Origin of the sequence: Vibrio sp. 10N.286.55.E10 (assembly GCF_002872555.1) — a bacterium.
GTDB lineage: Bacteria > Pseudomonadota > Gammaproteobacteria > Enterobacterales > Vibrionaceae > Vibrio > Vibrio crassostreae.
In genome coordinates this window covers 1-57,671 of sequence record NZ_MCSD01000002.1, presented here as the reverse complement: position 1 = coordinate 57,671, position 57,671 = coordinate 1, and the positions used below count along the sequence as shown (strand labels likewise).

Annotated in this window: 52 protein-coding genes and 1 other RNA gene; 39 read left to right on the top strand and 14 right to left on the bottom strand. The window is 45.6% G+C overall.

The window, feature by feature from the left end:
* Positions 1 to 90 precede the first annotated feature (90 nt).
* On the top strand, positions 91 to 1,107 hold the full coding sequence (tsaD, locus tag BCV39_RS01465) for a tRNA (adenosine(37)-N6)-threonylcarbamoyltransferase complex transferase subunit TsaD (protein ID WP_017061410.1): 1,017 nt from the start codon (positions 91 to 93) through the stop codon (positions 1,105 to 1,107).
* Positions 1,108 to 1,213: 106 nt separating this feature from the next.
* Positions 1,214 to 2,029, top strand: a complete 816-nt coding sequence (locus BCV39_RS01460; RefSeq protein ID WP_102433156.1) for an alpha/beta hydrolase — start codon at positions 1,214 to 1,216, stop codon at positions 2,027 to 2,029.
* A 43-nt stretch (positions 2,030 to 2,072) separates the two neighbouring features.
* Here BCV39_RS01460 and plsY read toward each other — a convergent pair whose 3' ends face one another.
* On the bottom strand, positions 2,073 to 2,669 hold the full coding sequence (gene plsY, locus BCV39_RS01455; protein ID WP_009847793.1) for a glycerol-3-phosphate 1-O-acyltransferase PlsY: 597 nt from the start codon (positions 2,667 to 2,669) through the stop codon (positions 2,073 to 2,075).
* 138 nt (positions 2,670 to 2,807) lie between these two features.
* Here plsY and folB point away from each other — a divergent pair, with 138 nt between their 5' ends.
* Genes folB through BCV39_RS01440 form a run of 3 tightly spaced genes read left to right on the top strand, consistent with a single transcriptional unit; the run spans position 2,808 to position 4,465 of the window.
* Complete coding sequence (folB, locus tag BCV39_RS01450) at positions 2,808 to 3,167, top strand: dihydroneopterin aldolase (protein ID WP_004735969.1); 360 nt, start codon at positions 2,808 to 2,810, stop codon at positions 3,165 to 3,167.
* Complete coding sequence (folK, locus tag BCV39_RS01445) at positions 3,164 to 3,646, top strand: 2-amino-4-hydroxy-6-hydroxymethyldihydropteridine diphosphokinase (protein ID WP_048662646.1); 483 nt, start codon at positions 3,164 to 3,166, stop codon at positions 3,644 to 3,646. Before folB ends, folK begins: the two co-directional genes overlap by 4 nt.
* A 15-nt stretch (positions 3,647 to 3,661) precedes the next feature.
* On the top strand, positions 3,662 to 4,465 hold the full coding sequence (locus tag BCV39_RS01440; protein ID WP_048658005.1) for an undecaprenyl-diphosphate phosphatase: 804 nt from the start codon (positions 3,662 to 3,664) through the stop codon (positions 4,463 to 4,465).
* A gap of 100 nt (positions 4,466 to 4,565) precedes the next feature.
* Here BCV39_RS01440 and BCV39_RS01435 read toward each other — a convergent pair whose 3' ends face one another.
* Entirely contained in the window at positions 4,566 to 5,882 is a 1,317-nt protein-coding gene (locus BCV39_RS01435; RefSeq protein ID WP_102433157.1) for a multifunctional CCA addition/repair protein, read from the bottom strand.
* Between the two features lie 36 nt (positions 5,883 to 5,918).
* Here BCV39_RS01435 and BCV39_RS01430 point away from each other — a divergent pair, with 36 nt between their 5' ends.
* Entirely contained in the window at positions 5,919 to 7,589 is a 1,671-nt protein-coding gene (locus tag BCV39_RS01430; RefSeq protein ID WP_181359710.1) for an ExeA family protein, read from the top strand.
* Positions 7,589 to 8,536 (top strand): general secretion pathway protein GspB, encoded by a 948-nt coding sequence (locus tag BCV39_RS01425; protein ID WP_102433158.1) that lies wholly within the window; start codon positions 7,589 to 7,591, stop codon positions 8,534 to 8,536. Before BCV39_RS01430 ends, BCV39_RS01425 begins: the two co-directional genes overlap by 1 nt.
* A gap of 105 nt (positions 8,537 to 8,641) precedes the next feature.
* On the opposite strand, the gene BCV39_RS01420 is transcribed toward BCV39_RS01425, so the two are convergent.
* From BCV39_RS01420 to BCV39_RS01410, 3 genes are all read right to left on the bottom strand, one after another.
* Entirely contained in the window at positions 8,642 to 9,253 is a 612-nt protein-coding gene (locus BCV39_RS01420) for a TIGR04211 family SH3 domain-containing protein (RefSeq protein WP_017629377.1), read from the bottom strand.
* A gap of 205 nt (positions 9,254 to 9,458) precedes the next feature.
* The gene (locus tag BCV39_RS01415; protein ID WP_017061418.1) at positions 9,459 to 10,721 is read right to left on the bottom strand and encodes an inorganic phosphate transporter; all 1,263 of its coding nucleotides are present in this window, start codon (positions 10,719 to 10,721) and stop codon (positions 9,459 to 9,461) included.
* Positions 10,722 to 10,849: 128 nt separating this feature from the next.
* Complete coding sequence (locus BCV39_RS01410) at positions 10,850 to 11,530, bottom strand: TIGR00153 family protein (RefSeq protein WP_010434644.1); 681 nt, start codon at positions 11,528 to 11,530, stop codon at positions 10,850 to 10,852.
* Between the two features lie 207 nt (positions 11,531 to 11,737).
* On the opposite strand from BCV39_RS01410, the gene BCV39_RS01405 reads away from it, so the two are divergent.
* Positions 11,738 to 13,255 (top strand): inorganic triphosphatase, encoded by a 1,518-nt coding sequence (locus BCV39_RS01405; RefSeq protein ID WP_048609673.1) that lies wholly within the window; start codon positions 11,738 to 11,740, stop codon positions 13,253 to 13,255.
* Positions 13,256 to 13,306: 51 nt separating this feature from the next.
* On the opposite strand, the gene BCV39_RS01400 is transcribed toward BCV39_RS01405, so the two are convergent.
* Positions 13,307 to 14,056: a potassium channel family protein gene (locus BCV39_RS01400; RefSeq protein WP_102433159.1), complete on the bottom strand. Its 750-nt coding sequence runs from the start codon at positions 14,054 to 14,056 to the stop codon at positions 13,307 to 13,309.
* A gap of 97 nt (positions 14,057 to 14,153) precedes the next feature.
* Here BCV39_RS01400 and BCV39_RS01395 point away from each other — a divergent pair, with 97 nt between their 5' ends.
* The 3 genes from BCV39_RS01395 to hldE all read left to right on the top strand — a co-directional run bounded on the left by BCV39_RS01395 (position 14,154) and on the right by hldE (position 20,011).
* Positions 14,154 to 15,410 (top strand): methyl-accepting chemotaxis protein, encoded by a 1,257-nt coding sequence (locus BCV39_RS01395; RefSeq protein WP_048658011.1) that lies wholly within the window; start codon positions 14,154 to 14,156, stop codon positions 15,408 to 15,410.
* A gap of 200 nt (positions 15,411 to 15,610) precedes the next feature.
* Positions 15,611 to 18,460, top strand: a complete 2,850-nt coding sequence (gene glnE, locus BCV39_RS01390) for a bifunctional [glutamate--ammonia ligase]-adenylyl-L-tyrosine phosphorylase/[glutamate--ammonia-ligase] adenylyltransferase (RefSeq protein WP_102433160.1) — start codon at positions 15,611 to 15,613, stop codon at positions 18,458 to 18,460.
* 120 nt (positions 18,461 to 18,580) lie between these two features.
* Positions 18,581 to 20,011 (top strand): bifunctional D-glycero-beta-D-manno-heptose-7-phosphate kinase/D-glycero-beta-D-manno-heptose 1-phosphate adenylyltransferase HldE, encoded by a 1,431-nt coding sequence (gene hldE, locus BCV39_RS01385; protein ID WP_048658013.1) that lies wholly within the window; start codon positions 18,581 to 18,583, stop codon positions 20,009 to 20,011.
* Between the two features lie 92 nt (positions 20,012 to 20,103).
* Here the strand turns inward: hldE and tolC are convergent, their stop codons facing one another.
* A complete protein-coding gene (gene tolC, locus BCV39_RS01380; RefSeq protein ID WP_102431715.1) occupies positions 20,104 to 21,429 on the bottom strand; it encodes an outer membrane channel protein TolC in 1,326 nt (441 codons plus the stop codon).
* Positions 21,430 to 21,656: 227 nt separating this feature from the next.
* Between tolC and nudF the strand changes: the two genes are divergently transcribed.
* The 6 genes from nudF to parC all read left to right on the top strand — a co-directional run bounded on the left by nudF (position 21,657) and on the right by parC (position 28,618).
* The gene (gene nudF, locus BCV39_RS01375; protein WP_048658015.1) at positions 21,657 to 22,286 is read left to right on the top strand and encodes an ADP-ribose diphosphatase; all 630 of its coding nucleotides are present in this window, start codon (positions 21,657 to 21,659) and stop codon (positions 22,284 to 22,286) included.
* 4 nt (positions 22,287 to 22,290) lie between these two features.
* A complete protein-coding gene (locus tag BCV39_RS01370; protein ID WP_004736016.1) occupies positions 22,291 to 22,731 on the top strand; it encodes a DUF1249 family protein in 441 nt (146 codons plus the stop codon).
* Between the two features lie 59 nt (positions 22,732 to 22,790).
* A complete protein-coding gene (gene cpdA / locus BCV39_RS01365) occupies positions 22,791 to 23,615 on the top strand; it encodes a 3',5'-cyclic-AMP phosphodiesterase (protein WP_102432172.1) in 825 nt (274 codons plus the stop codon).
* A 15-nt stretch (positions 23,616 to 23,630) separates the two neighbouring features.
* Positions 23,631 to 24,236 carry an esterase YqiA gene (gene yqiA, locus BCV39_RS01360; protein ID WP_102432171.1) on the top strand — a complete coding sequence of 202 codons (606 nt, stop codon included), beginning with the start codon at positions 23,631 to 23,633 and terminating at the stop codon, positions 24,234 to 24,236.
* Positions 24,237 to 24,475: 239 nt separating this feature from the next.
* Positions 24,476 to 26,356, top strand: coding sequence for a DNA topoisomerase IV subunit B (gene parE / locus BCV39_RS01355; RefSeq protein WP_017061428.1), 1,881 nt, complete (start codon positions 24,476 to 24,478; stop codon positions 26,354 to 26,356).
* Between the two features lie 3 nt (positions 26,357 to 26,359).
* Positions 26,360 to 28,618, top strand: coding sequence for a DNA topoisomerase IV subunit A (gene parC, locus BCV39_RS01350; RefSeq protein ID WP_048658018.1), 2,259 nt, complete (start codon positions 26,360 to 26,362; stop codon positions 28,616 to 28,618).
* A gap of 116 nt (positions 28,619 to 28,734) precedes the next feature.
* On the opposite strand, the gene degS is transcribed toward parC, so the two are convergent.
* The 3 genes from degS to zapG form a co-directional block, all read right to left on the bottom strand.
* On the bottom strand, positions 28,735 to 29,799 hold the full coding sequence (gene degS / locus BCV39_RS01345) for an outer membrane-stress sensor serine endopeptidase DegS (protein ID WP_102432170.1): 1,065 nt from the start codon (positions 29,797 to 29,799) through the stop codon (positions 28,735 to 28,737).
* Positions 29,800 to 29,957: 158 nt separating this feature from the next.
* Entirely contained in the window at positions 29,958 to 31,313 is a 1,356-nt protein-coding gene (locus BCV39_RS01340; protein WP_102432169.1) for a Do family serine endopeptidase, read from the bottom strand.
* 127 nt (positions 31,314 to 31,440) lie between these two features.
* Positions 31,441 to 31,896, bottom strand: a complete 456-nt coding sequence (gene zapG / locus BCV39_RS01335; protein WP_017629363.1) for a Z-ring associated protein ZapG — start codon at positions 31,894 to 31,896, stop codon at positions 31,441 to 31,443.
* Positions 31,897 to 32,115: 219 nt separating this feature from the next.
* On the opposite strand from zapG, the gene zapE reads away from it, so the two are divergent.
* The 8 genes from zapE (at position 32,116) to sspB (ending at position 38,455) form a co-directional block, all read left to right on the top strand.
* Positions 32,116 to 33,219 carry a cell division protein ZapE gene (gene zapE, locus BCV39_RS01330; RefSeq protein WP_048662655.1) on the top strand — a complete coding sequence of 368 codons (1,104 nt, stop codon included), beginning with the start codon at positions 32,116 to 32,118 and terminating at the stop codon, positions 33,217 to 33,219.
* 247 nt (positions 33,220 to 33,466) lie between these two features.
* Positions 33,467 to 33,895, top strand: coding sequence for a 50S ribosomal protein L13 (rplM, locus tag BCV39_RS01325; protein ID WP_010434689.1), 429 nt, complete (start codon positions 33,467 to 33,469; stop codon positions 33,893 to 33,895).
* Between the two features lie 13 nt (positions 33,896 to 33,908).
* Positions 33,909 to 34,301, top strand: coding sequence for a 30S ribosomal protein S9 (rpsI, locus tag BCV39_RS01320; protein WP_004740758.1), 393 nt, complete (start codon positions 33,909 to 33,911; stop codon positions 34,299 to 34,301).
* A gap of 330 nt (positions 34,302 to 34,631) precedes the next feature.
* A complete protein-coding gene (gene petA, locus BCV39_RS01315; protein WP_010434692.1) occupies positions 34,632 to 35,222 on the top strand; it encodes a ubiquinol-cytochrome c reductase iron-sulfur subunit in 591 nt (196 codons plus the stop codon).
* Positions 35,222 to 36,487, top strand: a complete 1,266-nt coding sequence (locus BCV39_RS01310) for a cytochrome bc complex cytochrome b subunit (RefSeq protein ID WP_102432168.1) — start codon at positions 35,222 to 35,224, stop codon at positions 36,485 to 36,487. Before petA ends, BCV39_RS01310 begins: the two co-directional genes overlap by 1 nt.
* A complete protein-coding gene (locus tag BCV39_RS01305) occupies positions 36,484 to 37,221 on the top strand; it encodes a cytochrome c1 (protein WP_048658023.1) in 738 nt (245 codons plus the stop codon). Before BCV39_RS01310 ends, BCV39_RS01305 begins: the two co-directional genes overlap by 4 nt.
* 97 nt (positions 37,222 to 37,318) lie before the next feature.
* Positions 37,319 to 37,954 (top strand): stringent starvation protein SspA, encoded by a 636-nt coding sequence (gene sspA, locus BCV39_RS01300; protein WP_009848943.1) that lies wholly within the window; start codon positions 37,319 to 37,321, stop codon positions 37,952 to 37,954.
* 6 nt (positions 37,955 to 37,960) lie between these two features.
* Positions 37,961 to 38,455: a ClpXP protease specificity-enhancing factor gene (gene sspB, locus BCV39_RS01295; RefSeq protein ID WP_017072808.1), complete on the top strand. Its 495-nt coding sequence runs from the start codon at positions 37,961 to 37,963 to the stop codon at positions 38,453 to 38,455.
* A 91-nt stretch (positions 38,456 to 38,546) separates the two neighbouring features.
* On the opposite strand, the gene BCV39_RS01290 is transcribed toward sspB, so the two are convergent.
* From BCV39_RS01290 to BCV39_RS01275, 4 genes are read right to left on the bottom strand one after another with little or no spacing between them, the layout of a single operon-like run.
* Positions 38,547 to 39,152 (bottom strand): BON domain-containing protein, encoded by a 606-nt coding sequence (locus BCV39_RS01290; protein ID WP_048658024.1) that lies wholly within the window; start codon positions 39,150 to 39,152, stop codon positions 38,547 to 38,549.
* A gap of 16 nt (positions 39,153 to 39,168) precedes the next feature.
* Entirely contained in the window at positions 39,169 to 39,759 is a 591-nt protein-coding gene (locus tag BCV39_RS01285) for a phosphoheptose isomerase (protein ID WP_004729817.1), read from the bottom strand.
* Between the two features lie 2 nt (positions 39,760 to 39,761).
* A complete protein-coding gene (locus BCV39_RS01280; protein WP_102432167.1) occupies positions 39,762 to 40,160 on the bottom strand; it encodes a YraN family protein in 399 nt (132 codons plus the stop codon).
* Positions 40,147 to 41,964 (bottom strand): penicillin-binding protein activator, encoded by a 1,818-nt coding sequence (locus tag BCV39_RS01275; RefSeq protein WP_102432166.1) that lies wholly within the window; start codon positions 41,962 to 41,964, stop codon positions 40,147 to 40,149. The genes BCV39_RS01280 and BCV39_RS01275 overlap by 14 nt, the downstream gene beginning before the upstream one ends.
* A 61-nt stretch (positions 41,965 to 42,025) precedes the next feature.
* Here BCV39_RS01275 and rsmI point away from each other — a divergent pair, with 61 nt between their 5' ends.
* The 14 genes from rsmI to ftsA form a co-directional block, all read left to right on the top strand.
* Positions 42,026 to 42,892 carry a 16S rRNA (cytidine(1402)-2'-O)-methyltransferase gene (gene rsmI / locus BCV39_RS01270; RefSeq protein WP_048609684.1) on the top strand — a complete coding sequence of 289 codons (867 nt, stop codon included), beginning with the start codon at positions 42,026 to 42,028 and terminating at the stop codon, positions 42,890 to 42,892.
* Positions 42,893 to 43,069: 177 nt separating this feature from the next.
* Positions 43,070 to 43,509, top strand: an RNA gene (rnpB, locus tag BCV39_RS01265) — RNase P RNA component class A.
* A 228-nt stretch (positions 43,510 to 43,737) separates the two neighbouring features.
* Positions 43,738 to 44,688: a 16S rRNA (cytosine(1402)-N(4))-methyltransferase RsmH gene (gene rsmH / locus BCV39_RS01260; protein ID WP_076651094.1), complete on the top strand. Its 951-nt coding sequence runs from the start codon at positions 43,738 to 43,740 to the stop codon at positions 44,686 to 44,688.
* A 3-nt stretch (positions 44,689 to 44,691) separates the two neighbouring features.
* Entirely contained in the window at positions 44,692 to 45,009 is a 318-nt protein-coding gene (ftsL, locus tag BCV39_RS01255; RefSeq protein WP_017056040.1) for a cell division protein FtsL, read from the top strand.
* A complete protein-coding gene (locus tag BCV39_RS01250; protein WP_102432165.1) occupies positions 45,006 to 46,763 on the top strand; it encodes a penicillin-binding transpeptidase domain-containing protein in 1,758 nt (585 codons plus the stop codon). The genes ftsL and BCV39_RS01250 overlap by 4 nt, the downstream gene beginning before the upstream one ends.
* Positions 46,764 to 46,781: 18 nt before the next feature.
* Entirely contained in the window at positions 46,782 to 48,266 is a 1,485-nt protein-coding gene (murE, locus tag BCV39_RS01245) for a UDP-N-acetylmuramoyl-L-alanyl-D-glutamate--2,6-diaminopimelate ligase (RefSeq protein ID WP_102432164.1), read from the top strand.
* The gene (gene murF / locus BCV39_RS01240) at positions 48,266 to 49,639 is read left to right on the top strand and encodes a UDP-N-acetylmuramoyl-tripeptide--D-alanyl-D-alanine ligase (RefSeq protein WP_102432163.1); all 1,374 of its coding nucleotides are present in this window, start codon (positions 48,266 to 48,268) and stop codon (positions 49,637 to 49,639) included. The genes murE and murF overlap by 1 nt, the downstream gene beginning before the upstream one ends.
* On the top strand, positions 49,636 to 50,718 hold the full coding sequence (gene mraY, locus BCV39_RS01235) for a phospho-N-acetylmuramoyl-pentapeptide-transferase (protein WP_048658030.1): 1,083 nt from the start codon (positions 49,636 to 49,638) through the stop codon (positions 50,716 to 50,718). The genes murF and mraY overlap by 4 nt, the downstream gene beginning before the upstream one ends.
* Positions 50,719 to 50,775: 57 nt before the next feature.
* The gene (gene murD / locus BCV39_RS01230) at positions 50,776 to 52,092 is read left to right on the top strand and encodes a UDP-N-acetylmuramoyl-L-alanine--D-glutamate ligase (protein WP_102432162.1); all 1,317 of its coding nucleotides are present in this window, start codon (positions 50,776 to 50,778) and stop codon (positions 52,090 to 52,092) included.
* Positions 52,093 to 52,114: 22 nt separating this feature from the next.
* Positions 52,115 to 53,311, top strand: coding sequence for a cell division protein FtsW (ftsW, locus tag BCV39_RS01225; RefSeq protein ID WP_102432161.1), 1,197 nt, complete (start codon positions 52,115 to 52,117; stop codon positions 53,309 to 53,311).
* A 12-nt stretch (positions 53,312 to 53,323) separates the two neighbouring features.
* Positions 53,324 to 54,385, top strand: coding sequence for an undecaprenyldiphospho-muramoylpentapeptide beta-N-acetylglucosaminyltransferase (murG, locus tag BCV39_RS01220; protein ID WP_102432160.1), 1,062 nt, complete (start codon positions 53,324 to 53,326; stop codon positions 54,383 to 54,385).
* Between the two features lie 13 nt (positions 54,386 to 54,398).
* A complete protein-coding gene (gene murC, locus BCV39_RS01215) occupies positions 54,399 to 55,859 on the top strand; it encodes a UDP-N-acetylmuramate--L-alanine ligase (RefSeq protein WP_102432159.1) in 1,461 nt (486 codons plus the stop codon).
* 191 nt (positions 55,860 to 56,050) lie between these two features.
* A complete protein-coding gene (locus BCV39_RS01205) occupies positions 56,051 to 56,830 on the top strand; it encodes a cell division protein FtsQ/DivIB (RefSeq protein WP_102432158.1) in 780 nt (259 codons plus the stop codon).
* Positions 56,823 to 57,671 (top strand): cell division protein FtsA (ftsA, locus tag BCV39_RS01200; protein ID WP_102460915.1); only part of this gene is annotated, 849 nt, incomplete at its 3' end. The genes BCV39_RS01205 and ftsA, both read left to right, overlap by 8 nt.

The following is a 57,671-nucleotide window of genomic DNA, read 5'->3' as shown; positions in this document are numbered from 1 at the left end:
TTATAGTCTGTACAATATTTGTTTGAAGAGCTTAGGCAGGGTAATATTGCGCTAATTTCCCATTTTAGACGAAAGCGTGCCGAGAAAATTATGCGCATTATTGGTATTGAAACCTCTTGTGATGAAACAGGAATCGCGATTTATGATGATGAGCAAGGGCTGCTTTCTCATCAATTATATAGCCAAGTAAAGCTGCACGCCGATTACGGTGGTGTGGTACCTGAGCTAGCTTCACGTGACCACGTGAAAAAAACAATTCCTCTTATTAAAGCGGCATTAGCTGAAGCGAACCTAACGTCGAAAGACATTGATGGTGTGGCTTACACGGCTGGCCCTGGTTTAGTAGGGGCACTGCTGGTTGGTGCAACGATTGGTCGCAGTATTGCTTATGCGTGGGGAGTGCCTGCAGTGCCTGTTCACCATATGGAAGGTCACCTTCTGGCGCCAATGCTAGAAGATAACCCACCACCATTCCCATTTGTGGCTCTGCTGGTTTCTGGCGGCCATACCATGATGGTAGAAGTGAAAGGTATTGGTGAATATCGAATCCTTGGTGAATCGATTGATGATGCAGCGGGTGAAGCGTTTGATAAGACCGCGAAACTGATGGGCTTAGATTACCCTGGTGGTCCACTGTTATCCCGTTTGGCGGAAAAAGGCACTCCGGGTCGTTTTAAGTTCCCGCGTCCAATGACCGATCGTCCGGGTCTAGATATGAGCTTTTCTGGTTTGAAGACGTTCGCAGCGAATACCATTCGCGATAACGATAATGATGACCAAACTCGCGCTGATATCGCTTATGCATTCCAAGAAGCTGTTTGTGCAACCTTAGTAATCAAGTGTAAGCGAGCCTTGGTTGAAACGGGCATGAAACGTATAGTGATTGCTGGCGGTGTAAGTGCCAACAAACAACTGCGTGTTGAGCTTGAAGCTCTTGCTAAGAAAGTCGGTGGTGAGGTGTACTACCCACGCACAGAATTCTGTACAGATAATGGTGCGATGATCGCTTATGCGGGTATGCAGCGCTTGAAGAATGGCGAAACGGCTGATTTGTCTGTTCATGCCACACCGCGTTGGCCTATTGACCAGCTAGAGCCAATTGCGTAATTGGCTATAGTGTTTCGATAAACGGTCGCCTTGTGCGGCCGTTTTTATATCCTAGCTTACCGACTGTATGTCGATAAATAATTGCTGATAGAGATTAGGGAAGAAGATGAACAAGTTCACAGTAGACAATCAATCGATGGCGTACCTAGATGAAGGTCAAGGCCCTGTTGTTGTATTAGGCCACAGCTACCTTTGGGATAGTGCAATGTGGAAGCCACAGATTGAGGCGTTGAAAACTCAGTACCGTTGTATTGTGCCTGAGCTTTGGTCTCATGGTGAATCTCAAGCTGCACCAGCTTCGATGCGTAACTTGAAAGATTACGCTCAGCACGTTTTGGCTCTGCTTGATCATTTAGAGATCGATGAATTCTCAGTGGTAGGTTTATCGGTTGGCGGTATGTGGGGAACGGAGCTTGCGGAGTTAGCACCTGCTCGAATCAAGTCATTGGTATTAATGGATACCTTTGTGGGTTTAGAGCCAGAAGTTGCGCACGCTAAATACTTCCACATGTTAGACACCATCACTCAAACTAAGATGGTTCCTCAACCGATTGTTGAAGCTGTGGTTCCACTGTTCTTCGCAAACGATGCTCAAACCCACACGCCAGCTTTAGTGGAAGGTTTTACTCAGCAGTTATCTGAACTTAAGGATGATAAAGCGGAAGAAGTGGCGCGCATCGGTCGAATGGTCTTTGGACGTCGTGATATGATCGAATCAGTAGAGAACTTCGCGCTACCTGTGTTGATTGCGGTAGGACAAGAAGACAAACCACGTCCGGTACTTGAGTCATACCTAATGCACGATTGCATTACGGGCAGTGAATTAGTGGTAATTCCTAGCGCAGGTCATATTAGCTCGTTAGAGCAACCAGAGTTTGTGAACACAATGCTGAAGACGTTTTTAGATAAACATCTGCTGTAAGCTTCAAATACTGAATACTATGGTTCGGCTTAGACGTGACAGTTTAAGCCGATTTTTTTTGTCCGAGTTTTGGTTCGCTGCCATCGAGTAGGCGGCGGATATTCTGGTGGTGACGTAACACGATCAAACAGCACAGCATGGCTACTGGCAATGTGTATTGAGGTTTGACTAACCAAGCGTAGAAAGGGGCAAGTAGCACAGTAACCAGTGCCGCTAAAGAAGAGTAACGAAACAAAAACGCCACAACTAACCAAGTCGCCATGATCATACCGGTTAGATCGAATCCTATTGGGGCGATAGCGCCGAGTGCGGTTGCGACGCCTTTACCACCTTTAAAGTGGAAGAAGATCGGATACATATGGCCAAGACACGCCGCAATCGCCACAACGCCTAAAATTATTGGGTCGATCTTGAGGTAGTAGCCAAGCCAGACGGGGATGGTGCCTTTCAGCATGTCACACAGGAGGACTGCTGCAGCTGCGCCTTTACCGCCAACGCGCAGTACATTAGTGGCACCAGGGTTATTGGAGCCCACCGTTCTTGGATCAGGAAGCCTTAAGACTCGGCATATCAAGACCGCACTAGAGATTGAACCTAGCAAATAGGCTGCAATGATCATGATTAGTGCCAATGGGGTCATGTCTTTCCTTAAACGGTTATAAGCCTAACGATGGGAAAATAATGCTCAATCCAAGAGTAATTGATATCATATCTCGAATTACGCAAATAATACGTTTTTTTCCCCAATATGGGTATCCGACCTCTAAAAGGACAAGTCATGGCACTGGATAAAGTTTTCATTGAACAGCTAGAAGTAATTACAACGATCGGTGTTTACGATTGGGAACAAGAGATTAAACAAAAACTTGTGCTTGATATTGAAATGGCTCATGACAACCGCCCTGCAGGTAAGAGTGATGATGTGGTTGATGCTTTGGATTACTCGACTGTGAGTACTGCCGTGCTTGACCACATTGCGAATGGCCGATTCCTGCTAGTGGAGCGTGTGGCTGAAGAAGTCGCTGAATTGATCATGACTCAATTCTCTGTGCCTTGGATCAAAATCCGCTTGGCTAAACCGGGCGCAGTACCACAAGCAAAAGCTGTTGGCGTGATCATCGAACGAGGCCAAGCATGACAGTAGCCTATGTTGGTGTTGGCACGAACATAGACCGCGACAAGCATGCAAGGGTGGCATGGACAGAGCTTCAATCGTTAGGGACTAACCTTAAATGCTCTAAAATCTATCACTGTGAGCCCGTGGGTTTTAATAGCCATCCGTTTTATAACTTTGTGATAGAGCTCGACACGTCACTCTCATTGACTGAATTTTCACAGCAGCTGCGTAAAATTGAGTTTAAATGGGGTCGCTCTCAAGATGCGCACAAACTTCAAGATCGAAAACTCGATCTTGATATTGTGCTGTTTGGAGAGGTGGTTTCTGAGCGCGAACCAGAATTACCACGCAGTGATATCTACAAATATCCTTTTGTAACACAACCGCTTTATGATCTTTGTCCTGCGAGAGTGATCCCGCAAGACGGAAGAACCGTCAGTGAAATATGGCAGAAGATGCAGCAATTAGACTCGCTCTCTGTCGTAGATATAAAACTATAATTTTTAAGGTAAGTAATGAGTTATTTTGAAGCGTTTATGTTGGCGTTGGTGCAAGGCTTTACTGAGTTTTTACCTATTTCCAGTTCTGCACACTTAATCCTTCCTTCTGCTGTTTTAGGTTGGGAAGATCAAGGCTTGGCTTTTGATGTTGCTGTCCATGTCGGTACTTTAGCCGCCGTCGTTATCTATTTCCGTAAAGAAGTGGTCTCTCTGTTGAGCGCATTCTTTGGTTCAGTGTTTAAAGGCGATCGCAGTAAGGAAGCGAAGTTAGCGTGGATGATCATTCTCGCGACGATTCCAGCGTGTATCTTTGGTTTGTTGATGAAAGATATTGTTGAGCTTTACTTACGCAGTGCGTGGGTGATCGCAACCACAACGATTATCTTCGGTCTGTTGTTATGGTGGGTGGATAAGAACTCAAGCTTGCGTGATGACGAATACCAAGCGGGTTGGAAAAAGGCGCTGTTTATAGGCCTTGCTCAAGCAATGGCAATCATTCCTGGTACCTCTCGTTCAGGCGCTACGATTACGGCAGCACTTTACCTTGGCTTTACTCGTGAAGCGGCAGCTCGATTCTCTTTCTTGATGTCTATCCCAATCATCACTCTGGCTGGTGGTTACTTGGGGCTGAAGTTAGTGACCAGTGGTGACCCAATTCATGCTGGCACTTTGCTAACGGGAATCGTGGTTTCTTTCATTAGTGCTTACATCTGTATTCACTTCTTCTTGAAGCTTATCTCTCGTATGGGTATGACACCGTTTGTTATCTACCGCCTGATTCTAGGTTTTGGTCTATTTGCTTTCTTGATGATGCAGTAGCGCTCGACTTACGAAGACAAATACTTCGTCCTACAGATTGAAACGGAAAAACCCGCTTAGTCGCGGGTTTTTTAATGCGTGCTTACTAACGGAATGAAGACTAATTATCAGTGAGTTCTGATAACGCGTTTTCGATGGCCGCTGCTCTGCGCTTCTCTTGTTCTTCTCGAATATCTTTACCTTTGAAACCATCGGCAATGATTGCTTTGACTTCAACTTGAAGTGCCGCTTTATAGGCTGCTTCAAAACGAGCCTTTTGAGGGTAAGGCTGATCTTGTAACCCTTTACGGCCAGCGTGGTCAGCTTGGCAGCAAAGCAAGATGTCGTTAAGTCGATCTGGTTTGCGCCAAACATCGAACTTGTTGAGAACTTTAAGGAAGGTGGTTGGCTTTAACTCACCTGCACGATGGATATTAGAATGCTGCTCGCACACTAACAGCGCAAGATCTCTGAACTCATTAGGTACTCTGACTCGTTCACATAGCTTTTTGATGATCTTAACACCTGTGTGGCAGTGCATTTTGTGGCTTGGCCACTCACTTTTAGGTGTAACGCCTTTACCTAAGTCATGCACTTGAGCAGCAAAGCGTACTGGTAACGATGGGCTTAATAGCGCTGCTTGTTGAGCAACCATCAGCGTGTGAATCCCGGTGTCGATTTCAGGGTGCCATTTTTCAGGTTGAGGGACACCAAATAGAGCGTCAATCTCTGGCAAAACAACCGTTAATGCACCACACTCTTTCAACACTGAAAGGAACACTTCTGGATGTGGCGTACTAAGTGATTTGTGCCACTCTTGCCAAACTCGTTCGGCTGTAAGGTGTGCCAGTTCTCCTGATTCAACGATGGTCGCCATCATGGTCATGGTTTCAGGTGCAATCGTAAAGTTTAGGTGCTGAAGCTTGGCAGCGAAACGGGCAACACGCAGCACACGAAGCGGATCTTCAACAAAGGCATCGGATACGTGTCTAAGAATACGATCGGAGAGATCTTGTTGGCCATGGTAAGGATCGTGAAGGTTGCCTGCATCATCTTGTGCGATGGCGTTAATGGTTAGATCTCGGCGCATCAGATCTTCTTCCAAACCCACGTCTGGAGCGAAGTAACATTCGAAGCCTGTGTAACCAGAGCCTGATTTTCTCTCGGTGCGAGCCAGTGCGTGCTCTTCCTTGGTTTTTGGATGCAGGAATACCGGGAAGTCTTTACCCACCGCAGTGAAGCCAAGGCTTTCCATCTGTTGAGGCGTACTGCCGACCACGACCCAATCTTTATCATAGCTATCAATATTGAGTAGCTTATCGCGCACTGCCCCACCGACTAGATAGCGCTGTAGCCCATTCTCTTCTGGTAGGCTATCGTATATTTGCAACTTATCACCTCGAAATGTTTTATCACTGCTGGACTTTACGGCAAGCAATGGTACTTTCCATTAATCGTAATTATAGGGCAGCACATGTATAAGGAATATTTTGGCTTCGTTGAGATGCCATTTTCGATTGTACCAAATTCTCGCTATTTGTTTTTGAGTCAACGCCATCAAGAAGCGATGCAGAACCTACAAGCCGGTTTAGGCGAAGGTGGGGGCTTTGCAATGCTCACTGGTGAGGTGGGTACAGGGAAAACAACGGTTGCTAAGGCGATGTTGTCTTCTTTGGATCGTCATACTCAGGCTGGCCTTATACTTAACCCTACGTTTTCCAATACGGATTTACTTGAAGCTATCTGCGATGAGTTTGAGGTCGAGTATCCAGAACAAGCATCCTTGAAGCAGCTGAGTCAGGCGATTTACTACTTCTTATTGGATAGCCATGCAGAGGGCATTCAAACCTTATTGGTGATAGACGAAGCTCAACACCTTGCTGCCGATGTGTTGGAGCAGCTTCGCCTTTTAACTAATTTGGAAACCGACAGTCGTAAGCTATTAAAAGTATTGTTGGTTGGTCAACCTGAATTACAACAGCATTTGCAGACTACACAACTGCGTCAATTGGCGCAGCGTATTACAGGGCGTTATCATTTATTGCCTCTCAATATTGAAGAGACCGGTAAGTACATCGCGTTTCGTCTGGAGACGGCAGGTGGCGAGCAGATGTTGTTCTCGAATCGCTCCGTTAAGCTGATCGCCCAATATACTCATGGTATTCCAAGGCTCATTAACTTGGTGTGCGACAAGGCCCTACAGTTAGCTTTTCATGATGGAGAGCAAACACCGAGCAATGAAACGGTCAATAAAGCCTGCCAGCAGGTGATGGCGTTTCAAGCCGAGGTTTACCATGTCGATAAACCTCGCGCAGCGAGCGCGATACCAAAGCTCGTTCAGTACGCTGGTGCAGCTACCTTGAGTGTCGCACTTGCGATGGCAACTTTTAACTTTGCCCCAACGTACATAGATTCATGGTTAACAACCGAGCCTTCAAATGAAGCCCAAACAGTAAGCTCAGCCAAGATGCAGCGGTCGTTAGTGGTGGATATGCCTAAGGCTGTTGCTGAGCCAGAAACAGACAAGTTCGCGCTGCCACCACATATTCAACAACACTTGATGCAAGGGACTAACCGCTCGCTGGCTATCAAGGATTTATACACCCTTTGGGGATACCAGTCTTCATTGCGAGACGGTTTATGTCTAAGCGAGCCGCAAAGTGTTTTCGTATGTGAACAGCAACAATCTAGCTTGGATGACTTACTTGAGTTAGGCGTTCCTGTGGTGTTGAACTTAGACATAGAACAAGAATCTGTGTTTGCGGTGCTTTATGGCGTATCACAAGATTCTGTCGAACTACTGGTTAACGAAAAACTCTTAGTCATGCCGAAGCAATCTCTAGAGCAGATCTGGCAGGGTGATTATGTCGCGATTTGGAAACAGCCGCTGCGAGAGACGCTGAAAGAGGGTTACCAAGGTGAAGCTGTGGCTTTGCTTGATTTGTTGCTTTCTGAGGTGTTGGGAGAGGTTGTGTCTGGTAGTGATGTATTTGATTACGAATTAAAAATGAAGGTTGAAGCGTTTCAAACTTGGCAAAGTATGTCGGTCGACGGCATCGCAGGTCAACGAACATTAGCAAGGTTGCAAAGATTAGCTCAGCTTGATTCTCCGAAGTTGATGTCATTAAGTGGAGGGGCAAGCTAATGTCACGCATTATGCACGAGCTGAATCAGTCTTCGGTTACACAATCATCTATCAATAAACCTAGCTTTAAAGGCTACCAAAATCATCATGTGCCGAACTCGGCAAAGGGCATCAGTAACAAACGTGGTTCGTCGTTAGCCATGGGGTTACTTCTTTTGCTTGTGCCTTCTTTGTTGGTAGGCGGTACCTTGGTTTATCAATCATACAATCAACATCAAACTGCGCCTCAGCTATTATCCGCGACGCTTCCTAATACACAAACACAGCCAGTTATTGAATCTCAAATTTCTGATGTGGATACTGCAGACTTGAATGCTGTGGAAGAGGTTAAAGATGACCCCTTGTTTGTGGTTCGTCCTGCGCCAGTTAGCCAAACTTTGAAAGCTCTGCCACGTCAAGAGATGTATGCACAGGTTGACTCTGAAAGTACAAATGTCGCAGGCGGATCTATTGTGCCTTTGGCTAGCTCAGAGAGCAGTGCTCGAGCGTCAGAGGAATCAGAACTGTCACTGGCTCAGCCTGAGGTTCAGCCTGGTGTCAGCAATGAAAACACTGCTCTGCAATCGGATAGTGATCTGCTGCAAGGGCTAGACCTCAGTGAGTTACCTCCTGATTTAGCATTGAAGCTTGAATCCATTATGGGTGAGCAACAAAGCGCTCCTGAGCCGATGGACTCTAGACCTGCAGGGCAAAGAGGTTCTCAGGTCATTGAATTGGAAACGCACACTAATAGCTTATCAGGAGTGCTACCTAAGTTAGACCTACAAACTCATATGTACTCGAGTAGCGAAACCAAGCGTTGGGTAAAAGTGAACGGCCAAGAAGTGGCTCAAGGAGATTGGATTGGACAAGACATTCAATTACTTGAGATTAAGCCACAATCGGTAATCATAGAGTTCAATCAGCAGAAGATAGAAATCCCAGCTCTGTACGAATGGAAAGGCTAGCGAGTTCTATAAGTATTTAGATAACAGACAAATAAAAAGGAGCACCTAGGTGCTCCTTTTTGATATTCGATACTGAATTTACTGTACCTGATACAAGCGTTAAGTCTACGCCCAACCGTTTGGTGACTTTCTGCGACGAGGCATGATGTGTGGCAGAACCAGGCCAAGAAGTAGACCAATACCCGCAACACCACCACCGTACATGAAGTACTTTAATAGTAGGTCGTCTTTTTGAGTGTCTAGCTTAGCGCGTAGTTCACGGTTCTCTGTTTGAGAGCTCGTTAGCTGCTGGCTAATTTCACTGTAGTTCTGTTCTAGTTCAGCAATCTGCTTGTTACGAGAATCTAGAGAGCTTGCTAGGCCAGCTTTTTCGCTGTCAGCACTCTGACGAGCGTTCGCTAGCTTGCCTTTAACTTCTGTCAGCTCTTTCTCTAGCTTAGGCATGCGCAGTGCCATGCTTTCTTGTGTGCTTACAAACTTGCTTTCAACCCAACCTTTACGGCCACGGTTGTCTTGAATTTGGGTGTAACCTGTACTCTTGTTAGTTTGTAGGTATGTAATCTTTTCACCAGCATCAACACTACCTATGATACGGAAGGTGTTGTTTGGGCCAGAATGCATATAAGTAAATAGTTTGTCAGCAATATAACGGTCTTGTGCAAAGGCAGCTGGAGCCGCAAGCATTGCGAACAAAACTAAGCTAATCAGTTTTTTCACAGTAAATCCCTTAACGATTCAAATTGGGTAGGCGTATGAGTCAGCCTCAATCAGCAAATAATATTTAGTTTCTTTATGCGGTGCAACAAAGAAGGGAGGCAAAGCCTCCCTTTCTGTGCGTTTGAGTCAATAATGACATGGCATTTACATATCGTTACTGAAGCTCACACTATTCTGACGCTAGTATTCACTAACGCAGTCGCGATTACATAGTAAACGCAGCTTGAATTCCGTAGAAGAACACAACAGCAAGTAGAGCACCTGCAGGCAGTGTCACAATCCAAGAAGCCACGATATTACGTACAACGCCTAAGTTTAGTGCTGCGATACCACGAGCAAAACCAACACCTAATACTGCACCAACTAGTGTCTGTGTAGTAGAGATTGGAAGGCCAGTACCTGAAGCTAGTACAACCGTACATGCAGTTGCAAGTTGTGCAGCAAAGCCACGGCTTGGTGTTAATTCTGTAATACCAGTACCAACGGTTGCCATTACTTTATGACCCATTGTTGCAAGACCAACAACGATACCGAAACCACCTAGAGGAAGAATCCACCATGCGATAGTACTCTTACCTGTGATTTCACCCATGTGCTCAACGGTTGATACAACAGCAGACAGTGGACCAATCGCGTTCGCAACGTCGTTTGAACCGTGTGCAAATGCCATCGCACAAGCTGTGATAACCATTAGTACCGAGAAGATGCCTTCAACACCGGCAAAGCCGTGGTCTTCTTCGCGGTTAGCAAATTTCTTCTGGATGTATAGGTAACCGCCGATCATAACAAGCGCAGAAACGCCAGCAGCCCAAACCCATGCTTCAGTGTTGCTTAGGTGAAGACCAACGTGTTTAAGACCTTTCTTGATGGTTACAAGTGCAATCACCATCGTTGTGATGAACATGTATACCGGTACAAAGCGCTTCGCGTTGAATAGCGGGTTCTCTGTATCAAAAATCAGTCGTTGAGCACTTACAAATATCACGTAAGCGAAGAAGCCGGAAATAACGGGTGTGATAATCCAACTGCCCACAATACCTTGAACACTGTTCCAGTCTACAGCTTCAGTACCTACAGAAATACAAGCAAAACCGATGATTGCACCGATGATTGAGTGAGTCGTAGAAACCGGCCAGCCCATGTAAGAAGCTAGAAGTAGCCATGTACCAGCAGCAAGAAGTGCTGACATCATGCCGTACACAAGTACATCTGGTTGATGAGCGAATAGAGACGTTTCGATAACACCTTTACGGATCGTGTCTGTTACTTCGCCGCCCGCAAGGTAAGCACCTGCGAATTCAAAGATCATTGCGATAATGATCGCTTGTTTAACGGTCAGAGCTTTAGAGCCTACTGAGGTGCCCATTGCGTTCGCAACGTCATTTGCACCAATACCAATAGCCATCAAGAAACCGAAAGCTGCTGCAACAATAATCAGGACAGTGCCGTAGTTAGCAAGGATATCCATCGTAATACCTAGTTGTTTGATAACAAGCGGAACAAATTTAGACGCAAAAAACCGCTCAGCGAGAGAAATACTCAGCGCATAAGTGGTTTGTTCAAAAAATGCTCTTCGTTATATGGTTAACGTATGATTTAAGATCGAGAAAGCATTACTTCAAGACGAGCGCCTACACGCTGTGCTTGATCTGCAATACCACCAACCCATTCAAGAATTTTGTATAAGAACATGATATCAACTGGATTCAGATCGCCTTCAATCGCCATTAGTTGTTGGCGTAGTTCGATCTGCATCGCATCCGTGTCATCTTCAATTACATCTAATTGATGAATCATTTCGGCAACGAGTGTTACTTCACGGCCTTTAAAGCCAGTCTCAAGTAATTCGTCTAATTCATTGATTACGTTTTGTGCTTGGTTCGCTGCATCTAGACAACGTTTAACGTAAGCGATGAAGTTTTCTTGCATAGGAGCAGGAATGACAAGTTGACGACCATATACACGGCCAGCAATGTCTTTCGCTAGGTTTGCGAGTTTGTCTTGTTGCGTTAATAGCTCCAACATATCGGTGCGATCAACTGGCATAAACAAACCACGAGGAAGTTTAAGGCGAATTTCACGTTTTAGTACGTCAGCTTCTTTCTCAAGGTGAGAAATTTGAGCTCGAATTTCTGATGCTTTTTCCCAGTCACCTTTTGAAGAAACTTCAAAGAAATTAACTAGGTGAGAACAACATTCGTTCACGCATACTACGTGACGCTGCAAAGGTTTAATTGGGGACTTTGCAAATAACCCCATAATTGTATTTACTGGCATGGTCATCCAACCTAATAAATAATAACCTTAAAACAACATACACCATATTCATGGTGAAATGTTAAGCGATGGCTACAAAGTCGCGCATGTTAACCTAATCAATCTCTCATTAAAACTGTTTTAGATCATCATAAGGGCGATATTTCTGACTTGCCGACTTTTCAAATTGGCAATATCCTGTCCCTATCTTCACAGAAAGGTATAACTATGGAAACCGAGATAGAACTGAAGTTTTTTGTTTCTCCTGAATTTTCAGAGACTTTACGCAATAAAATTGCTGAAACTAAAGTACTTCAGCACAGTTGTCGTGAGCTAGGTAACATCTACTTTGACACCGCTGACAACTGGCTACGTAAGCACGATACCGGCTTACGCATTCGACGCTTTGATGACGTATTTGTACAAACCGTAAAGACAGCGGGTCGTGTGGTTGCTGGCCTGCATCAAAGGCCTGAATACAATGCAGAACATGACAGCAACGAACCTAAGCTAGCCCTGCACCCAGAGGATATCTGGCCGGCAGGTAAAGACATCGAAACGTTGCAAGCTGAGCTGACTCCTCTGTTCTCTACCAACTTCACGCGCGAGCAGTGGTTGATTGGTATGCCTGATGGCAGTCAAGTCGAGGTCGCATTCGACCAGGGCTTCGTTGAGTCAGGTGACCTGCAAGAACCGATTTGCGAAGTCGAATTAGAACTTAAATCTGGTCAAACGGATGCGCTATTTACATTGTCTCGCCAATTCTGCGAACAAGGTGGCATGCGTTTGGGCAATCTAAGCAAAGCTGCTAAGGGTTACCGCCTTGCTCAAGGTTATCAAGGCGATGAAGTTACTCCTTTGACTTTAGTTGATACTGATAAAAGTGATACCGTTGAATCGTGTTTCATTCAATCTTTAGAGCACGCTCTCGCTCATTGGCACTATCATGAGCAGATCTTCACCGAGCGCCAATCTATTGAAGCGTTACATGAGATCAGTCACTCACTCAGTTTTATTCGTCAAACCTTTACTATCTACGGTGGCATTGTCCCAAGACGTGCGAGTGCTATTTTACGTCAAGAGTTGAAGTGGCTTGAGCAAGAGCTCGACTGGCTGAAAAGCTATGACCATTTCGAAGACTTGCTGGAAGATAAAGGCCATGTACTACGTAAACTCGATGCACGTAAGTTCTTAGTGGCTGAGCTTAAAGAGATGCAAGAGCAACTGCCAGATCGTGAAGAGCTGCTTACCTTGTTGAGCTCTGCTCGTTACACTGGTTTATTGTTAGATCTGAGCCGCTGGATCTTGTCTCGTGGCTGGCAACCTTTCTTAGATGAGAAAGCGCGTGAACAAATGGGTCGTGGTATCGAATGGTTTTCCGTGCAGCAACTCGATCGCACATGGGCTGACTTGATGGAAGCTTTCCCGCCAGAACGAGTGATGACCAGCCAAGCGTATATTGAACAGCAATACCGTTTGATGCGTAATCTGTATTCTGGTGTTGGCTTCGCGAGTTTATATGATGACGCTGAACGAAACAGCTTCCGCTTGCCATGGGCCGATATGGTGCAAGGTATTGATGACTTGCTGGCACTTAAAACATTAGAGCCTTTGACTGAGAAGTTGGAAGGCGACGAGAAGGTTCAGCTAGAGCGTTGGTTGGCTCGTCAAGAAGTATCTATTCTGCATGCGATGGAACAGACACGCCAAATCAGTGTTGAGGTTGAGCCATACTGGCAAGACTAAACTCAACACCTGTATCAATATAAGTATGAATTTGAAAATAGGGCTCCGGCCCTATTTTTTTGTTTGTTGCTCAAGCTTTTCGAGTCGCTCTAAGATCTTCTGTTGTTGCTCAATGATCTTCTCAAGGTGCTTCTCTTTGTTTTCCGCGCGTTGATTCTCATGATGAGTTGGAGAGGTGATCAAAGAAGTAATCAAGCCTGAAATCATACCAAACACACCCACACCGCAAATGATCACCAGAGAGGCAACTAATTTTCCTGAGCTCGTGACGGGATAATGATCGCCATATCCCACGGTACTGATGGTCACGAAAGCCCACCATAACGCATCTTGTCCAGTGGTGATGTTGGCGTTGGGATCTTTGTGCTCTAACAGCAGTATTGTCCCAGCTCCTATGGTCAGGAGAATGATCAGCAGCAATATAATCGAGGCGAGGGTGGTCTCTTTACGATTGCGAAATAGCTCTCTTAACACTCGTTTACCCGAACGAAGAACAAGAATTACACGTAAGATCTGAAAAATGCGAGCGAAACGAAGTGGTTCGATCATTGGGATGCTTGCTAAGAAATCGATCCAGTGTACTTTTAGATATTCTTTTTTGTTTTGTGATCTGAATAGATCAATTGTGAGCTGAAAAAGAAAAACACTACAGATTATAAAATCGAGGCCGATAAGGACTTGTTTCGATTCTTTGTCGATCGGTACGAACAATAAGCCTGAGATCACAAATAACGCTAAGAAAGAGAGAATCAGTGACAATAAGCTCATCGGCTTGGTGGCGTCTTTGGTATTATTCAACATTCATACGAGGCTCAAAATAAATCGCGAACTTTGACTGACATAGCCACCTCGCGGATATAGAAGCCATCAATATATAAGAATTAATGGAGAACTGACAATGACTAAACTGTCATTCAAGCCGTGGGAAAGGATAATCTCTGACGTTCGTCTCGTTCCAAAAATGGTCATGTTGATGATATTCAGTACAATCCTGATCATTTCGAAGCAGCTATGGGACGCAAGTACGTTTTACGATTCATTGCTTGCTGTAACCAACAATGCGCAAGTCGCACAACAGCATTACGAGACTTACTTAGTTCAAGTGGCTTGGCAAACAGCCTTGATGATTATTGTGTTTGTGGTTCTTCTATTAGCAGCGGCGCGCGTTATGCTGCGCCAGACTCAATACCTTAATGACGCCATTAAAACCATGGCCGACAAGAACTTATCAGTGCCGATTCAAATGGATTGTAAAGATGAATATGGCGATGTGGCACGCGAACTTGAAAAAACTCGCGTTCAACTGAACGACATGATCAAAACTCAGGTGGCCTCTTCTGATGAACTGTTTGCTCTGACGGAAGTGATGACCATCAGCATGTCTGAAACCAAAGAATCAGCTCAAGAAGAGTTCAATGAGATTGATCAGCTGGCAACAGCAATGAGTGAGATGACCTCTACGGTACAAACTGTTGCTGAGCATGCGCAAAGCGCTTCTTCATTGACGGAACAGGCATCAGGCCAAGCTCTTACTGGTCAGAAGTTCGTTCAAGGGTCTGTTTCTAAGATGAGTGAGTTATCTTCAGATATCGCAGCATCTGCAGCAGCGGTAAACCAAGTTGAAGAGCGCGTTGACTCAATTGGCAGTGTGGTTGGTACTATCCAAGGCATTTCAGAACAAACAAACCTATTAGCATTGAACGCTGCGATTGAAGCGGCGCGTGCAGGTGAAGCAGGTCGTGGTTTTGCGGTTGTTGCCGATGAGGTTCGTAACCTTGCACAGCGTACTCAGCAAGCGACTGTCGAGATTCAAGACATGATCAGTCACCTACAAAGCAGTGCTAATTCTGCGGTAGAGCTGATGGAGAAGAGTGTTGTTGAAGCTGCTGAAGGTGTGGACCTTGTGACCAATGCAGGCTCTGAGCTTGATGGTATCGTAAGCCAAGTAAACCAAATTAATGATATGAACTTCCAGATCGCGACCGCTGCAGGTCAACAGAGCAGCGTTGCAGAAGAGATGAGTGTCAACCTGACCAATGTTCGTGAGCTTGTCGAAGCTTCAGTTGTGGTTGTTGGTGAGCTGTTGGAGACCTCTCAGCTTATGGAAAGCAACGCACAAGAACTCGACGGTAAGATTAAGCAATTTAAGGTTTAGTCATGTTCTCTAAATCCTTATTGCTAGAGCCTGTTTTCTAGAGAGAAAGGCCTAACTCGCTAAGTTAACCGATAAAACGCCCACATTGCTAATGTGGGCGTTTTTTATTGGCGTAACTTTGGTATAACTTATCTTTAGTTTTATGAAGACTCGAACCGATAACCCGAACGTTCGTCGCGCAGCTTATACAAGGAAGAAACATGCCATTGCCTTCTCAACTCGTCACTCACTCACAGTCTGCTTTTGAGCAATTACTAGAGCATCAAAGTGAAGCCATCAATACTTGGTCTGAGCCACAGACTGAGGAGCTTAAACGTGTACTCGGTTTAAGCTGTTTTATTGGTGATTGCCTGCAGCGTGATACGGTTTTATGCGGTGACTTACCTGATATGTTGGCATGTGCAGAGCGTGCTGAAGGGTACCGAGAGCGACTGGCTGGATTACTTTCTGGTTGTGCTGATGAAATGAGTGGTCAGCGCGTGCTGCGTCAATTCCGCAATCGAGAAATGACCTATATTGCTTGGCGTGATTTTATGGGCTCATGGGAGTTAGAACAGAGCTTAAGTCACCTATCGATGTTAGCTGAGGCAATGATCTTCGAGACCTATCAATGGCAGTACGATATTTGTTGTAAAGAGTGGGGCACACCATGCAATGAACAGGGTGAAGCGCAGCCGATGCTGATCATTGGCATGGGTAAGCTAGGGGGCGGTGAGCTCAACTTCTCTTCTGATATCGACCTGATTTTTACCTATCCTGAAAATGGCGAAACCCAAGGTGCAAGACGAAGTATCGCCAACGCACAATTTTTCACACGCTTGGGGCAACGAATTATCAAGGCGCTTGATCAGCAAACCTTTGACGGGTTCTGCTATCGCGTCGATATGCGCCTGCGTCCATTCGGTGAGAGTGGTCCATTGGTGATGAGCTACGCTGCACTGGAAGATTACTACCAAGAGCAAGGTCGCGATTGGGAACGCTATGCGATGGTGAAAGCGCGAGTGATGGGCAGCGAAATGTACCCTGAATACCAAGAGCTCCGCCAGATGCTGCGCCCATTTGTATTCCGTCGTTATATCGATTTCAGTGCGATTCAATCTTTGCGTCGTATGAAGTCGATGATAAGCAGTGAAGTACGTCGTCGTGGATTATCAAACAACATCAAGCTGGGGTCTGGTGGGATTCGCGAAGTGGAATTTATTGCACAAGTATTCCAATTGATTCGTGGTGGCCGTGAACCTAGCCTTCGTGGTCGAGGGTTACTGGAAACCTTAAGCGCGATTGAATCACTTCACCTGTTAGAGGCAGAAGAGGTAGGGCACTTACGTGAGGCTTATCTGTTTTTGCGTCGCCTTGAGAACCTGTTACAAGCAATGGCCGACAAGCAAACTCAAACCTTACCTGACGGTGAATTCGAACAGTTGCAACTCGCTGTCGCAATGCAATTCATTGATTGGGATAGTTTGATTGAGGCAACTCGTGCTCATATGGCCAATGTACATACCGTGTTCGAAGATCTGATTGGGGTTGATGAAGATGACGCCAACCCGATCGCGAGTCACTTTAGTGAACTGTGGGATATGGCCCATAAGCCAGATGTGATTGAACATGTTCTGGAGCATGATATTGCGATTGCTAACCCACCGAAAGCCGCGAAAACGATTATTCAATTTAAAGCCGATTTGGCTAAGAAGACCCTTGGCCCACGCGGCCGTGAAGTCCTCAATCGATTGATGCCGAAAGTGTTTCAAGCACTGTACACTGCTAAGGATGCCGAGTTTGGTTTGTCTCGAGTACTGCATCTACTGCATAAAATCGTTACACGTACCACTTACCTAGAGCTATTGGACGAACACCCTGCCGCGCTGACTCAGCTTGTGCGTTTGTGTACCGCTAGTCCGATGATCTCGGAGCAGCTGGGTCGCTATCCAATCCTATTAGATGAACTTATCGACCCTCAACAGCTCTATAATCCAGTGCCGCTCGAGTCTTACAAGACGGAGTTACGTGATTATCTTGCACGTATTCCTGAAGACGATATGGAGCAGCAGATGGAAGGTCTGCGTCAGTTCAAACAGACCTGTATCTTGAGAATCGCTGCCGCTGATATTGCGGGCGTACTGCCTGTGATGAAGGTCAGTGATCACTTGACCTACTTAGCCGAAGCGATTGTTGAGGCGGGGGTCAATCAAGCTTGGTTACAAGTATCGGCCAAGTTTGGTGAGCCTACTCATGTTAAAGATCGCGAAGGTCGCGGTTTTGCGGTTGTTGGTTACGGTAAGGTCGGTGGTTGGGAGCTTGGCTACAACTCAGACTTAGACATTGTGTTTATGCACGACTGCCCGGTACACATCTATACTGATGGTAAGAAAGAGATCGATGGACGCCAATTTTATCTGAGGTTGGCACAGCGTATTATTCATATTTTCTCGACCAGAACCGCTTCTGGCATTCTGTACGAAGTCGACACTCGTCTACGCCCTTCTGGTGCATCTGGTTTGTTGGTTAGTCCAACTGATGCCTTTGATGAGTATCAGCACAATGATGCGTGGACGTGGGAGCATCAAGCTTTGACTCGCGCTCGCATGATTTATGGCGATGACTTATTGGCTGCGGCATTTAACAAAACGCGTCATGAGGTTCTGTGCTTGGCGCGTGATGAGGCGACACTCAAAAAGTCAGTTGTAGATATGCGTGAAAAGATGCGCGGCCATTTAGGCGGCAAAAAAAACGATCGATTCATGCTCAAACAAGATGCGGGTGGTATTACCGATATCGAATTTTTGGCGCAATATTTAGTCCTTCGGTACAGCAATGAGAAGCCAAAGCTTACTCGTTGGTGTGATAATGTACGAATCTTTGAAAGCCTGCTGTCACAAGGGATTATGGACGAGCAACAAGGCATGGCATTAACCCATGCTTATACAACGTTAAGAGATGAAATCCACCACCGCAATCTACTCAATCTTGATGCGGATGTGGCAATTAATAAGTTTGAAATGGAAAGAGAACACGTGGTTCGAGCATGGAAGCAGTGGATGGAAGCGTAGCTTGTCTTTTGCTTAGCTATCACAGTGCCTATCGAGGTAGGCTTTACTCATTTTTCTAAGGTTTAGCCACTGTAATCAGTGTGCTAGACTCTAGCCAGATTCGATTTTTGGAGCTCAACAATGAAACCAATTCTACCTGACTACAGCCAATCAGGTGTTCTTATTGTCGGTGACGTCATGCTTGATCGTTACTGGTATGGTCCAACTGGCCGTATTTCACCAGAAGCACCTGTACCCGTTGTAAAAGTAGAAAATAACGAAGAGCGTCCAGGTGGTGCTGCCAACGTTGCAATGAACATTGCCTCTCTTGGTGGTCATGCTCATGTTGTTGGTTTAACTGGTAAAGATGAACCCGCCGAGGTGTTAAAAAACACTTTGGGCGCACTAAAGGTTAAGTGTGATTTCGTTGAGTTAGAAGACTATCCAACCATCACAAAACTACGAGTGATGAGCCGTGGTCAGCAGTTGATTCGTCTTGATTTTGAAGACAAATTTGAAAACACTAATCCAGAGCTTATTCTGTCTCGCATGGAGCAAGCACTGCCAAATGTCCGTTCGGTTATCTTGTCAGATTATGCGAAGGGTGCATTAGAGCATGTACAGAGCTTCATTCAAAAAGCACGCGCAGCGAATGTTCCAGTATTCATCGATCCAAAAGGCGCGGATTTAGAGCGCTACCGTGGTGCGACTTTGCTTACGCCAAATATGGCGGAGTTCGAGCTAGTTGCAGGTAAAGTTAAATCAGAAGAAGACCTTATCGAGAAGGGCATTGCCTTGATCGAAAAATATGATTTTGAAGCTTTGTTGGTGACTCGTAGCGAGAACGGTATGACTCTGCTGCGTAAAGGTCAGGCACCGTTCCACTTACCGACTCAAGCCAAGGAAGTGTACGATGTCACAGGTGCCGGCGATACGGTTATCTCTGTCCTTGCAGCTTCTGTTGCTGCTGGTAAACCTCTGGATGAAGCGTGTGCATTAGCGAATGCGGCTGCTGGTGTAGTTGTTGGTAAGCTAGGTACATCGACACTGTCTACGATAGAATTAGCGGAAGCGATTCACGGTAGCCAAGATACAGACTACGGCGTTATCTCTGAAGCAGCACTGGTTGAAGCGGTGAAGCGTGCTCGTGCGAAAGGCGAGAAAGTGGTTATGACCAATGGCTGCTTTGATATTCTGCACGCTGGGCATGTTTCTTACATGAATCATGCTGCTGAGTTGGGCGATCGTTTGATCGTTGCGGTTAATACTGATGAATCAGTAAAACGTTTGAAAGGTCCAGGTCGTCCTGTGAATCCAACTGATCGTCGTATGGCGGTATTGGCTGGCTTAGGTGCGGTTGATTGGGTTGTACCATTCTCTGAAGATACTCCTCAACGTTTAATCTCTGAGGTATTGCCAAGCATTCTTGTTAAAGGCGGTGATTACAAACCTGAAGAGATCGCTGGTGGTGCGGAAGTGATTGCTGCTGGTGGTGAAGTGAAAGTACTTAATTTTGAAGATGGTTGCTCTACCACTGAAATCATTAAAGCGATTAAAGGTGGCCGAGGCTAACCTTCGGTCTTTTAGCTTCTATGCTAGCTTTTGAATAGATAATAAAAATGCCGCTCAATGAGCGGCATTTTTGTAACTTAAGTAATTCTGAATTACTTACTTGCTACTTTTAGACCTGCGTTTACATCAACGATGTCTTGTTCGCTTAGCGTACCAACCGCTTGGCGAAGCTGAAGTACACTTAGGATATAGTTGTAACGAGCATCTGAAAGGTTTTTGTTCGCATCGTATAGACGACGAGTTGAATCTAGTACGTCAACGATAGTACGAGTACCCACATCAAAACCTGCTTCTGTCGCTTCTAGAGCTGATTGAGCAGAAACTACAGATTGTTCGTAAGCGCGTAGCGCACCGATCGAAGCACTGATGTTGTTGTTGAACGCACGTACGTCTTTTACAACGCTACGGTAAGTCGCTTCTAGATCTTCACTTGCTGCAACGTAGTTGTATTCAGCCTGTTTAGTCAATGAAGTTGTGTTGCCACCCGTGTATAGAGGTACAATTAAGTTCAAACCAATGTTTAGGTTGTCTTGGTCGTAATCTTGGGTGCTGTTTGATTGATCTGAAAGAGCGTAGCTACCATCTAGTGTTAAGCTTGGTAGGTGACCAGAGCTTGCTAGAGAGATGTTGTCTTTTGCTACGTCTTGAGAGATACGTGCAGCCAATAAGCTAAGGTTCTTTTGTTCTGCTTGTTCAACAAGCGCAACAGCAGACTCAGAAGATTTGCTTGCTGAGAAACGATCAGTATCTAGGATGCTTAGGTTAGAGTGTTCCTGACCTGTAATCTCACGTAGACCTTCGTAGCTATTCGTTAGGTCGTTCTCTGCAAGAACTTCATCAGCCAAAACGCCATCGTACTGAGCTTGCGCATCATGTACATCGGTGATTGCTGAAAGACCTACTTCAAAACGCTGTTTAGTTTGCTCTAGTTGACGAGCAACTGCTGCTTTCTCTGCACGAACAAATTCTAGGTTATCTTGAGCGCGAAGTACTTCGAAATATGCTGTCGCAACACGAAGAATCAAGGCTTGTTGTTCTGCCGCGTAAGCTGAATCAGATTGACGAGCGGTTTTCTCTGCCGTATCTAGTGTGATCCATGAAGAGCGCTGATAAAGCTCTTGGCTGAAGCCGATAGCAGCTCCCCAAGTGTTGTTATCAATGCTTGAATTACCAACACCTGATGTATCTCGATCACCACGATTAATGTCGTAGTTTGCTGTTAGGTTAATTTGTGGTAGCAAATCACTACGGCTTGACGTTACTGCTTCAAAAGCGGCATCGCGCTGCGCTGCTGAACGAAGAAGTTGTGGATCGTTCTGTTTTGCTTGGTCGTAAACTTCAGCTAGCGTATCAGCAAAAGCTGACGAACTCAGGCTGCCAATTGCTGCACTGATAAATAGTGGAAGCAGTTTTTTCATTTTCCTATTCCTGCCTTTTATGGAATTTTCTTTAAAAGAGTTTAACCCAGTTTGGTGGTAATTTACTCGAAACTTTGCACTTTTTTACAGTTAACTGTCCACTTGTGCAATATTTATTTTTTAAAACTTAACTTTAATTATAAATTTTATATAAAAAGTTGAACCTTATCCTTGGTAGTTAACTCGGACAATGAGTAAACTATAAAGATCACTTAGTGAGGTACCAAATGCAACAGTATGACAATCAACGACATGAGTTTACTCCGCAAGATGTGGAAATAGTCTCAAAAGAGACGCTGTTTCGTGGTTTTTTCAAAATGGTTAAGTACACATTTAAACATAGACTGTTTGAGGGCGGCTGGAGCCAACCAATAGAGCGTGAGATGTTTGAGCGTGGACATGCTGCTGCTTTGCTACCTTATGATCCTGTGCGTGACGAAGTTGTGATCGTCGAACAGATCCGTGTCGGTGCTCTAGAGCATGAGACCCCATGGCAATACGAAATTGTTGCTGGGATCATTGATACCGATGAATCACCACAAGATGTCGCTCGTCGTGAAGCGATGGAAGAAGCCGGGGTCGAAGTCGGATCTGTGTTGCCTATTACTTCGTATTACCCTTCATCTGGTGGTTGCTCAGAAAAGCTTGACGTCTTTGTTGGCTGTGTTGATGCAACGACAGCCAAAGGGGTACACGGATTGGACTACGAAGGTGAAGACATTCGCGTACAAGTGATGAGTCGTGAAACTGCTTATCAGTTGGTAAAAGACGGTGTGTTTGAAAATGGAGCCACGATCATTGCGCTACAGTGGCTACAATTGAACTACCAAGAATTACAGTCAGAGTGGATAGATTAACGTCATGCCAAATATAGCAGTCAAGAAACCGTATCATGTTGATCTTGCTGAATTGATGCGAGTTTACGAGACGAACTATGCCAAACTGAACGCTTTGTTACCGGTTGGGCATGAAGTTGGTGACGTTCGCTGTTACCAAGCCGTTAATATGGTGTATCAATTGACAGTGAATGAGGTCACAAAATACACCACATTAATAGATATATGTCAGAGTGACGCGATGCCAGTGTTTCCTTTGCCAAAAATGTCTGTCAGGCTATATCACGACGCTCGAGTTGCAGAAGTGTGCGCTAGCGGGGATTTTTCAAGAGTCAAAGCGAAATATGACTATCCCAACACTAAGCTTCTGCAAAAGGACGAGAAATTTCAATTGAATAAATTTCTTGGGGAATGGTTAACGTTTTGTTTAAAAACGGGTATCAGCCGAACCCCAATTACCTTTTAATTGAGCCTATTTATCAACACTTTTAAAGTCTAAACAGTAACGTATCTGGATTTGTTATTTTGGAATTATCACACACTTCAAAATTTGATGAGAGCACTATTAAGCTTGTGCAGCTAACGGACACGCATTTGTTTGCGCCGAGCAATGGCAGCTTATTAAGCATCAACACTCAAGATAGCTTTCGTGCTGTAGTCGATGGCATTGTTAGTCAGGGTTTTGACTATCAAGCGATTTTAGCAACCGGTGATATCTCTCAAGATCACAGTGCTGAGTCGTACCAGAAATTTGAGTCAGGGATTCAACCTTTGGAAAAGTCATGCTATTGGCTGCCAGGGAACCATGACTTTAAGCCTAATATGGGCAGTGTTTTACCATCACCACAAATACAGTGTGTTGAGCATGTCTTGCTAGGCGATAACTGGCAGATGGTGATGCTAGACTCGCAGGTGGTTGGTGTGCCTCATGGTCGCCTTAGCGATCAACAGCTTGATCTGTTAGAACAAAAGCTGACGGAATTCCCTGAACGTAATACTTTGGTTCTATTGCATCACCATCCATTGCTGGTTGGCAGTGCATGGTTGGATCAGCATAACCTAAAAGACGCCGATCAATTTTGGGATGTGGTTCAACAGCACACCAATGTCAAAGCAGTATTGTGTGGTCACGTTCATCAAGACATGAATCGAGATCATTATGGTGTACAAGTCATGGCAACACCGTCGACTTGTGTGCAATTCAAACCTAACTCAGATGACTTCGCGGTAGATACTTTGTCTCCGGGCTGGAGAGAGATTGAATTACATCAAGACGGAACGGTCAGCACGCAAGTTCGTCGTTTGCCTCATGGGCAGTTCTTGCCTGATTTTGAAGCCGCTGGTTATTAATGAAGGTTGTTATTGATGTTAGGCTCTAATCAGCAAGCGACTAAGCCATCGCTGCTTCTCTATATTCACGGGTTTAACAGTTCATCACGTTCTCATAAAGCGAATGTGATGGCAGATTACTGTGCGGAGCATCGCGCTGATATTAAAGTCGTAACGCCTCAACTGCCGAGTCTCCCTAAGCAAGCGGCACTTCATTTGCAACAGCTGGTGGAGCAATACAAAGAGCAATATCAGATAGCGTTGGTCGGTAGCTCACTAGGTGGCTATCTTTCAACATGGCTGAATAGCCACTATGGTTTTAAAGCGGTGGTTGTAAACCCTGCAGTGAAGCCGTATGAGCTTCTTGCTGACTATTTAGGTGAACAAGTAAACCCATACACAGATGAACGATATGTACTGGAAACAAAACATATTGATGAACTGAAGGCGTTAGAGGTTTCGGCTATCGCTAAGCCGAGCGACTTCTGGTTACTTCAGCAAACGGAAGACGAAGTTCTGGATTACCGACAAGCGGTAGAGAAGTACCAAGGTGCAACACAGACAGTAGAAGAGGGCGGGGATCATAGCTTTGTTGATTTTAAACGCTACCCACAACAAATCATCACCTTTCTAAATCTTTAATCTGTTCCACCAACCAAGTGATTTTCTCTTGTTTGCCTGTTATTTCATCTATCAATGGTGAAATATCATAGTTTGATGTCTTAGTTTTTGAACTAGCTTGACATCATTACTCAGCTTCCAGACTATATTCCCCAATACTTCGCTCGTTCGCTCTACTATGACGGTTCATAGTAATGATTCTGCTTTAGTGAAACTGGAGCCAGCGAACTGACGCAAACTTTTTGAGTAAACTCCGTATTATGACTGAACAATATAATGCAAAAGACCTCGAGGTACTTGAAGGTCTCGATCCTGTGCGACACCGCCCAGGAATGTATACCGAGACAGAAAGACCTAACCACCTTGCCCAAGAAGTCATTGATAACTCGGTCGATGAAGCATTAGCGGGACACGCTAAGAAAATCAAAGTTGTGCTTCATGCAGACCAATCGTTAGAAGTTACCGATGACGGCCGTGGTATGCCTGTCGATATTCACCCAGAAAAAGGGATCTCAGGTGTTGAGCTGATTTTAACAAAGCTCCACTCTGGTGGTAAATTCTCGAACAACAACTACAAGTTCTCTGGTGGTCTGCACGGTGTAGGTATCTCGGTAGTAAACGCGCTGTCAAAACGTGTTGAAGTGACCGTACGCCGAGAAGGTCAGGTTCACGAGATCGCACTTGAAGGCGGTCATGCAGTAACAGAGCTTACTGTAACGGGCACTTGTGGTCATCGTAACAGTGGTACATCAGTACATTTCTGGCCTGATCCTAAGTACTTTGATAGCCCTAAATTCTCGACACTTCGTTTGATTAACAATCTACGTGCAAAAGCAGTGCTTTGCCCAGGTTTAGAAATTACCTTTATCGACAAAGTCGGTGGCGAAGAGCATAAATGGTTCTATGAAGATGGCCTAAAAGATTACCTTGCCGAAGGCGTGAAAGGTTATACCTTGCTGCCTGAAGAACCTTATGTTGGCGAATTCGTTGCTGAAACCGAAATGGCAAACTGGGCGATCATCTGGCAGCCAGAAGGCGGTGATATGATCACCGAGAGTTATGTGAACTTAGTACCGACTAAACAAGGTGGTACACACGTAAACGGTCTTCGCCAAGGTTTGCTTGATGCAATGCGTGAGTTCTGTGAATTCCGGAACTTGTTACCACGCGGCGTTAAGCTAACTGGCGACGATATTTTCGATCGCTGTTCGTACGTACTATCGGTGAAGATGCAAGATCCGCAGTTTGCAGGTCAAACAAAAGAACGCTTGTCTTCGCGTCAAACCGCTGCGTTTGTTTCTGGTGTGGTAAAAGATGCCTTTAGCCTGTGGCTGAACGAAAAGCCACAACTGGCAGAACAGTTGGCAGAAGCTTGTATTGCGAATGCCCACCGCCGTATGCGCGCAAGCAAAAAGGTTGTGCGTAAGAAAATCGCCTCAGGCCCAGCACTGCCGGGTAAGCTAACGGATTGTTCGGTTCAAGATTTAAGCCGCACTGAAATCTTCTTCGTGGAAGGGGACTCGGCGGGTGGTTCTGCTAAACAAGCGCGTGACCGTGAGTTCCAAGCGGTGATGCCACTTCGCGGTAAGATCCTAAATACGTGGGAAGTGTCGGCAGACCAAGTATTGGCTTCGCAAGAAGTGCACGATATCTCGGTAGCTCTGGGTATCGACCCGGACAACGATGACTTATCAGGCCTGCGTTACGGTAAGATCTGTATTCTTGCCGATGCGGACTCGGATGGTCTTCATATCGCGACACTGTTATGTGCATTGTTTACTCGCCATTTCCATGCTTTGGTTGAAGCGGGCCATATCTATGTGGCAATGCCTCCTCTGTATCGTATCGATTGCGGTAAAGAAGTGTTCTACGCACTCGATGACGCAGAGAAAGACGGTGTGCTTGAGCGACTATCGCAGAAGAAAGCTAAGATCAACGTGCAACGATTCAAAGGTCTGGGTGAAATGAACCCACTTCAGTTGCGTGAAACCACCATGGATCCAAACACTCGTCGCCTTGTTCAGTTAACGATTGATGACAGCGAAGCGACTAACGAGATGATGGACATGCTGCTTGGTAAGAAACGTGCAGATGATCGCCGTACATGGCTACAGACTAACGGTGATATGGCCGAGGTATAATGGATGTCTAACGAAATTACATATGATGGCGTTGAACAGCTGCCAATGCGCAAGTTCACCGAAGATGCCTACTTAAATTACTCAATGTACGTGATCATGGATCGTGCATTGCCGTATATCGGTGATGGCTTGAAGCCAGTACAGCGTCGTATTATCTACGCGATGTCTGAGCTGGGCTTATCGGCTGCATCGAAATACAAAAAATCAGCACGTACCGTTGGTGACGTATTAGGTAAGTATCACCCACACGGTGACTCTGCTTGTTACGAAGCGATGGTATTGATGGCGCAGCCGTTCTCTTACCGCTACCCATTGGTAGATGGTCAAGGTAACTGGGGGGCTCCTGATGATCCGAAATCGTTCGCTGCAATGCGTTATACCGAAGCAAAACTGTCTAAGTTTGCTGAAGTTCTGCTGGGCGAGTTAGGTCAAGGCACTGTTGACTGGCAACCAAACTTTGATGGCACGATGAAAGAGCCTCAAATGTTGCCTGCTCGTCTTCCACATATCCTGCTTAACGGTATCACGGGTATCGCGGTAGGTATGGCGACCGATATTCCACCACACAACGTGCGTGAAGTCGCTAATGCAGCCATTCACCTAATTGATACGCCTAAGTCTGAGCTTTCAGATGTGATGGGTTTCATTCAAGGTCCAGATTACCCGACAGAAGCTGAGATTATCTCTCCGAAATCGGATATCGAAAAGATCTACCGTACTGGACGTGGCAGCATCAAGATGCGCGCGGTTTGGCACAAGGAAGGCTCTGATATTGTTATCACGGCTCTGCCTCATCAAGTGTCAGGTGCAAAGTTACTTGAGCAAATTGCTAACCAGATGCGCGCTAAGAAGCTGCCAATGGTTGACGACTTGCGCGATGAATCTGATCACGAGAACCCAACGCGTATCGTTGTCGTTCCTCGTTCGAATCGTATCGATTGTGATCAATTGATGAGTCACCTGTTCGCGTCGACGGATCTAGAGAAAAACTTCCGCGTTAACTTGAACATGATTGGTTTGGATAACCGTCCTCAGGTTAAAGGCTTAGTTCAAATCCTGAAAGAGTGGATCGAGTTCCGCCGCACAACCGTTCGTCGTCGTTTGCAGTACCGTTTAGATAAAGTACTGGCACGTTTGCACATCTTAGAAGGCTTACTTGCTGCTTATCTTAATATCGATGAAGTGATTGAGATCATTCGTACAGAAGACGAACCATGTCCTGTTCTAATGAGCCGTTTCAACATTTCTGAAGTTCAAGCTAATGCGATTCTTGATATTAAACTTCGTAACTTAGCTAAGTTAGAAGAGTTTAAAATCCGAGCTGAGCAAGAAGAGCTTGAAGCTGAACGTGAAAAGCTTGAAAAGCTACTCGGTTCAGAGCGTCGCTTGAATACGCTGATCAAGAAAGAAATCCAAGCAGATGCGGATAAATACGGCGATGATCGTCGTTCACCTCTGATTGAGCGTGCTGAAGCGAAAGCGCTAACAGAGCGTGACTTAGTACCAAGCGAACCAATCACAGTTGTGTTGTCTGAAAAAGGTTGGATTCGTCATGCCAAAGGGCATGAGGTTGATGCTGAAGGCTTGAACTATAAATCAGGTGATAAATTCCTAGCGAGCGCTAAGGGTAAGAGTAATCAACAAGCGGTGTTCCTTGGCAGTGATGGCCGAAGCTACTCCCTTGAATCACACTCATTACCGTCGGCACGTAGCCAAGGTGAGCCAATTACAGGCCGCTTGAACGTCAGCCCTGGTACTTCTATTCGCCAAGTGGTGATGGGAGAGAATGAGCAATTATGGTTAGTCGGTTCTGATGCTGGTTATGGCTTTGTTTGTAAGGGTAGCGATCTGCTGTCTAAGAACAAGAGCGGTAAAGCGTTGGTTAACTTGCCACAAGCTTCTGAAGTGATGATGCCAAGCCCTATTGCTGACTTGGACAGTAACCAGATTCTGGCGATTACTAACCAAGGCCGTATGTTGTTGTTCCCTATTAAAGACCTACCTCAGTTGAGCAAGGGTAAAGGCAACAAGATCATCAACATCCCTTCGGCGAAAGCAAAAGAGCGTGAAGAGTTTGTCTCGCACTTGATGGCTATCCCAGAGAATGCGACGCTGACTATCTACGCCGGTAAACGCAAGCTTGGCTTGAAACCAGCAGATCTTGAAAACTTCCGTGGTGAACGTGGTCGCCGTGGTGGCCTACTACCAAGAGGTTTACAGCGAGTGACTCGCATCGATATCGAAGAGCCAAGTGAATCGTAGAGATACCTGATACTATCTTTAGATAAAAGAAAACCCAGCCTGTGAGCTGGGTTTTTTGTATTTGTTTATTAGCAGCTTAAATCTAGCAGCTTGAACCACTGCTAACAGCGTTTGTTCTACAGGCGAGTATCTTCAGCAATTGTCACTTTGAGGGTTTTGTTTTCACCTTGGCGTAAGATTCCCACATCAATCTCGGTACCTGGACGCAAATCAGTAACAGTATCCATCACACTCTGGCGACCACTTACCTGGTTATTATTGATACTGACAATAATGTCTTGAGCTTCAAAACCGGCATCCGCAGCGGGGCCATTTGGATCGATACCTAACACAACAATACCGCCGATATTCTTAGTACCCAACATGCGTGAGGTGACAGAGTTGATGTCTTGTCCATCGATACCGATATAACCACGAATTACACGGCCATCGGCGATGATCTTCTCCATGATTTTATTAGCAAGCGGATAGGGGATAGCGAATGAGATCCCATAGGTTTCCATGTCGGTAGCTTGTTGGAAAGAGGCGGTATTGATACCGACTAGCTCACCTTGTGAATTCACCAGTGCACCACCCGAGTTACCTTCATTGATTGCTGCATCGGTCTGTATAAAGGCTTGATGACCATCAGCACTGATCGAAGAGCGGCCAGTTGCAGAGATGATACCAAAGGTTGTTGTTTGACCTAGGTTATATGGATTACCTATCGCCAGTACCACATCACCAACATTGGCTTTGTAGCTTGGGTTTAATGGGATTACTGGTAGGTTGTCACCGCTGACTCTCAGTATCGCGATATCGGTGCGTTTGTCTGAGCCGACAAGTTGCGCTGCTGCTACTCGGCCATCTTGAAGGGCCACAACTATTTGGTCTGCTTGAGCCACAACATGGAAGTTGGTAATGATGTAGCCTTTCTCGCTAACAATCACCCCAGACCCCAAACCTTGAGTCAGTAGCTTGTTACGATCATTTTCGGCGTATTTACGGCTATAAATATTAACCACAGCAGGTGCCGCGCGGCGTACTGCTTGATTGAATGAAATCTGAAGAGAGCCAATATTGTCGACTTTAGGGTTAGTGACATCTGCAACAATAGCGGGTCTTAAGCTTGGAAAAGCGAGAAGAATCAGCGCCGCTGAAACGAGTCCAAGGGAAATAGAACGAAATAGAAAGGACAGCATGTTTCCCTCTTCAACAAGTAAGGTGTGAAGCCTCCGTAGATGGATGACTGACTTGATTACTAGTGAAGCATAGCATTTTGATTCATCTAAAGAAAAGGGAGACTGAGTAAGTTTAAAGCAAACTTACCGAGCCTCCCTGTTATTACGTTGACGTATGACTATCTAATAACGAGGTAGATAGTTCTGTCGCCACGTTGGATATTTAGCGCTAGTACGCCCGGTTGTTTCTCAAGAATCTCTCTAAACTCAGCAAGGTTCTTAACGGTTTGGCGATTGACGCCAATAATGATGTCGTCTTTGAGAAGTTGATAAGCTTCTGCTGGTGAGCCTTGAGCCACACTTGACACTTTCACGCCCGTTGCTGAGTCGCTGTCTGTTGTGTTGGTGAGCTCTGCACCAGCTAAGCCTTCATGCAGTTTTTCAGCTTGTGTCTTGCTGTTGGTTGATTCACCCAGAGTCACATCAAAGGTTTTGTTCTTGCCGTCGCGAACCACGCCCAGTTCGATTTCTTTACCTGCACCGAGTGTAGCGACTTTAGCTCTTAATTCACTGAAAGTATAAATACGTTTACCATTAATAGAGACAATAATGTCACCCGCTTTCAGGCCTGCATCATCGGCTGCACTGTCCGGCACGACTTGGCTAACGAAGGCGCCTTTACTTGATTCATAACCGAGTGCTTCTGCTAGTTCTGAGGTGATCTCTCCACCTTGAACGCCCAGCATGCCGCGTTTTACTTCACCGAAATCGAGAATTTGTTCTGTCAGGTTTTTCATCATATTGGATGGGATTGCAAAGCCGATACCGACATTACCTCCGTTAGGGCCAAGAATGGCAGTATTGATACCAATCAGTTCACCGTTGAGGTTAACTAGCGCACCACCAGAGTTACCGCTGTTGATTGCCGCATCGGTCTGAATGAAGTTCTCAAAGTTCTCTAGATTCAGGCCGCTACGACCAAGCGCAGAAACAATACCTGATGTCACGGTTTGACCAAGTCCAAATGGGTTACCAATTGCGACACTAAAATCACCAACTCTTAACTTGTCTGAGTCTGCCACTTTTATCTGAGTAAGGTTCTTGGCTTCTTCTAGTTTAAGGAGCGCGATATCCGACATCTGGTCGCCACCGATAAGTTCGGCATCGTATTCTCGACCATCATGAAGTTTTACTTTGATATCGTCAGCACCATTAATCACATGGTAGTTAGTCACGATATGGCCTTTCTTGGCATCAATGATCACACCAGAGCCTAATCCGCGGAATGGGCGCTCTCGTGTTTGTTCTGGACCAAAAAAGAATTGGAATTGTTCAGGAATTTGCTGGCGTTGTACCTGTTTGCCTTCTACGGCAATACTAACCACAGCGGGGGTCACTTGTTCAAGCATAGGCGCGAGGCTTGGTAATTGTTCATTACCCACACTTAATGGTAGTGCGGCCGTTGCTTGAATGGGGGTGATGATTGAACTTAAGCTTAAAGTCAGTACTGATAAAGCAAGCAAAGGTTTTTTCATCATAAACTCCTCTCTAGTTAAGGTCTTACCCCTCTCACTACGTGTAATAAGTATGAGAAGTTTCAAATGACCTGAGTGAAAGTTATGACTCAAAAACCTTTGTAAAGTTCACAGAAGTGTTAAATGTTTATGATGCTTTTGCTGTCACTACATCAGGAGCATCAATGATCTCTTTCTTCTGTTCTGTAAATAAACCGGTTGCGCCATTCGCGTAATCTTTCGGTTGTTCCTCAAGTGTCGCTTCTTTAATTGAAGGCTTATCTTGTGATTTGTCCGAATGAGCGGCGGCTGTTTTTACAAACGGGTTGTCTTGCTCTGGCAGGTTAGGAATCAGCTCTGAGCTTGTTTTTTCCATGTGTTGGTACAGTTTCGTGTAGTCCTTACCTAAGGTGTCCAACATTTCTGCTGATTTCGCAAAGTGGTCAGCCAGCTCTTGTCGCTGCTGTTCTAGGGCAAACTTTGCGCTATCTAATTCTTTCTGTACGTTCTTTTGTTTTTTGTATTCAGGTGTCATAAGACGAGAAATGGCGACCCCTAAAATAACTCCGACTAGTAAACCGGCAACGGCATACATCCAAGGCATAACAGCTCCTTATTATTGTTTTTTAACATGTTTGTTACTGCTTAGTTACACGTGATACGGCTCCATGGTACTATGAGAAAGCCGCAGTATAAAGAGAAATGCGTGTGCGCTAGTTAGCAGTTTGATGCTGCATTATTCACCACGTTACGTTATTTCTCGTACTGTTTGGGCTCATTTTTATTTGCTGTCTGATATCGCTTTCATTGTGGAAATGTCGTCATGAATCCCATTAAAAAATACGAACAAGATATAAAAGAACATGGATTTCAAAGAGATCCAGCACAAGAGCAAGCAGTTAAGTCTTTAGATGAACTCTTTCATCAATTCCAAGATTACATGAATACGCCTATTCCTCAACTAACTCGATTCCAGAAATTATTGGGCAAAAAACCAGAATTGCCACAGCCACCGAAAGGTCTCTATTTCTGGGGAGGCGTAGGGCGCGGTAAAACTTATCTAATGGATACGTTCTACGACGCCTTACCGACCACTAAAAAAATGCGGGTTCACTTTCATCGCTTTATGTATCGAGTTCATGATGAACTAAAGGCGCTAGGTAATGTTAGCGATCCATTGCCTTTAGTGGCAGACAAGTTGAAGGAAGAAGCGGACATTATCTGTTTCGACGAATTCTTTGTTTCAGACATCACTGATGCGATGATCCTAGGAACTTTGTTCCAAGAGTTGTTCGCTCGCAACGTTATCTTGGTCGCGACCTCTAATATTCCCCCTGCGGATCTATATCGTAACGGGTTACAGAGAGCGCGTTTCTTACCTGCCATTAAGCTTATTCAAGACAACTGCCACATTCTTAATGTTGATAGCGGTATTGATTATCGTCTGCGTACTTTAGAGCAAGCAGAGATTTACCATTACCCGCTAGATAGCCAAGCGAATATCAATCTCGAAAAGTATTACGCTCAGCTCGTAGGTGAAGATAAAGAGAAGCTTAAGCAGATTGAGGTTAATCACCGTCAATTAGAAGTAGTCGAAGCGAGTGATGGGGTGTTGCATGGTACTTTTGCTCAGCTTTGTCAGTCGGCTCGTAGCCAGAACGACTATATTGAGTTGTCTCGGGTTTATCACACGGTTCTATTGGCGGATGTATTGCAAATGGGGGCGACTTCAGATGATGCTGCAAGGCGCTTCATTGCATTAGTTGATGAGTTCTATGAGCGCAATGTGAAACTGATTATTTCAGCGCAAGTGGAGCTAGAAAAGCTATACACCCATGGTCAGCTAGAGTTTGAATTTAAACGTTGTCAATCGCGCTTAATTGAAATGCAGAGCCATGAATATTTGGCAAAAGAACACTTAAGTTAGCTTTGATTATCTCGAATAAGAAATAGAATTAAAAAAATCGTGATTTTGTTCAAAAAGAGGTGATTTTTTCTTCGCTCTTCTCTATAATCCTGCGACCTACCGTTACTGCGGGCCTCTAGCGATGAGTAAAATCACGTTATGCCAAGAGTTTTCCAACACTCGAAGGGGTGATGAATGGTAACTCTTAGACAGTGGGAATACGCGAGTATTCCTTAAGTGTAAATTTTTTAAATAGGTAATTATTAGCATGAAAACTTTCGTTGCTAAACCAGAAACTGTAAAACGCGACTGGTATGTTGTAGACGCTGAAGGCAAAACTCTTGGCCGTCTAGCAAGTGAAATCGCTTCTCGCCTACGCGGCAAGCACAAAGCAGAATACACTCCTCACGTAGACACTGGTGATTACATCATCGTTGTTAACGCTGAGAAAGTTGCTGTAACTGGTAACAAAGCTAAGGGTAAGGTTTACTACCGTCACTCTGAGTTCCCAGGTGGTCTTAAAACTATCACTTTTGAAAAGCTAATTGCTAAGAAACCAGAAATGGTTCTAGAACTAGCAGTTAAAGGTATGCTTCCACGTGGTCCTCTAGGCCGCGCGATGTACCGTAAGCTTAAAGTGTACGCTGGTACTGAGCACAACCATGTTGCTCAACAGCCACAAGTACTAGACATCTAAGGGGATTATGAAAATGGCAGAGAATCAATACTACGGCACTGGTCGTCGCAAAAGCTCAGCAGCTCGTGTTTTCATCAAACCAGGCTCTGGTGAGATCGTAATCAACAAGCGTAGCCTTGATGTTTACTTCGGTCGTCCAACTTCTCGTATGGTTGTTAAGCAACCTCTTGAGCTAGTTGAACTAACTGAGAAACTTGACCTTTACATCACTGTTTCTGGTGGTGGTATTTCTGGTCAAGCTGGCGCAATCCGCCACGGTATCACTCGCGCTCTTATGGAGTACGATGAAACTCTACGTCCTGCTCTACGTGCAGCTGGCTACGTTACTCGTGACGCTCGTTGCGTTGAACGTAAGAAAGTTGGTCTACGTAAAGCACGTCGTAAACCTCAATTCTCTAAGCGTTAATTTTTCTTTACGAAAAAGTACACGCTCCCAGTTTTACGACTGGAATTGTGGTTCAAAGCTCGGCTATATGCCGAGCTTTTTGTTTTTATACCCCCTCTAAACGCTTCCTCTCCCTCGTTTTATTCCCAAATTCTTATATTTTGAAAGCTTTTGTAACCCAATGTGCGCTTTGCCTCATGATTGTTACAAAAAGGTAGCTTTATCTTGTCAAAAAGTAGGGTTTTATTTATCATTTGCCGTCAATAAATAGAACTAAATACATATTTTGTTAGCCATGCTCTTTAATCGGAATTATTTCAATCCATAAGGAGCAAATGGGAGAATGTTTGGATGAGCAACGCGCCTTTAAATAACGGTCGCAGGCGTTTCTTAACCGCAACAACAGCCGTTGTTGGTGGTTTAGGAGCAGCTGCTGTAGCCGTGCCTTTTATTAAATCATGGAATCCGAGTGCCAAGGCGAAAGCTGCGGGCGCACCGGTGGAAGTGGAAGTCAGTAAGTTAGAACCGGGACAAATGGTTCGTGTCGAGTGGCAAGGTAAACCTGTATGGGTTGTACGCCGTGCTGAGTCGGTACTAGAGAACCTAAAAGCGATCGGTGGTCAACTTCGTGACCCTCAATCTGAAGCTGAACAACAACCTGAATACGCGCAGAACGAGTTCCGTTCAATTAAGCCTGAATTCTTCGTTGCTGTTGGTTTCTGTACGCACTTAGGTTGTTCTCCAACTTACCTGCCGGATTCTTTTGCAGAGCAAGTTCAGGGTGTTAAGTCTGGTTTCTTCTGTCCTTGTCATGGTTCAAAGTTTGATATGGCAGGTCGAGTATTCCAAGGCGTACCAGCGCCATTGAATCTTGTTGTACCAAAGCATATGTATTTGAGTGACACTAAGATCATGATCGGTGTGGACGAGGGAGACGCGTAATGCAAGGATTGCTTGATTGGGTAGAGAAACGTCTACCCGCGATGAATGCTTATAAAAAGCATTTATCTGAATACCCAATGCCTAAGAACTTTAACTTTTGGTACCTTTTCGGTTCTTTAGCAATGTTGGTACTGGTTAACCAAATTCTTACGGGTATTTGGCTAACAATGAACTACGTACCGTCAGGTGAGGGTGCATTTGCTTCTGTTGAATACATCATGCGTGATGTGGAATACGGTTGGTTACTGCGTTACATGCACTCAACGGGTGCTTCGGCATTCTTCGTTGTTATCTACCTGCATATGTTCCGTGGCCTAATCTACGGTTCTTACCAAAAACCTCGTGAGCTACTTTGGATCTTCGGTATGTTGATCTTCTTAGTGCTTATGGCTGAGGCTTTCATGGGTTACCTACTACCATGGGGTCAAATGTCTTACTGGGGTGCTCAGGTAATCATTTCTTTGTTTGGTGCGATTCCTGTTATTGGTGATGACCTAACGCTTTGGATCCGTGGTGACTACATCATATCTGGTGCAACGCTGAACCGTTTCTTCGCACTGCACGTTATCGCTCTACCAATCGTACTTCTGCTACTTATCGTACTTCACGTACTAGCACTGCACGAAGTGGGTTCGAACAACCCAGATGGTATCGAGACTAAGCTTCCTAAAGGTACAATGGGCGACGATTACAAAACTCAGTTCCCATTCCATAAGGATTATACTAAGAAATACGACATCATCGACTCTATTCCTTTCCACCCATACGGGACGGTGAAAGACATGGTAGGTGTTGCTGGTTTCCTATTCTTGTTCTGTTACGTGCTGTTCTTTAACCCAGAAATGGGTGGATACTTCCTTGAGCCGCCTAACTTTGAAGCCGCGAATCCGCTGAAAACACCTGAGCATATTGCTCCAGTTTGGTACTTCACGCCGTTCTACGCTGTACTTCGTGCTGTTCCTGATAAGCTGCTAGGTGTAGTAGCAATGGGTGCATCTATTGTTGTGTTATTCCTATTGCCATGGTTCGACCGTTGTAAAGTGCGCTCTTACCGTTACCGTAGCAAACTGCATTTGATTAACATCATCCAATTCACAATAAGCTTTATTGCGCTTGGTGCACTTGGTGCGCTTCCAGCAACGCCAACATACACGCTACTGGCTCAAATCTTTAGCTTAGGTTATTTCATGTTCTTCGTTCTACTGTGGTTCTACAGTAAAAATGAAGCGACGAAACCATTACCAGAAAGGGTGACATTCAAATGAAAAAGTGGATTGTAATTTTATTTGCTATGTTGCCGTCATTGGCGATGGCAGCGGGTGCAAACGTACCATTAGACAAAGCGAACAATGACTTAACAGACAAAGCTTCATTGCAAAATGGCGCTAAGATGTTCATGAACTACTGTTTCGCTTGTCACTCAACGCAGTACCAGCGTTATGAACGTGTTGCGAATGATTTAGAGATCCCTGTTGATCTAATGAAGGAAAACCTGATTTTCGACCCAGAGGCGAAAATTGGTAGCTTGATGGTTAACGCTATGCCTTCTGAGCAAGCGGCAAGTTGGTTTGGTGCTCCGCCACCTGACCTAACTTTGGTTGCTCGTGTTCGTGGCGCAGATTGGCTGTACACTTACCTTCGTACATTCTATGAAGATCCGTCTCGTCCGTTTGGCGTGAACAACATTGTTTTCCCAAGTGTAGGTATGCCGCACGTTCTTGAAGAGCTACAAGGTATCCCAACACCAATCTACGATACGCATATGGTAGATGGCGAGGAAGTGACGGTTGTTGTTGGTACTGAAACTGACGGTTCTGGTGAACTAAGTGCTGGTGAATACGACGAAGCGGTTCGTGACCTTGTTAACTTTTTGGTTTACTCGGGCGACCCAGTTCAACTTGAGCGTCACGCTATGGGGTGGTGGGTAATGGCCTTCTTAGTAATATTCACTATCATCGTGATTTTGCTGAAGAAAGAGTATTGGCGTGATGTGCACTAATTGTGCTATAATACCGTGCTAATTCCCAAATTATGTTAATGTTCAATGGAGGCTTTAGGCCTCCATTGTTTTTATTTAAAGTGTACTGGAGGGCTCCATGGCTGTAGCTGCCAATAAACGTTCTGTAATGACTCTTTTCTCAAGTGCTTCTGATATGTATAGCCATCAGGTGCGCATCGTTCTTGCTGAAAAAGGCGTAAGTGTTGAAGTTGAGTTGGTTGATGAAAAAAATCTACCAGCAGAGCTTGTTGAACTGAACCCGTACAAATCAGTACCTACTCTTGTTGATCGTGAGCTTGCTCTATATGACTCAAAGATCATCATGGAATACCTAGATGAGCGTTTCCCTCATCCACCATTGATGCCTGTATACCCGGTTGCTCGTGGTAACAGTCGTCTAATGATGTACCGCATTGAGCGTAACTGGTATTCAGTTGCAGAGAAGATCGTTAAAGGCAATGCTGAAGAATCTGAAGCAGCTCGCGTTAAACTGCGCAACGACCTACTGACTCTTGCTCCTATCTTCGCTGAGTATGAATACTTCATGAGCGAAGAGTTTAGCCTAATTGATTGTTACCTAGCTCCGCTACTATGGCGTTTACCTGAGCTTGGTATCGAACTAATTGGTCCTGGTTCTAAAGAGCTTAAGATTTACATGAACCGCGTATTCGAACGTGATTCATTCCTAGCTTCTCTAACTGAAGCTGAGCGTGAGATGCGACTTGTTCGCTAAGCGTTTATGGATATTTCTAATATGACTCCACGCCGACCATATATGCTTCGTGCATTTTATGAATGGCTGGTTGATAACGAATTAACTCCACACCTTGTTGTTGAAGCAACATTGCCGGGTGTGCGAGTTCCAGAAGAGTTTGTTCAAGATGGTCAGATCATTCTGAACATCGCGCCTCGTGCGGTTGGACAACTTGAACTGGGTAACGAAGCTGTGACGTTTAGTGCTCGCTTTAGTGGTCGTCCACACTCTGTGATCGTTCCGCTTTACGCAGTACAAGCGATTTATGCTCGTGAAAATGGTGCTGGTACCATGTTTGAACCTGAAGAGGCTTACATGGAAGCGTTTGAAGAAGGGATTGAAGAAAGTCCTTTTGAAGAACCAGAAAAAGGCCCATCTTTGAGCGTAGCAACGGCAGACGTAGATGCTGAAGAGCCTGACTCAGATCCTGAGCCACCTCGTCCAGCGAAAGGTCGCCCAAGCCTTCGTGTTATCAAATAACGTTAGTTAAATAACGAATCAAATAAAAAAGCAGCGACTCGTCGCTGCTTTTTCTTTTCTGGTAAATAGCATTTAATTGACTGACTTAAGGCTAGTTAACAGCCGTCTCTTCTTCACCATATTCAAATGCTCGAATGACCTGCTTTACGCCAGATATGTTACGCGCAACTTCTGTTGCGATATCAGCATGCTCTCGAGTGACCAGTCCAAGCAGGAATACTTCAGAATCCTCAGTAATTACTTTTACTTTGATGCCGTTAAGCTCAGCATTAGCAAGCAGAGCTGACTTCACCTTAGTCGTAATCCAGCTGTCTTTGCTAATCGCGCTAACCGATAATGGCTCTTTCACTCGAATCTGGTTATGTATGCTTTCGACACCGGTTACTTCTTTGGCTTGGCTCTCAAAAGCACGACGTTCAGCGTCTGTTTTTGCTTGCCCCATTAACACCACAGAGCCGCGGTAAGAACTTGCAGTGACACGCACGCTACCACGGTAGGGTTGTTTATTAGTGATAGCTGCAACTTCAAATTCGATATTGTTGTCGTTCCAAATTTCTTTGGTGGTTCGCGTGTCAGTGACTAGATTTGCTGTGGTTGCCGCACCAGCAATGAAAATGCCAGCACAGCCAGACAGAGACAGTGTAAGTAGCGAAACACTAATCAGCTTAAACAGCCTCATAGAGGTTAATGATTTCATTGTGATGCTCCGTATATCACTCTTCGTGAGCAGGGAAGAGTACTTGATCGATTAGGTCACATAGGCAGTGTAGCGTCACCATATGTACTTCATGAATGCGCGCTGTACGGTGTGAAGGAATACGAATTTCTACATCGTGTTCACCAAGCAGACCTGCCATCTCGCCACCATCTTTACCGGTAAAGGCAATGATTGTCATGTCGCGCGTTACCGCCGCTTCCATTGCCTTGATGATATTCTTGCTGTTACCGCTAGTCGAGATAGCCAACAGAATATCGCCAGTTTGACCAAACGCACGCACTTGCTTAGAGAAGATCTCTTCATAGTGGTAGTCGTTAGCCACAGCTGTGAGCGTAGTGTTGTCTGCTGTGAGTGCCATCGCTGGAAGGCTAGGGCGCTCTGTTTCAAATCGGTTGAGTAGGCACGATACAAATTGCTGAGCATTCGACGCTGAACCACCATTACCACAACAAAGAATTTTGTTTCCGTTAAGCAAGGTCGCAACCATTGCTTGAGCGGCATGCGTGATTGCGTCAGGCAGAGCTTCTGCAGCCGCAATTTGGATTTGAATACTTTCTGTGAAACTTTCTTTAATGCTGTCTAGCATGTTTATCCTTGGGTAATCGCGTTTTGAATCCAGTCTATATTGTCATTCGGCCCTTCAATGGCAACAATATCAAACCTGAAATCTGTAGAGTGCACCGACAAGCCTTGCTGCATCAGCCAAACATTGGCTGTTTTGAGTAGCTTCTGTGACTTCTTGGCAGTCACCATTTCAGCGGCATGTCCGTAGCGGGTTTGCTTGCGGTATTTTACTTCAGCAAACACAACCGTATTGTTATGGCGCATTATAAGATCAATCTCACCACATTTTGCTATGAAGTTTTGTTCTATTAACGATAAACCGTGGTTAATCAGATAAGATTTTGCCACGGTCTCGTATTTATCACCCACTTGTTTGTGGGTGATTGTTGGTTTGGATAGGAAATTTCGACTAAAAAGCCCCATGCTCCGCCCAGCTGATTTCACGTTGAACCACACAGTTGTTATCGATGGTTAACACGCCGGTTTCACCTGGAATGCTGTAACCCTGTACGGCTTTCATCTGTGGCAGTGCATCCATTAGGTAGTATGCATCCATTCCCAGTGCTTGCAGACGCTTTTGGCCGTTTGAGTGTGCAGGCCATAGGTCGTTGAGCTCTTGATTAAGCTCGTTTTTATTCTCAACCAATAGTGGGATATCGCTGTAGAACACACCGGTTAGGTCTTCATACTGCTTATCACCGCTGTTGCTGCGTGAGTTTGAGAATAGAGCTGGTTGGCTTGCATCTGGGTTGATTGCAACTTCAATGAAGGGCTTGATGAGCGTTAGCTCTGAGTTCTTAGCCACAATGTAGACAGAATCGATATCACGACGGCTGCGTGGCTCAGTTTCAAGGTCTAGGTTAAGTAGTCCATCCATTTGAGCGATACGCTGTTGGCTCTCTTGCAAGCCGAATACCTGATTCACATTGCGTTGTAGTTGGCGTTTGTCAGAGAACAAGCTGATAGCAACATCGTTGCTGCTGTATTTTTTCCACTCTTCTTTAAACGCTTGCTCAACACGCTCACCTAAGCGTCCTCTTGGCGCAAGGATAAGCGGGTACTTGTAACCTTGAGTAAATAGGTGTTTCGCTGCCTGAGCGACTTCTTGCTCTGGCGATAGAGCGAGATAACAAATATTGGTATCAGGTTCTAGTTGCGTTGGAATGTTCAGAGCTAAAGCTGGAATCGAGTTCTCGTGGTTTTTCTGCGCTTGCTGAAGCTTAGTGATGTTGGTCTTAATCAGCGGGCCAACGATGAAATCAACGTTGTTCTCTTCCAGTGTCGCTTTAATCTCAGCCGCACTTTGCTGGTTGGTATCCATTACCGTCAGCGTTGCATCTTCTTCGCGCTCTTTGTCATTCATCATCGCAAAGATGAAACCGTCACGTACAAGTTGTGCTTGCTTGCCGTACTTGCCGGTTAGAGGCAGTAATAGTGCAGTGCTGGTTGGCTTGCTGATCTCTAGCGCTAAGATGTCCGTGATCGCCTGAGGTGTATATGTCGCTGCTGGGTGCTGAGGATTCTCAGCTAGCCAATCAGACAGGGTTTCCTGTAGGTTTGGAAGGTTCGAGTTCAGCGTCTTCATGTAAATCGCCAGCTGTAACCAACCTTCAAGAACGTCTTCCGTAGGCGACGTCTTAAGCTCTAGAATCTCATATTGAGAGTAGCTATTTAGGTTCTGCCAAATACGGTCAGCAGCTTGCTGTTGGAGCTCGTCGTCAGCGTCTAGATATTCTGAATAAAGAACTAACTCGCGGCTCGCCTCAAAATACTCGCTTTGCATTTCAGAAATGTTCGCGCGTAGCTCGTGATAATCTTTCCACTGCTCGTTCGGAAGTTTCCACCAAGGCTGGAAGTTCAGTTGGCTATAAGCTTGCTCCGGCTGCGAGTTGTTCACTAGCAGTTGAGCGCGCGCTAATTGCCATTCCGCTTGTTGCGTTTCGCTCAGCTCTTGTTTTGCTAAGCGTTTGATCAGCAGAGTTGCTTGATCGGTTTTTCCAGCTTGCACAGAAGCCTTAAGCGCCATGATTAACCAGTCGTTTTGTAGACTTCCTTTGCTACTATCCGCCTGCATCATGTAACTTTCAGTTGATTGCACTGGATCTAGTGTAATATCTACGCTCGTTGGTGTTTGAGGACCTGAAGAACAAGCCGCCAATGTAATTGCTAATGCAATTGGAGTTAGTAAGCGTGGTACACTGAGTCTCTTATGGTTCATCGTTGCCATGAGTTCTTTAAATTCCGTATAAATTTGTATCTATATTAATCGTTGAAGTGATGGTAAACAAATGACAGATAACAAAACCTTGCTCACAGAGAGCCCAACTCTCTACATTGTGCCAACCCCAATCGGAAATTTGGGAGATATCACTCAAAGAGCAATTGAAATTTTATCAAGTGTCGATGTTATTGCAGCCGAAGACACACGCCACACGGGTAAGCTGCTTGCTCACTTCAATATATCAACCAGAACGTTCGCTTTACATGATCATAATGAACAAACTAAAGCGCAAGTTCTAGTCGAAAGGTTATTAGAAGGTCAGTCTATCGCATTAGTCTCTGATGCGGGTACTCCTTTAATTAGTGACCCAGGTTACCATCTTGTCTCACAATGTCGTCAAGCGGGTGTGAGAGTTGTGCCACTTCCTGGTGCTTGTGCTGTTATTACTGCATTGAGTGCTTCAGGTTTACCGTCTGATCGTTTCAGCTTTGAAGGCTTCTTACCGCCGAAGAGCAAAGGCCGTAAAGACAAGTTCTTAGAGATCGCAAAGGCAGAACGCACCTGTATCTTCTACGAGTCACCGCACCGCATCTCAGATTCTCTACAAGATATGCTTGAGATCTTAGGCCCAGACCGCGAAGTTGTGTTGGCGCGTGAGTTGACTAAGACATTCGAAACTATTCAAGGATTGCCATTGGGTGAGCTGATTGATTGGATTGAAGAAGATTCGAACCGTAAGCGCGGTGAGATGGTGTTATTGATTCATGGTCACCGTGAAGAAGCGAGCACAGAACTGCCAGACGAAGCGACTCGCACGCTGGGTATCCTAACCAAAGAATTACCCCTTAAAAAAGCGGCTGCAATGACAGCAGAAATCTATAACTTGAAAAAGAACGCTTTATACAAATGGGGCCTAGAGCATCTAGACAACTAGATACCTATTTATAGAGTAGATAGCCTTTGTTGAAAAAGCTTGTGAGGAATGATGGTGTTGCCGTCATTCCTCTTTTTTTGTCTTAATTGTGTAAAATTCCCGCAGTTGCTTAGAGGTTTGCACCATATTTGTGATCTCGCTAGACACTGCTCCCTAATCTCTATACAATCCGCCCTTGGAGTTGAACGGGTAATCGCTGCTTTGCTGATGTCCTTCGGGAGACTGACGTTGAGGTCCTTCGGGAAACTGACGTTGAAGTCCTTCGGGAGACTGGTAGAGGGGAGGAACGTCCGGGCTCCATAGAGCAGGGTGCCAGATAACGTCTGGGGGGCGCGAGCCCACGACAAGTGCAGCAGAGAGAAGACCGCCGATGGCCTCATTTCTTCGGAAGGGGCACAGGTAAGGCTGAAAGGGTGCGGTAAGAGCGCACCGTGCGACTGGCAACAGTTCGTAGCAAGGTAAACTCCACCCGGAGCAAGATCAAATAGGCCCTCACATTGCGTTGCTCGCGTATGGGGGCGGGTAGATTGCTTGAGCCTGTGAGCGATTGCAGGCCTAGACGAATGGTTACCGCCGCGCAAGCGGAACAGAACCCGGCGTATGTGTCAACTCCACCTATATAAAGAACCCATCATTACTTAACGGTAGTGATGGGTTTTTTGCTTTATATTGACGTAAATTATTTAGATTTCCTTAGAATCCTTCACCCTGATATGAGCTTGGGTCAAAAATTCCCAAAGCCTATACACAATATGGTGGAGATACGGCGTGAAATCAGTACACTAAAACGTTAATAGAACAAATTATTGCCGCACTAATGGCTCAATCCACTCACTGAGAAGACTATGACAGAAGCATTCAAACATATTTCAGTATTGCTTAACGAATCTATTGACGGACTTGCGATCAAACCTGACGGTACCTACATCGATGGTACTTTTGGCCGTGGTGGTCACAGCCGTACAATCCTGTCTAAACTGGGCGAGAATGGACGACTCTTTAGTATCGACCGCGATCCACAAGCGATTGCAGAAGCGCAAAAGATCGATGACCCTCGCTTTACGATTATTCACGGCCCATTCTCAGGTATGGCTGAATATGCAGAGCGTTATGACTTAGTCGGTCAAGTGGATGGTGTTTTACTGGATTTAGGTGTTTCTTCACCACAGTTGGATGACGCTGAGCGTGGCTTTAGCTTCATGAAAGACGGCCCGCTTGATATGCGTATGGACCCAACAACTGGCATTCCTGTGTCTCAGTGGCTACTTGAAGCCGATCTTGATGACATCACATGGGTTATTCGTGAGTTCGGTGAAGACAAACACGCTCGTCGTATCGCGAAGGGCATTATTGCTTATCAAGAGAATGAAGAGAACGAACCACTAACGCGCACTGGTCAACTGGCTAAGCTTATCTCGGATGTGGCTCCAAAAAGCTTCAAAGAGAAAAAGCACCCAGCAACACGTGCTTTCCAAGCCTTCCGTATCTACATCAACAGCGAACTTGAAGAGATCGATACAGCCCTAAAAGGCGCAGCAAGCATTCTTGCTCCTGAAGGCCGTTTGTCGGTTATCAGCTTCCATTCACTTGAAGACCGTATGGTGAAGCGCTTTATCCGTAAAGAGAGCCAAGGCCCGCAAGTACCACATGGCCTGCCACTAACAGAAGAGCAGATCAAAGCGCTAGGCAGTGCTGATCTTAAACCTGTTGGTAAAGCGATCAAACCATCGAAAGGCGAAGTGGATGAGAATACTCGTTCGCGCAGTTCAGTACTACGAATCGCAGAAAAGCTATAGTCAATGAAGACCTCCAAGCCTAACTTAGCCAAGATAATATTTTTTGATTTGATCTCCGTGGGCAAGGTCCCGTTGGTGCTTCTTATCTGTATCTTCGCGAGTGCCATGGGGGTCGTTCTTACGACACATATGTCACGTCAGGCGATCACGCAAAAAGACACGGCGTTGGTGGAGCGAGAACAGCTTGATGATGAGTGGCGAAATTTAATGCTTGAAGAGACGGCTCTAGCTGAACACAGCCGCGTTCAAGCATCGGCAAAAAGAGAGCTAGACATGAAACGTCCAGACTCTGACAAAGAAGTTGTGATCACACTGAAATGACCGGTAAAAAGGAAAAAGCACCCGCAAAACCCGTTAAGAAATCAACGAAAGAGCGTGTGAAGAGCGAAAAGAATTCGGATCCAATTCTGATTAAATGGCGTTTCAACGTCGTTATTGCTTTCGTGTTTCTTGCCTTTGCTGCACTTGTTGGCCGTGTGGCTTACATTCAAATTATTGAACCAGATAACTTAATTCGTCAGGGCGACCTTCGCTCGGTACGTGTTAAGGCAATTCCTTCTGCTCGCGGTATTATCTCAGACCGCAATGGCGAGCCGCTTGCTGTGAGTGTTCCAGTTGAGGCGGTATGGGCCGATCCAAAAACGATTTTCGATAAAAATGGTATGGCTCAAATTGATCGTTGGTACGCGCTAGCCGATGTACTTGGCTTAGAGCGACAGTCGATGATCGACAAGATCTCTAGCAACAAATCCCGTCGATTTATTTACCTGCAAAGACAAGTTAGCCCTGCAATGGCTAAGTATATCCGTGAGCTTAAGCTGGTGGGTGTTGGCCTGAAAGCGGAATCTCGACGTTACTACCCTGCAGGCGAAGTCAGTGCACATCTTATCGGTGTGACAGGAATAGATGGGCACGGTCTAGAAGGCGTTGAGCGCAGCTATGACAAATGGCTTACGGGCGAGGCGGGTAAGCGGACGATTCGTAAAGACCGTTACGGACGTGTTGTTGAAAACATTGCTTTAGAAGAACGTGAAGAAGGCAAACCACTCGAGCTAACGATCGATCAACGATTGCAAGCGATCGCTTACCGAGCGATTAAACAGGCGGTGGCCGATCATAAGGCGACTTCTGGCTCTGCGATTTTGTTGGATGTAAAAACCGGCGCTGTATTGGCGATGGTTAACGCCCCTTCTTATAACCCGAACAATCGTGCTGACTTACAAAGCTTTAAGATGCGTAACCGCGTACTTACCGATGCGATGGAGCCCGGCTCTACCGTGAAACCTTTTGTGGTTTTGGCAGCGCTAGAGAATGGTACTGCTGATCCCGATATCGTTATTGATACCGGCAACGGCATCATGCAGATCGGTGGTAGCCGTGTACGAGACTCTTCTAAAGTGGGTAAGGCTGATTTAGCTTTAATCCTTAAGAAGTCGAGTAACATCGGTGTGGCGAAATTAGCACTTAACATGCCACTTGAAGCCTTGCTTGGAATGTACAGCTCGGTTGGTCTTGGCGAGATGTCTGGGTTAAATCTAATTGGTGAAACCAGTGGCATTTTCCCGAATCGTCGTCGTTGGTCTAAGTTTGAAATTGCAACATTATCATTCGGTTATGGCTTGTCAGTTACGCCGATGCAGTTAGCGCATGCTTATGCGACGCTAGCCAACAAAGGCATGTATGAACCGATTCATATTATTAAGAGTAACGACCAAGACTTTTCTAAGCAGATCATCAAGCGTGAAAACGCGGAGCTGGTGTTGAATATGCTAGAGGGGGTGACTCAAAAAGGCGGTACGGCAACAAGAGCCGCAGTCCCAGGTTACCGAGTTGCAGCCAAAACGGGTACATCTCGTAAGGCTGAAGCGGGCGGATACAGTGATGAATACATTGCAATTACCGCAGGTTTTGCCCCTGTTAGTGACCCAAGAGTCGCGCTGGTTGTTGTGGTTAACGAACCTCAAGGTGACCTTTACTATGGCGGTTCAGTCGCAGCTCCCGTTTTTTCTGAAATCATGAAGGGGGCACTGCAAATTCTCAATGTCCCTGCTGATGAAAACAAATTTCAAGAATAGAGCCAATCAGGATTCAATATGAGTAATAGCCTCACGCTGTCATCTTTACTTTCTCTTTGGGGAGACTTCAGTTCTTCTGAGCTAGATGCGATTGCTGTTGAGCAATTGGAGTTGGATAGCCGTGCGATCAAGGACGGTGATATCTTTGTTGCCATTGTTGGACATGCCGTTGATGGTCGTCGCTTTATCGACAAAGCTATCGCTCAAGGTGCGAAAGCCGTCATTGCACAAGCGGGTGATGATAAAGCTCATGGCTTGGTTGAGTGGTTGAATGCAGTTCCTGTTGTTTATGTGGCAGAGCTAAACTCAATTCTCTCTAAACTGGCTGGTCGAGTTTATTCTTCTCAAGCGACCAAACTAATTGGTGTTACTGGCACCAATGGCAAAACTACCATCACTCAATTGATTGCTCAGTGGCTAGACCTAGTCGGTCAACGCTCAGCAGTAATGGGCACCACAGGTAATGGTTTCTTAGATAATCTAAAAATAGCGGCTAACACCACAGGCAGTGCGATTGAAATACAGCGCACGCTGAGTGAGTTGGCTGAAGAAAAAGCCGTTTATACTGCGATGGAAATCTCTTCTCATGGTTTGGTGCAAGGTCGCGTTAAAGCCTTGGACTTTGAAGTGGGTGTATTCACTAACTTGAGCCGTGATCATCTTGATTACCATGGCACGATGGAAGAGTACGCTTTGGCTAAGAAGAGCCTGTTTACTGAGCATAAATGCAAGCACGCTGTGATCAATGTGGATGACAAAGTCGGCAAAGCGTGGATGTCAGATTTGTCCAATGCGATAGCTGTTTCATTACTTCCTCTGTCTGGTTACCAACAGTCGGTATGGGCATCTGATGTCGCTTATGCAGAAACAGGTATTCAGATGTCTTTCGATGGTAGCTGGGGGCAAGGTCAGCTTTCGGTTCCTTTAATTGGTCAATTCAACGCATCAAACGTATTGGTTGCTTTCGCGACTCTGCTGTCATTGGGCATCGACAAGCAAACCTTGGTCGACACTGCATCTCAACTTCAACCTGTGATTGGCCGTATGGAGCTTTTCCAAACTCCGAACAAGGCAAAAGTGGTTGTCGATTATGCTCATACGCCCGATGCGTTAGAGAAAGCATTGGCAGCACTGCGAGTTCACTGCTCTGGAAGATTGTGGGCTATCTTTGGCTGCGGTGGTGACCGTGACACTGGTAAGCGCCCAATGATGGCGGTAACGGCTGAGCAGTTCGCCGACAAAATTATTATTTCAGATGACAATCCTCGCAGCGAAGATCCTGCTTTGATTGTTAAAGATATGCTAGCTGGCTTAAGCGAACCTGAATCTGCATTCGTCGAACACGATCGCTATCAAGCGGTTAAGTTTGCCCTAGAACAGGCTGGCAGTAATGACATTATTCTTTTGGCTGGTAAAGGCCATGAAGATTACCAAGTATTGAAAGACAAAACGGTACATTACTCAGACCGAGAGTCTGCGCTTCAACTTTTAGGTATTTCATAATGATTGATGTATCACTCGAACAGATTTGTTCAGCGGTCAGCGGTGAATTGATTGAGGATGCTAACTCAAACAATGTCGTAATTAATGCCGTTTCTACCGACACTCGCACCGTTGAAGAAGGCGCATTGTTTGTTGCTATTGTCGGAGAACGTTTCGATGCGCATTACTTTTGTCATCAAGCGGTTGAGGCAAATGCGAGTGCGTTGTTAGTCGAACGAAAACTTGACCTAAATATTACTCAAGTTGTTGTTGAAGACACTAAACTTGCTTTAGGTCAGCTAAGTGCTTGGATCCACAAACAATGTGACGTGCCAACCATGGCGATAACAGGAAGCTGTGGTAAAACGACCGTCAAAGAGATGGTGGCGAGCATTCTGCAACAACGTGGCAAAGTGCTGTTTACGGCGGGTAACTTCAATAATGATATTGGAGTACCACTAACCTTGCTGCGCAGTGAACCCAATGACGACTATGCCGTGATAGAACTGGGCGCGAACCACATTGGTGAAATCGCCTATACCACCCAGCTTGTGAAACCACAGGTGGCATTAGTTAATAACGTCGCAGCGGCGCATCTAGAGGGCTTTGGCTCAATTGATGGTGTTAAACAAGCGAAAGGTGAAATCTTTCAGGGGCTTGCTGCTGGTGATACTGCTATTGTTAATCTAGAAAGCAACGGTGGCGACTTTTGGAATGAAGTACTTGCAGATAAAACGGTACTGACATTTTCAGAAAGCGACAACACGGCGGATTACTTTGCTAAGAATATTCGCATTAATGAGCAGGGCGAAGCTTGTTTTGAGATGCAAACACCGCAAGGCGCTATGCCTGTTGAGCTTGGCATTATTGGTCAGCATAACGTAGCGAATGCGTTGGCTGCAGCAGCGTTGAGTATCCAATTTGGTGCCACGCTTGAAGAAGTAAAAAATGGTTTAGCGAATCTTATCTCTGTCAAAGGGCGAGTTGAGGTTCAACAATTAAGTCAGAATATCAAGCTGATAGATGACAGTTATAACGCCAGCGTACCCGCGATGAAGGCGGCAGCTAAACTACTGTCTAGCTTCAAAGGTCAGCGTTGGTTGATTTTAGGCAATATGGCTGAATTAGGCGACGAAAGCCTTGCACTTCACCGTCAAGTCGGTGAATATGCTGCCCCATTCGCTTTTGAGCATGTACTCACTTACGGTGATGATACCAAGGTGATTAGTGAGGTCTGTAATGGTACCCACTTTGCAACGCATCAAGCGATGATCGCGCACATAGAGCAGCACTTAAGCTTGCCAGAAAACGCGCCACATACCTTGTTGGTAAAAGGCGCGAATAGTGCAGGAATGAGTAAAATAGCCGCTGCTTTAAAGGAGAACTTTTCATGATAATTTGGCTTGCAGAGCTACTACAGCCACACTTTTCTTTTTTCCGTTTGTTCGAATACTTATCGTTTCGTGCAATCGCGAGTATTTTGACGGCTTTATGTCTGTCGTTGTGGATGGGACCTCGTTTAATTGAGCGTCTGCAAATGCTACAAATTGGCCAAGTTGTTCGTAACGACGGTCCTGAATCTCACTTTAGCAAACGTGGTACACCAACCATGGGCGGCGTGATGATCCTAGCTGCCATTATTATTACGGTATTAATGTGGGCTGATCTTTCTAATCCTTACGTTTGGGCGGTATTGGTTGTGCTTGGCGGTTACGGTGCGGTTGGCTTTGTTGATGACTACCGTAAAGTGGTTCGTAAAAACACTGATGGCTTGATCGCTCGCTGGAAGTACTTCTGGCAATCAGCGATTGCATTGGTTGTGGCGTTTGCTCTGTATGCTCACGGACACGATACTGCGGCAACCCAACTGGTTGTTCCTTTCTTTAAAGATGTGATGCCACAATTAGGTTTATTGTACATCGTACTGACTTATTTTGTTATTGTGGGTACCAGTAACGCGGTAAACCTAACAGACGGCCTAGATGGTTTGGCGATTATGCCGACGGTTATGGTTGCTGCTGGTTTTGCTGTGATTGCATGGGCGACAGGTAACGTTAACTTCGCGGCATATCTACACATTCCATACATCCCGTACACTTCTGAGCTTGTGGTTGTATGTACTGCTATCGTCGGTGCAGGCCTAGGTTTCCTATGGTTCAACACCTACCCAGCTCAAGTATTCATGGGCGATGTTGGTTCGCTAGCACTGGGCGGTGCATTGGGTGTGATTGCTGTGTTAGTTCGCCAAGAGTTGGTACTGGTTATCATGGGCGGTGTATTTGTAATGGAGACCCTGTCAGTGATTCTGCAGGTGGGCTCTTACAAATTGCGTGGTCAGCGTATTTTCCGCATGGCACCGATTCACCACCACTATGAACTGAAAGGTTGGCCAGAGCCGCGTGTTATCGTGCGTTTTTGGATCATCTCAATGGTATTAGTACTGGTTGGCCTAGCGACACTGAAAGTTCGTTAATCCTGTGTGAGCCTCTGAGTAGGGGCTCTTTAAAACTATTAAGAGCATCTTGTTTAAATGGAACGTTGGCAAAATATTCAAAATGTAGTGGTTGTGGGGCTCGGTATTACCGGGCTCTCTGTCGTTAAACATCTCGTAAAATATCAGCCTCATACGCATGTGAAGGTCATTGATACGCGAGAGCTACCACCAGGAAAGGAATCTTTACCTGAATCGGTAGAGCTGCATTCTGGAAGTTGGAATAGCCAATGGTTAGCGGAAGCTGATTTGGTGGTAGCTAACCCAGGTATCGCACTCGCGACCCCTGAAATACAAGATGTTATTCAAGCGGGAACCCCGGTTGTTGGCGATATTGAACTATTTGGCTGGGCGGTAGACAAACCCGTTGTAGCTATCACGGGTTCTAACGGCAAGAGCACTGTGACCGACCTTACTGGCGTACTTGCAAAGGCTGCAGGTTTGAATGTCGGTGTGGGTGGCAACATCGGTATTCCTGCCTTAGATCTTCTAGAGCTTGATGCTGATTTATATGTTCTTGAGCTTTCAAGCTTTCAGTTAGAAACAACATCAAGCCTAAACTTAGCAGCAGCAGCATTTCTGAATCTGTCAGAAGACCATATGGATCGCTACCAAGGCATGGCCGATTACCGCGATGCCAAGCTAAGAATCTTTAATAATGCTCAATATGCGATTGTAAACCGCGACGACAAAGAGACGTATCCAGACCACAACATGTCATTAGTAACATTCGGACTCGATGACCAAGAGTTTGGTGTCGCGACAGTTGACGGCATTGAATGGCTCATGGACAACGGTAAGCCTGTACTTGCTACCCAAGATTTAACATTGGTTGGACGTCACAATGTGGCAAATGCGTTAGTCTCGCTTGCACTGCTTAAACAAGTCGGTATTGATTACAGCAAAAGCCTTGAAGCCTTGAAGGCCTACAATGGTTTGACGCATCGTTGCCAAGTGGTGGCTGACAAGCGCGAAATCAAATGGGTTAATGACTCAAAAGCGACCAACGTAGCCAGTACATTAGCGGCTCTGTCGGGTTTAGAGTGCCAAGGTACTTTGTATCTTCTGGTTGGTGGGGTTGGTAAAGGTGCCGACTTCAGTGAGCTTAAGCCTGTGTTGTCGCAACTAGAGCGCGTTCAATTGTGTTGTTTTGGTGAAGATGCCGCGCAATTTATGCCGTTGCACCCATCGTCTGAGACGTTTGAAACTATGCGTGACATTATTGAGAGTATCTCGAAGCAGTTAGTTGCCGGTGATATGGTGATGTTGTCCCCAGCGTGTGCCAGCTTCGATCAATTTAATAACTTCATGGCAAGAGGTGATGCGTTCACTGAACTTGCTCATGAGTATGCCTAACGTGTTGAAGGACTAACATTCAGTGCAAAGAGTGAAAGAGATTAATCAATCCATTTGGCAATGGCTTAACCGTGCCACACCAGAGGCGCTTTACGATCGTCAATTGGTATGGATTGCTCTTGGACTGATGCTGACGGGCTTAGTGATGGTAACGTCGGCTTCGTTTCCTATCAGTGCTCGTTTAACCGATCAGCCGTTTCACTTTATGTTCCGTCATGCCATCTTCCTTGTGTTGGCGTTAGGTGTCTCCAGCGTCATATTGCAAATCCCGATGCAGCGCTGGTTTCAATACAGTATGTATCTACTGGGCTTGTCCTTCTTCTTGCTGATTGTGGTATTAGCCGTCGGTAAGTCGGTTAATGGCGCATCGCGTTGGATCCCTTTAGGGCTATTTAACTTACAACCTGCTGAAGTCGCCAAGTTATCGCTGTTTATCTTTATGGCGGGCTACTTGGTTCGTAAACAAGACGAAGTGAGAAAAACCTTCTTCGGTGGTTTTGCAAAACCCATCATGGTGTTCGGCGCTTTTGCCGTGCTGCTGCTGGGCCAGCCCGATTTAGGTACAGTGGTCGTAATGCTAGTTACCCTGTTTGGCATGCTGTTCATTGCGGGAGCCAAGCTTTCACAGTTTATCGCCTTGATGGTGGCAGGTATTGCCGCGGTCGTCGGTTTGATTGTTATAGAACCTTATCGTGTTCGACGTGTTACCTCATTCTGGGAACCTTGGAACGACCCGTTCGGCAGTGGTTACCAGCTAACTCAGTCATTGATGGCGTTCGGCCGTGGTGATTGGATGGGGCAAGGGCTGGGTAACTCAATTCAGAAACTCGAATACCTACCGGAAGCGCACACCGATTTTGTATTTGCTGTGTTGGCAGAAGAATTGGGTTTTGTTGGCGTAACCTTAGTGTTGATGCTGATCTTTAGCTTGGTTTTTAAAGCCATTCTTATTGGTAAAAAGGCTTTTGAAAACGACCAAGTATTCAGTGGTTATCTGGCATTTGGTATTGGTATTTGGTTTGCATTTCAGACGCTTGTTAATGTGGGGGCTGCTTCAGGTATCGTCCCAACCAAAGGCTTAACCTTACCGCTGATCAGTTATGGTGGTTCAAGTCTTATCGTGATGTCGGTGGCGGTGTCTATGCTACTGCGTATCGATCACGAATGCCGAATGCAGCAGAAAGAACAAGCCGATAATCAAAACGAATTAGTAGAATAAGAATCTAACGTTATGAAACAAAACAAAAAACTTTTAGTGATGGCTGGTGGTACTGGCGGTCACGTTTTTCCAGGGTTAGCGGTAGCTAAAAAGCTTCAGCAACAAGGCTGGGAAATTCGCTGGTTAGGAACGGCAGACAGAATGGAAGCGGATTTGGTGCCAAAGCATGGTATTGAGATCGACTTCATCAAGGTGAAAGGCCTGCGTGGTCAAGGCATTAGCAAGTTAATTAAAGCGCCGTTTCAGATTATTAATGCCATACTTCAAGCAAAGCAGCATATCAAAGCGTGGCAGCCTGATGTGGTGCTTGGCATGGGTGGTTACGTAAGTGGCCCGGGTGGTATCGCGGCATGGTTGTCCGGTATTCCAGTGGTTCTGCATGAACAAAATGCAGTGGCAGGTTTAACTAACCAGTGGCTGTCTAAGATTGCCAAAAAGGTTTTCCAAGCTTTCCCTGGTGCATTTCCTACTGCAGAAGTAGTGGGTAACCCAGTACGTGAAGATGTGGTTGCCTTAGCTGAACCAGAGCAACGCATAGCAGAGCGTGACGGTGACATCCGTATCTTGGTTATGGGCGGTAGTCAGGGTGCAAAAATCCTCAACGATACCTTGCCAGTGACGATGGCTCAGCTTGGCGAAGGCTTCACAGTGATGCACCAAGCGGGTAAGAACAATCAACAACAAGTGATTGAACAATATAAATCACACTCTGTAGATAATGTTCAAGTGACTGAATTTATTGATGATGTGGCGCAAGCTTATGAGTGGGCAGATCTATTAGTGTGTCGCTCAGGAGCATTAACTGTATCTGAAGTCTCTGCGGCGGGGGTAGGTTCTATCTTCGTTCCGTTTATGCACAAAGACAGACAACAAGCACTGAACGCCGATCACTTGGTTGAGTGTGGCGCAGCGCTAATGATTGAACAGCCTCAACTGACGGCTGATAAGCTAGCGAACACCATCGCCGAGCTTGATAGAAATGAATTAAAAATGATGGCTACAAAAGCGCGTCAAGCTGCCAAGCTTGATGCTGATGTGACCGTCGCTGAAGCGATTAAAGCTTTAGCAAAATAATGAGATTGAATTGATGACGATTGAACATACCCAAGACTTAGCGCAAATCCGTGCAATGGTGCCAGAGATGCGCCGTGTTAAATCTATCCACTTCATTGGTATTGGTGGGGCCGGCATGAGCGGGATCGCTGAAGTCCTGTTGAATGAAGGCTACCAGATCACGGGTTCTGATATTGCTCAAAACCCAGTGACCGATCGTTTAGTTAGCAAGGGTGCGACCGTTTATATCGGTCACCAAGCGAGTAACGTTGCCGACGCAAGTGTGGTGGTGGTTTCAACCGCTATCAACGAAGAAAACCCAGAAATTATTGCAGCTCGTGAAGCGCGCACACCTATCGTTCGCCGTGCCGAAATGCTGGCTGAGCTGATGCGTTTTCGTCACGGCATTGCTGTGGCAGGTACGCACGGTAAGACAACCACGACTGCGCTAGTGACACAGATTTACTCGGAAGCAGGCCTAGATCCAACCTTCGTAAACGGTGGTTTGGTGAAAAGTGCAGGTACTAACGCACGTTTAGGCTCAAGCCGTATTCTTATCGCTGAAGCCGATGAGAGTGATGCGTCATTCTTACATCTGCAACCGATGGTTAGTATCGTGACTAACATTGAAGCGGATCATATGGATACTTATGGCGGTGATTTTGAAACGCTAAAGCAGACGTTTATTGATTTCTTACACAACCTGCCATTCTACGGTCAGGCTGTGATGTGTGTTGATGATCCAGTCGTGCGCGAGCTTATCCCTCAGGTAAGTCGCCAAGTGATTACTTACGGTTTCTCAGAAGATGCGGATATCCGTATTGAGAACTACGTACAAGAAGGTCAACAAGGTAAGTTCACGGTGGTACGTGAAGGCAAAGCGAACTTAGATATTACGTTGAATATTCCAGGTCGCCACAACGCACTGAATGCATCAGCGGCGATTGCGGTTGCAACAGAAGATGACATCTGCGATGAAGCGATTCTAAAAGCGATGGCGGGAACGGAAGGTACTGGTCGTCGTTTCGATCACCTTGGTGAGTACGAAACGGGTAAAGGCGTGGCGATGTTGGTCGATGATTACGGTCATCACCCAACCGAAGTGGATGTGACGATTCAAGCGGCTCGCAGTGGCTGGACTGACAAACGCCTTGTAATGATCTTTCAACCGCACCGTTACAGCCGAACACGCGATCTTTATGATGATTTTGCGAACGTTCTTGAACAGGTTGATGTCCTAATTCTGTTAGATGTTTATTCTGCAGGTGAGAAACCCATTGCAGGGGCTGACGGACGTTCATTAAGTCGAACCATTCGCGGGCGTGGTAAGATAGATCCAATCTTTGTTGCCGATATCAACGCACTGCCATCGGCTTTAGCCAACGTAATTCAAGGCGGTGACCTTGTTTTAACGCAGGGTGCAGGCGATGTTGGTCGAGTGGCGAAGCAGTTGGAATCGTTACAGTTAGACATTAATAAAATGCAGAACGCGTAACAGAATAGCGTCTACATACTGTGGTCGATCGCTCGTTTCTTGCGATTGACCTAAAATTGACCAAAAATCTTATTATCAACGTTTGATAGTTTGATTTTGCTCAGTATAATTCATAGGTTAAAGTAAGTGCTTTTACCTCTATTACGAAGATAGGGAATAGAATTGCGAACCAACGACAGGGAATGCGGGCTTTGGTAGAAAGTACTTTTAGCGAAAACCGCCACCTATTCAGTTTACCGTCGCTCAAGAAACACGCTTTAGGCGGGTCTTTTTTTGTCATGGTATTGCTATTCATTGGGTTTCTTTTCTATACCACACTGACTTGGATGTGGGACGATCAGCGATTGCCTCTCTCCAAAATAGTACTTCAAGGCGACTTAACTTACGTAACCGCTGGTGATGTCCAACATGCCTTTGGCGAGCTAGAGCATATTGGAACATTCATGTCGCAAGACATCGGTGTGTTGCAAGACAGTTTAGAAGCGTTACCTTGGGTTTCAGTGGTCTCCATTCGTAAGCAGTGGCCAGACACAATAAAAGTATTTTTGACTGAGTACCATGCAGCAGCAATCTGGAACGGCAACATGCTGTTGAATGACGATGGTCAGGTGTTTAATGGTGATATCGGCCTGTTGAAGGGCGATAGAGTTAAGCTTTATGGCCCAGAAGGCACCAGCCAAGAAGTGATAGAGAAGTGGCGACAGATAACCCCTTTGATTAACAGTCTAGGGTTAACCGTTACCTCACTCGTTCTCAATGAACGTCGCGCTTGGCAAATAATCCTAGATAACGGTATCCGTTTAGAACTAGGTAAAGATTCTTTAGATGAGCGTGTTGAACGCTTCATTTCGCTTTACAACGAACTTGGTAGTAAAGCGAATCAAGTGAGCTACATCGACCTCAGGTATGATACGGGAGCCGCTGTAGGCTGGTTTCCAGAGCAAGAGTTAGAAGAGAGCACAGATGACTAAGACCGCAGATGACAACATAATCGTTGGTCTTGATATAGGCACTGCGACCATATCAGCTCTGGTTGGTGAAATATTGCCTGATGGTCAAATCAATATCATTGGTTCTGGGCAAAGCCCATCCAGAGGTATGGATAAAGGTGGTGTAAACGACCTAGAGTCGGTAGTTAAGTCGGTTCAGCGAGCTATTGATCAAGCAGAGTTGATGGCGGAATGCCAAATCAGCAATGTATTTATCTCGCTATCGGGTAAACATATCGCAAGCCGAATTGAAAAAGGCATGGGCACTATCTCTGATGAAGAGGTGTCTCAAGACGATATGGATCGAGCGATCCATACCGCGAAATCAATTAAAATTGGTGATGAGCAGAGAATTCTGCACGTGATCCCACAAGAATTTACCATTGATTATCAAGAGGGGATTAAGAACCCACTTGGCTTATCTGGTGTTCGAATGGAAGTCAGTGTTCACCTAATTTCTTGCCATAGCGACATGGCGAGAAACATTATTAAAGCTGTTGAGCGATGTGGTCTCACAGTAGAACAAATCGTGTTTTCAGGACTTGCCTCAAGCAATGCGGTAATTACTGAAGACGAGAGAGAGCTTGGAGTCTGTGTTGTAGATATCGGTGCAGGTACGATGGACATTTCCATTTGGACTGGCGGCGCATTGCGACACACAGAAGTCTTTTCCTACGCAGGAAATGCAGTAACCAGTGATATTGCCTTCGCTTTCGGCACGCCAGTGAGCGATGCTGAAGAGATAAAAGTAAACCATGGTTGCGCTCTGAGTGAACTCGTAAGCAAGGATGACTCTGTTAACGTCCCTAGTGTTGGTGGTCGC

Excerpts from the sequence above, each read along its gene's own strand:
- tsaD (WP_017061410.1), top strand. The coding sequence starts at position 91 with ATGCGCATTATTGGTATTGAAACCTCTTGTGATGAAACAGGAATCGCG.
- BCV39_RS01460 (WP_102433156.1), top strand. The coding sequence starts at position 1,214 with ATGAACAAGTTCACAGTAGACAATCAATCGATGGCGTACCTAGATGAA.
- plsY (WP_009847793.1), bottom strand. The coding sequence starts at position 2,669 with ATGACCCCATTGGCACTAATCATGATCATTGCAGCCTATTTGCTAGGT.
- folB (WP_004735969.1), top strand. The coding sequence starts at position 2,808 with ATGGCACTGGATAAAGTTTTCATTGAACAGCTAGAAGTAATTACAACG.
- folK (WP_048662646.1), top strand. The coding sequence starts at position 3,164 with ATGACAGTAGCCTATGTTGGTGTTGGCACGAACATAGACCGCGACAAG.
- BCV39_RS01440 (WP_048658005.1), top strand. The coding sequence starts at position 3,662 with ATGAGTTATTTTGAAGCGTTTATGTTGGCGTTGGTGCAAGGCTTTACT.
- BCV39_RS01430 (WP_181359710.1), top strand. The coding sequence starts at position 5,919 with ATGTATAAGGAATATTTTGGCTTCGTTGAGATGCCATTTTCGATTGTA.
- BCV39_RS01425 (WP_102433158.1), top strand. The coding sequence starts at position 7,589 with ATGTCACGCATTATGCACGAGCTGAATCAGTCTTCGGTTACACAATCA.
- BCV39_RS01415 (WP_017061418.1), bottom strand. The coding sequence starts at position 10,721 with ATGGATATCCTTGCTAACTACGGCACTGTCCTGATTATTGTTGCAGCA.
- BCV39_RS01410 (WP_010434644.1), bottom strand. The coding sequence starts at position 11,530 with ATGCCAGTAAATACAATTATGGGGTTATTTGCAAAGTCCCCAATTAAA.
- BCV39_RS01405 (WP_048609673.1), top strand. The coding sequence starts at position 11,738 with ATGGAAACCGAGATAGAACTGAAGTTTTTTGTTTCTCCTGAATTTTCA.
- BCV39_RS01400 (WP_102433159.1), bottom strand. The coding sequence starts at position 14,056 with ATGTTGAATAATACCAAAGACGCCACCAAGCCGATGAGCTTATTGTCA.
- BCV39_RS01395 (WP_048658011.1), top strand. The coding sequence starts at position 14,154 with ATGACTAAACTGTCATTCAAGCCGTGGGAAAGGATAATCTCTGACGTT.
- glnE (WP_102433160.1), top strand. The coding sequence starts at position 15,611 with ATGCCATTGCCTTCTCAACTCGTCACTCACTCACAGTCTGCTTTTGAG.
- hldE (WP_048658013.1), top strand. The coding sequence starts at position 18,581 with ATGAAACCAATTCTACCTGACTACAGCCAATCAGGTGTTCTTATTGTC.
- tolC (WP_102431715.1), bottom strand. The coding sequence starts at position 21,429 with ATGAAAAAACTGCTTCCACTATTTATCAGTGCAGCAATTGGCAGCCTG.
- nudF (WP_048658015.1), top strand. The coding sequence starts at position 21,657 with ATGCAACAGTATGACAATCAACGACATGAGTTTACTCCGCAAGATGTG.
- BCV39_RS01370 (WP_004736016.1), top strand. The coding sequence starts at position 22,291 with ATGCCAAATATAGCAGTCAAGAAACCGTATCATGTTGATCTTGCTGAA.
- yqiA (WP_102432171.1), top strand. The coding sequence starts at position 23,631 with ATGTTAGGCTCTAATCAGCAAGCGACTAAGCCATCGCTGCTTCTCTAT.
- parE (WP_017061428.1), top strand. The coding sequence starts at position 24,476 with ATGACTGAACAATATAATGCAAAAGACCTCGAGGTACTTGAAGGTCTC.
- parC (WP_048658018.1), top strand. The coding sequence starts at position 26,360 with ATGTCTAACGAAATTACATATGATGGCGTTGAACAGCTGCCAATGCGC.
- degS (WP_102432170.1), bottom strand. The coding sequence starts at position 29,799 with ATGCTGTCCTTTCTATTTCGTTCTATTTCCCTTGGACTCGTTTCAGCG.
- BCV39_RS01340 (WP_102432169.1), bottom strand. The coding sequence starts at position 31,313 with ATGAAAAAACCTTTGCTTGCTTTATCAGTACTGACTTTAAGCTTAAGT.
- zapG (WP_017629363.1), bottom strand. The coding sequence starts at position 31,896 with ATGCCTTGGATGTATGCCGTTGCCGGTTTACTAGTCGGAGTTATTTTA.
- zapE (WP_048662655.1), top strand. The coding sequence starts at position 32,116 with ATGAATCCCATTAAAAAATACGAACAAGATATAAAAGAACATGGATTT.
- rplM (WP_010434689.1), top strand. The coding sequence starts at position 33,467 with ATGAAAACTTTCGTTGCTAAACCAGAAACTGTAAAACGCGACTGGTAT.
- rpsI (WP_004740758.1), top strand. The coding sequence starts at position 33,909 with ATGGCAGAGAATCAATACTACGGCACTGGTCGTCGCAAAAGCTCAGCA.
- petA (WP_010434692.1), top strand. The coding sequence starts at position 34,632 with ATGAGCAACGCGCCTTTAAATAACGGTCGCAGGCGTTTCTTAACCGCA.
- BCV39_RS01310 (WP_102432168.1), top strand. The coding sequence starts at position 35,222 with ATGCAAGGATTGCTTGATTGGGTAGAGAAACGTCTACCCGCGATGAAT.
- BCV39_RS01305 (WP_048658023.1), top strand. The coding sequence starts at position 36,484 with ATGAAAAAGTGGATTGTAATTTTATTTGCTATGTTGCCGTCATTGGCG.
- sspA (WP_009848943.1), top strand. The coding sequence starts at position 37,319 with ATGGCTGTAGCTGCCAATAAACGTTCTGTAATGACTCTTTTCTCAAGT.
- sspB (WP_017072808.1), top strand. The coding sequence starts at position 37,961 with ATGGATATTTCTAATATGACTCCACGCCGACCATATATGCTTCGTGCA.
- BCV39_RS01290 (WP_048658024.1), bottom strand. The coding sequence starts at position 39,152 with ATGAAATCATTAACCTCTATGAGGCTGTTTAAGCTGATTAGTGTTTCG.
- BCV39_RS01285 (WP_004729817.1), bottom strand. The coding sequence starts at position 39,759 with ATGCTAGACAGCATTAAAGAAAGTTTCACAGAAAGTATTCAAATCCAA.
- BCV39_RS01280 (WP_102432167.1), bottom strand. The coding sequence starts at position 40,160 with ATGGGGCTTTTTAGTCGAAATTTCCTATCCAAACCAACAATCACCCAC.
- BCV39_RS01275 (WP_102432166.1), bottom strand. The coding sequence starts at position 41,964 with ATGGCAACGATGAACCATAAGAGACTCAGTGTACCACGCTTACTAACT.
- rsmI (WP_048609684.1), top strand. The coding sequence starts at position 42,026 with ATGACAGATAACAAAACCTTGCTCACAGAGAGCCCAACTCTCTACATT.
- rsmH (WP_076651094.1), top strand. The coding sequence starts at position 43,738 with ATGACAGAAGCATTCAAACATATTTCAGTATTGCTTAACGAATCTATT.
- ftsL (WP_017056040.1), top strand. The coding sequence starts at position 44,692 with ATGAAGACCTCCAAGCCTAACTTAGCCAAGATAATATTTTTTGATTTG.
- BCV39_RS01250 (WP_102432165.1), top strand. The coding sequence starts at position 45,006 with ATGACCGGTAAAAAGGAAAAAGCACCCGCAAAACCCGTTAAGAAATCA.
- murE (WP_102432164.1), top strand. The coding sequence starts at position 46,782 with ATGAGTAATAGCCTCACGCTGTCATCTTTACTTTCTCTTTGGGGAGAC.
- murF (WP_102432163.1), top strand. The coding sequence starts at position 48,266 with ATGATTGATGTATCACTCGAACAGATTTGTTCAGCGGTCAGCGGTGAA.
- mraY (WP_048658030.1), top strand. The coding sequence starts at position 49,636 with ATGATAATTTGGCTTGCAGAGCTACTACAGCCACACTTTTCTTTTTTC.
- murD (WP_102432162.1), top strand. The coding sequence starts at position 50,776 with ATGGAACGTTGGCAAAATATTCAAAATGTAGTGGTTGTGGGGCTCGGT.
- murG (WP_102432160.1), top strand. The coding sequence starts at position 53,324 with ATGAAACAAAACAAAAAACTTTTAGTGATGGCTGGTGGTACTGGCGGT.
- murC (WP_102432159.1), top strand. The coding sequence starts at position 54,399 with ATGACGATTGAACATACCCAAGACTTAGCGCAAATCCGTGCAATGGTG.